Origin of the sequence: Methylovulum psychrotolerans (assembly GCF_002923755.1) — a bacterium.
Classification (GTDB): Bacteria; Pseudomonadota; Gammaproteobacteria; order Methylococcales; family Methylomonadaceae; genus Methylovulum; species Methylovulum psychrotolerans.
Genome location: NZ_PGFZ01000003.1, coordinates 113893 through 169725 on the forward strand (window position 1 = coordinate 113893; position 55833 = coordinate 169725).

At 53.5% G+C, this 55833-nt stretch carries 52 protein-coding genes and 5 pseudogenes (2 of these 57 cut by a window edge); 25 read left to right on the forward strand and 32 right to left on the reverse strand.

All coding sequences use genetic code 11. The features are described 5' to 3' along the window. The 3 genes in view from AADEFJLK_RS08535 to AADEFJLK_RS08545 are tightly spaced (at most 4 nt apart) and all read left to right on the forward strand, a layout consistent with a single transcriptional unit that may run on beyond the window. Nucleotides 1-432, forward strand: the 3' portion of a protein-coding gene (locus tag AADEFJLK_RS08535) for a hydrolase 2, exosortase A system-associated (RefSeq protein WP_088618244.1). 411 nt of this gene lie to the left of the window's left edge; the window shows 432 of its 843 coding nt (coding positions 412-843); the start codon falls outside the window, past its left edge; the stop codon is at nt 430-432. Then, nucleotides 429-1301, forward strand: coding sequence for a hydrolase 1, exosortase A system-associated (locus AADEFJLK_RS08540; RefSeq protein WP_088618245.1), 873 nt, complete (start codon nt 429-431; stop codon nt 1299-1301). Before AADEFJLK_RS08535 ends, AADEFJLK_RS08540 begins: the two co-directional genes overlap by 4 nt. A 4-nt stretch (nt 1302-1305) precedes the next feature. Further along, nucleotides 1306-2283 carry a glycosyltransferase family 2 protein gene (locus AADEFJLK_RS08545; RefSeq protein WP_170065064.1) on the forward strand — a complete coding sequence of 326 codons (978 nt, stop codon included), beginning with the start codon at nt 1306-1308 and terminating at the stop codon, nt 2281-2283. Nucleotides 2284-2363: 80 nt separating this feature from the next. Here the strand turns inward: AADEFJLK_RS08545 and AADEFJLK_RS08550 are convergent, their stop codons facing one another. Beyond that, nucleotides 2364-2861, reverse strand: a complete 498-nt coding sequence (locus AADEFJLK_RS08550) for a GNAT family N-acetyltransferase (RefSeq protein WP_103973962.1) — start codon at nt 2859-2861, stop codon at nt 2364-2366. 152 nt (nt 2862-3013) lie between these two features. Between AADEFJLK_RS08550 and AADEFJLK_RS08555 the strand changes: the two genes are divergently transcribed. The 5 genes from AADEFJLK_RS08555 (at nt 3014) to asd (ending at nt 6582) form a co-directional block, all read left to right on the forward strand. After that, a complete protein-coding gene (locus AADEFJLK_RS08555; protein ID WP_103973963.1) occupies nt 3014-3520 on the forward strand; it encodes a TIGR00645 family protein in 507 nt (168 codons plus the stop codon). Next, the gene (locus AADEFJLK_RS08560; RefSeq protein ID WP_103973964.1) at nt 3520-3759 is read left to right on the forward strand and encodes a glutaredoxin family protein; all 240 of its coding nucleotides are present in this window, start codon (nt 3520-3522) and stop codon (nt 3757-3759) included. Before AADEFJLK_RS08555 ends, AADEFJLK_RS08560 begins: the two co-directional genes overlap by 1 nt. Next, entirely contained in the window at nt 3756-5138 is a 1383-nt protein-coding gene (locus AADEFJLK_RS08565; RefSeq protein ID WP_103973965.1) for a class II fumarate hydratase, read from the forward strand. The genes AADEFJLK_RS08560 and AADEFJLK_RS08565 overlap by 4 nt, the downstream gene beginning before the upstream one ends. 189 nt (nt 5139-5327) lie before the next feature. Then, nucleotides 5328-5717, forward strand: a complete 390-nt coding sequence (gene queF, locus AADEFJLK_RS08570; protein WP_103974162.1) for a preQ(1) synthase — start codon at nt 5328-5330, stop codon at nt 5715-5717. A gap of 7 nt (nt 5718-5724) precedes the next feature. Next, nucleotides 5725-6582 (forward strand): archaetidylserine decarboxylase, encoded by an 858-nt coding sequence (gene asd, locus AADEFJLK_RS08575; RefSeq protein ID WP_103973966.1) that lies wholly within the window; start codon nt 5725-5727, stop codon nt 6580-6582. Nucleotides 6583-6975: 393 nt separating this feature from the next. On the opposite strand, the pseudogene AADEFJLK_RS26055 reads toward asd, so the two are convergent. From AADEFJLK_RS26055 to AADEFJLK_RS26060, 3 pseudogenes are all read right to left on the reverse strand, one after another. Next, nucleotides 6976-7163 (reverse strand): annotated as a pseudogene (locus tag AADEFJLK_RS26055) (IS3 family transposase); the annotation flags it as partial. Between the two features lie 3 nt (nt 7164-7166). Next, nucleotides 7167-7969 (reverse strand): annotated as a pseudogene (locus AADEFJLK_RS08590) (IS1595 family transposase). Nucleotides 7970-8048: 79 nt separating this feature from the next. Next, nucleotides 8049-8326 (reverse strand): annotated as a pseudogene (locus AADEFJLK_RS26060) (IS3 family transposase); the annotation flags it as partial. Between the two features lie 124 nt (nt 8327-8450). Here AADEFJLK_RS26060 and AADEFJLK_RS08595 point away from each other — a divergent pair. Then, nucleotides 8451-9513: pseudogene (locus AADEFJLK_RS08595) on the forward strand (IS701 family transposase). Nucleotides 9514-9519: 6 nt separating this feature from the next. Here the strand turns inward: AADEFJLK_RS08595 and AADEFJLK_RS08600 are convergent. Together AADEFJLK_RS08600 and AADEFJLK_RS08605 are read right to left on the reverse strand one after the other, a co-directional pair. After that, a pseudogene (locus AADEFJLK_RS08600) lies at nt 9520-9717 on the reverse strand (transposase); the annotation flags it as partial. A 156-nt stretch (nt 9718-9873) separates the two neighbouring features. Beyond that, entirely contained in the window at nt 9874-11103 is a 1230-nt protein-coding gene (locus AADEFJLK_RS08605) for an IS1096 element passenger TnpR family protein (RefSeq protein ID WP_103973969.1), read from the reverse strand. Between the two features lie 124 nt (nt 11104-11227). On the opposite strand from AADEFJLK_RS08605, the gene AADEFJLK_RS23905 reads away from it, so the two are divergent. Further along, complete coding sequence (locus AADEFJLK_RS23905; protein WP_146054543.1) at nt 11228-11428, forward strand: hypothetical protein; 201 nt, start codon at nt 11228-11230, stop codon at nt 11426-11428. Between the two features lie 625 nt (nt 11429-12053). On the opposite strand, the gene AADEFJLK_RS08615 is transcribed toward AADEFJLK_RS23905, so the two are convergent. The 3 genes from AADEFJLK_RS08615 to AADEFJLK_RS08625 form a co-directional block, all read right to left on the reverse strand. Then, nucleotides 12054-13249 (reverse strand): IS3 family transposase gene (locus AADEFJLK_RS08615; protein ID WP_428839025.1). Its coding sequence is split into 2 segments (ribosomal slippage): nt 12054-12973 and nt 12973-13249, totalling 1197 coding nucleotides; the frame shifts between segments, so codons are not numbered across the junction. A 157-nt stretch (nt 13250-13406) separates the two neighbouring features. Continuing rightward, complete coding sequence (locus AADEFJLK_RS08620; RefSeq protein WP_103973971.1) at nt 13407-14879, reverse strand: sensor domain-containing diguanylate cyclase; 1473 nt, start codon at nt 14877-14879, stop codon at nt 13407-13409. Between the two features lie 273 nt (nt 14880-15152). Continuing rightward, nucleotides 15153-17909 (reverse strand): Hsp70 family protein, encoded by a 2757-nt coding sequence (locus AADEFJLK_RS08625; RefSeq protein WP_103973972.1) that lies wholly within the window; start codon nt 17907-17909, stop codon nt 15153-15155. A 216-nt stretch (nt 17910-18125) separates the two neighbouring features. On the opposite strand from AADEFJLK_RS08625, the gene AADEFJLK_RS08630 reads away from it, so the two are divergent. Beyond that, nucleotides 18126-19427, forward strand: a complete 1302-nt coding sequence (locus AADEFJLK_RS08630; RefSeq protein ID WP_249028009.1) for a dicarboxylate/amino acid:cation symporter — start codon at nt 18126-18128, stop codon at nt 19425-19427. On the opposite strand, the gene AADEFJLK_RS08635 is transcribed toward AADEFJLK_RS08630, so the two are convergent. Together AADEFJLK_RS08635 and AADEFJLK_RS08640 are read right to left on the reverse strand one after the other, a co-directional pair. Next, entirely contained in the window at nt 19424-19834 is a 411-nt protein-coding gene (locus tag AADEFJLK_RS08635) for a putative toxin-antitoxin system toxin component, PIN family (protein WP_088619605.1), read from the reverse strand. The genes AADEFJLK_RS08630 and AADEFJLK_RS08635 overlap by 4 nt on opposite strands. Continuing rightward, a complete protein-coding gene (locus AADEFJLK_RS08640) occupies nt 19835-20083 on the reverse strand; it encodes a ribbon-helix-helix domain-containing protein (RefSeq protein ID WP_088619604.1) in 249 nt (82 codons plus the stop codon). A 333-nt stretch (nt 20084-20416) separates the two neighbouring features. On the opposite strand from AADEFJLK_RS08640, the gene rodA reads away from it, so the two are divergent. From rodA to AADEFJLK_RS08670, 6 genes are all read left to right on the forward strand, one after another. After that, nucleotides 20417-21547, forward strand: coding sequence for a rod shape-determining protein RodA (gene rodA / locus AADEFJLK_RS08645; protein ID WP_088619603.1), 1131 nt, complete (start codon nt 20417-20419; stop codon nt 21545-21547). After that, nucleotides 21547-22593, forward strand: a complete 1047-nt coding sequence (mltB, locus tag AADEFJLK_RS08650; protein ID WP_249028010.1) for a lytic murein transglycosylase B — start codon at nt 21547-21549, stop codon at nt 22591-22593. The genes rodA and mltB overlap by 1 nt, the downstream gene beginning before the upstream one ends. Continuing rightward, nucleotides 22541-22999, forward strand: a complete 459-nt coding sequence (locus AADEFJLK_RS08655; RefSeq protein ID WP_103973974.1) for a septal ring lytic transglycosylase RlpA family protein — start codon at nt 22541-22543, stop codon at nt 22997-22999. Before mltB ends, AADEFJLK_RS08655 begins: the two co-directional genes overlap by 53 nt. Before the next feature lie 184 nt (nt 23000-23183). Next, the gene (locus AADEFJLK_RS08660) at nt 23184-24356 is read left to right on the forward strand and encodes a D-alanyl-D-alanine carboxypeptidase family protein (RefSeq protein ID WP_088619601.1); all 1173 of its coding nucleotides are present in this window, start codon (nt 23184-23186) and stop codon (nt 24354-24356) included. After that, complete coding sequence (locus tag AADEFJLK_RS08665; RefSeq protein ID WP_088619600.1) at nt 24346-25188, forward strand: D-amino acid aminotransferase; 843 nt, start codon at nt 24346-24348, stop codon at nt 25186-25188. Before AADEFJLK_RS08660 ends, AADEFJLK_RS08665 begins: the two co-directional genes overlap by 11 nt. Next, complete coding sequence (locus AADEFJLK_RS08670) at nt 25185-25448, forward strand: YbeD family protein (RefSeq protein ID WP_088619599.1); 264 nt, start codon at nt 25185-25187, stop codon at nt 25446-25448. Before AADEFJLK_RS08665 ends, AADEFJLK_RS08670 begins: the two co-directional genes overlap by 4 nt. 81 nt (nt 25449-25529) lie before the next feature. Here AADEFJLK_RS08670 and AADEFJLK_RS08675 read toward each other — a convergent pair whose 3' ends face one another. The 3 genes from AADEFJLK_RS08675 to AADEFJLK_RS08685 are packed head-to-tail and all read right to left on the reverse strand — an operon-like array spanning nt 25530 to nt 28654. Further along, the gene (locus AADEFJLK_RS08675) at nt 25530-26423 is read right to left on the reverse strand and encodes a phosphoribosylaminoimidazolesuccinocarboxamide synthase (RefSeq protein WP_088619598.1); all 894 of its coding nucleotides are present in this window, start codon (nt 26421-26423) and stop codon (nt 25530-25532) included. Nucleotides 26424-26469: 46 nt separating this feature from the next. Next, nucleotides 26470-27606, reverse strand: coding sequence for a PilT/PilU family type 4a pilus ATPase (locus tag AADEFJLK_RS08680; protein ID WP_103973975.1), 1137 nt, complete (start codon nt 27604-27606; stop codon nt 26470-26472). A gap of 10 nt (nt 27607-27616) precedes the next feature. Then, nucleotides 27617-28654 carry a type IV pilus twitching motility protein PilT gene (locus tag AADEFJLK_RS08685; protein WP_088619596.1) on the reverse strand — a complete coding sequence of 346 codons (1038 nt, stop codon included), beginning with the start codon at nt 28652-28654 and terminating at the stop codon, nt 27617-27619. A 211-nt stretch (nt 28655-28865) separates the two neighbouring features. On the opposite strand from AADEFJLK_RS08685, the gene AADEFJLK_RS08690 reads away from it, so the two are divergent. Further along, entirely contained in the window at nt 28866-29543 is a 678-nt protein-coding gene (locus tag AADEFJLK_RS08690; RefSeq protein WP_103973976.1) for a YggS family pyridoxal phosphate-dependent enzyme, read from the forward strand. Nucleotides 29544-29628: 85 nt separating this feature from the next. On the opposite strand, the gene AADEFJLK_RS08695 is transcribed toward AADEFJLK_RS08690, so the two are convergent. Both AADEFJLK_RS08695 and AADEFJLK_RS08700 read right to left on the reverse strand, forming a co-directional pair. After that, nucleotides 29629-30594, reverse strand: coding sequence for a DUF4351 domain-containing protein (locus AADEFJLK_RS08695; protein ID WP_103973977.1), 966 nt, complete (start codon nt 30592-30594; stop codon nt 29629-29631). 109 nt (nt 30595-30703) lie between these two features. Beyond that, nucleotides 30704-32929 (reverse strand): fused MFS/spermidine synthase, encoded by a 2226-nt coding sequence (locus AADEFJLK_RS08700; protein ID WP_103973978.1) that lies wholly within the window; start codon nt 32927-32929, stop codon nt 30704-30706. A gap of 413 nt (nt 32930-33342) precedes the next feature. Between AADEFJLK_RS08700 and AADEFJLK_RS08705 the strand changes: the two genes are divergently transcribed. Then, on the forward strand, nt 33343-34851 hold the full coding sequence (locus AADEFJLK_RS08705; protein WP_103973979.1) for a proton-conducting transporter transmembrane domain-containing protein: 1509 nt from the start codon (nt 33343-33345) through the stop codon (nt 34849-34851). Nucleotides 34852-35099: 248 nt separating this feature from the next. Then, entirely contained in the window at nt 35100-35534 is a 435-nt protein-coding gene (locus tag AADEFJLK_RS08710; protein WP_103973980.1) for a DUF4351 domain-containing protein, read from the forward strand. 50 nt (nt 35535-35584) lie between these two features. Here the strand turns inward: AADEFJLK_RS08710 and AADEFJLK_RS08715 are convergent, their stop codons facing one another. From AADEFJLK_RS08715 to AADEFJLK_RS08745, 7 genes are all read right to left on the reverse strand, one after another. Then, the gene (locus AADEFJLK_RS08715) at nt 35585-35884 is read right to left on the reverse strand and encodes a VF530 family protein (protein WP_088619590.1); all 300 of its coding nucleotides are present in this window, start codon (nt 35882-35884) and stop codon (nt 35585-35587) included. 130 nt (nt 35885-36014) lie between these two features. Beyond that, nucleotides 36015-37298 (reverse strand): trypsin-like peptidase domain-containing protein, encoded by a 1284-nt coding sequence (locus AADEFJLK_RS08720; RefSeq protein WP_103973981.1) that lies wholly within the window; start codon nt 37296-37298, stop codon nt 36015-36017. A 155-nt stretch (nt 37299-37453) separates the two neighbouring features. Continuing rightward, nucleotides 37454-38185 carry a PP2C family protein-serine/threonine phosphatase gene (locus AADEFJLK_RS08725; protein ID WP_088619588.1) on the reverse strand — a complete coding sequence of 244 codons (732 nt, stop codon included), beginning with the start codon at nt 38183-38185 and terminating at the stop codon, nt 37454-37456. 94 nt (nt 38186-38279) lie between these two features. Then, the gene (locus AADEFJLK_RS08730) at nt 38280-39734 is read right to left on the reverse strand and encodes a PP2C family protein-serine/threonine phosphatase (protein WP_103973982.1); all 1455 of its coding nucleotides are present in this window, start codon (nt 39732-39734) and stop codon (nt 38280-38282) included. After that, complete coding sequence (locus AADEFJLK_RS08735) at nt 39734-41338, reverse strand: FHA domain-containing protein (RefSeq protein WP_211299179.1); 1605 nt, start codon at nt 41336-41338, stop codon at nt 39734-39736. Before AADEFJLK_RS08735 ends, AADEFJLK_RS08730 begins: the two co-directional genes overlap by 1 nt. Nucleotides 41339-41344: 6 nt before the next feature. Beyond that, entirely contained in the window at nt 41345-43600 is a 2256-nt protein-coding gene (locus AADEFJLK_RS08740; protein ID WP_103973984.1) for a serine/threonine-protein kinase, read from the reverse strand. 129 nt (nt 43601-43729) lie between these two features. After that, complete coding sequence (locus tag AADEFJLK_RS08745; RefSeq protein ID WP_103972962.1) at nt 43730-44938, reverse strand: transposase; 1209 nt, start codon at nt 44936-44938, stop codon at nt 43730-43732. 162 nt (nt 44939-45100) lie between these two features. Between AADEFJLK_RS08745 and AADEFJLK_RS08750 the strand changes: the two genes are divergently transcribed. Further along, nucleotides 45101-46333 (forward strand): radical SAM/SPASM domain-containing protein, encoded by a 1233-nt coding sequence (locus AADEFJLK_RS08750; protein WP_146054469.1) that lies wholly within the window; start codon nt 45101-45103, stop codon nt 46331-46333. Between the two features lie 717 nt (nt 46334-47050). Here the strand turns inward: AADEFJLK_RS08750 and AADEFJLK_RS08755 are convergent. The 8 genes from AADEFJLK_RS08755 to AADEFJLK_RS08785 form a co-directional block, all read right to left on the reverse strand. Next, on the reverse strand, nt 47051-47410 hold the full coding sequence (locus tag AADEFJLK_RS08755) for an antA/AntB antirepressor family protein (RefSeq protein WP_103972891.1): 360 nt from the start codon (nt 47408-47410) through the stop codon (nt 47051-47053). Further along, a complete protein-coding gene (locus AADEFJLK_RS24440) occupies nt 47343-47546 on the reverse strand; it encodes a hypothetical protein (RefSeq protein ID WP_146054468.1) in 204 nt (67 codons plus the stop codon). Before AADEFJLK_RS24440 ends, AADEFJLK_RS08755 begins: the two co-directional genes overlap by 68 nt. Before the next feature lie 95 nt (nt 47547-47641). After that, entirely contained in the window at nt 47642-48031 is a 390-nt protein-coding gene (locus AADEFJLK_RS08760; RefSeq protein WP_103973576.1) for an antA/AntB antirepressor family protein, read from the reverse strand. Nucleotides 48032-48139: 108 nt separating this feature from the next. Further along, nucleotides 48140-51118, reverse strand: a complete 2979-nt coding sequence (locus AADEFJLK_RS08765) for a Tn3 family transposase (protein ID WP_103972890.1) — start codon at nt 51116-51118, stop codon at nt 48140-48142. An 18-nt stretch (nt 51119-51136) separates the two neighbouring features. Next, nucleotides 51137-51745, reverse strand: coding sequence for a recombinase family protein (locus AADEFJLK_RS08770; protein ID WP_103972889.1), 609 nt, complete (start codon nt 51743-51745; stop codon nt 51137-51139). Between the two features lie 197 nt (nt 51746-51942). Further along, on the reverse strand, nt 51943-52317 hold the full coding sequence (cas6e, locus tag AADEFJLK_RS08775; protein ID WP_103972888.1) for a type I-E CRISPR-associated protein Cas6/Cse3/CasE: 375 nt from the start codon (nt 52315-52317) through the stop codon (nt 51943-51945). Continuing rightward, entirely contained in the window at nt 52317-53093 is a 777-nt protein-coding gene (cas5e, locus tag AADEFJLK_RS08780) for a type I-E CRISPR-associated protein Cas5/CasD (protein ID WP_103972887.1), read from the reverse strand. Before cas5e ends, cas6e begins: the two co-directional genes overlap by 1 nt. 11 nt (nt 53094-53104) lie before the next feature. Further along, complete coding sequence (locus AADEFJLK_RS08785; RefSeq protein ID WP_249027943.1) at nt 53105-53497, reverse strand: type I-E CRISPR-associated protein Cas7/Cse4/CasC; 393 nt, start codon at nt 53495-53497, stop codon at nt 53105-53107. 25 nt (nt 53498-53522) lie between these two features. Between AADEFJLK_RS08785 and casA the strand changes: the two genes are divergently transcribed. From casA to AADEFJLK_RS08800, 3 genes are read left to right on the forward strand one after another with little or no spacing between them, the layout of a single operon-like run. Further along, a complete protein-coding gene (gene casA, locus AADEFJLK_RS08790) occupies nt 53523-54245 on the forward strand; it encodes a type I-E CRISPR-associated protein Cse1/CasA (protein WP_249027942.1) in 723 nt (240 codons plus the stop codon). Then, nucleotides 54245-54832: a type I-E CRISPR-associated protein Cse2/CasB gene (casB, locus tag AADEFJLK_RS08795; protein ID WP_103972886.1), complete on the forward strand. Its 588-nt coding sequence runs from the start codon at nt 54245-54247 to the stop codon at nt 54830-54832. Before casA ends, casB begins: the two co-directional genes overlap by 1 nt. 9 nt (nt 54833-54841) lie before the next feature. Then, nucleotides 54842-55081 carry a type I-E CRISPR-associated protein Cas7/Cse4/CasC gene (locus tag AADEFJLK_RS08800; RefSeq protein ID WP_211299114.1) on the forward strand — a complete coding sequence of 80 codons (240 nt, stop codon included), beginning with the start codon at nt 54842-54844 and terminating at the stop codon, nt 55079-55081. Here AADEFJLK_RS08800 and AADEFJLK_RS08805 read toward each other — a convergent pair. Continuing rightward, a complete protein-coding gene (locus AADEFJLK_RS08805) occupies nt 54971-55348 on the reverse strand; it encodes an HD domain-containing protein (protein ID WP_346222657.1) in 378 nt (125 codons plus the stop codon). The genes AADEFJLK_RS08800 and AADEFJLK_RS08805 overlap by 111 nt on opposite strands. A gap of 282 nt (nt 55349-55630) precedes the next feature. Here AADEFJLK_RS08805 and AADEFJLK_RS08810 point away from each other — a divergent pair, with 282 nt between their 5' ends. Next, on the forward strand, nt 55631-55833 hold the beginning of the coding sequence (locus tag AADEFJLK_RS08810; RefSeq protein ID WP_103972885.1) for a recombinase family protein. It continues 352 nt past the right edge of the window; only the first 203 of its 555 coding nucleotides appear in the window; the start codon lies at nt 55631-55633; its stop codon lies off the right edge, out of view.

Consider the following 55833-nt stretch of genomic DNA (forward strand, 5'->3'; position numbering starts at 1 on the left):
CTTTGGCAACCCGTATTGGAAGGCAAAGTGCTGTTTACGCAATTTTTACGCATACGCCTGGCAATGCTGATGGACAGGGGCGAGCCGAAAGAAACCACCCAGCAAATGCGTGAACGGTTACAGGCGGGTAAGCCGCTAGAAGTGGCGGGTTATGAAATCAGCCCGGTGTTGGCGGCGGCGCTTGACAGCAAGGCCTTAGTGGCTATCCGGTTACCCGCTGGCCTTCAGGTCAACTGGTTTGAGCTGACGCTGGCAGATCAGGCCGAGCTGAGTATCGCCAGCCAAAAAGTGGTCGCTGCTTGGCAAAGCCAAAACGTGGTAGTGGTTACGCAGTTTTTTTCAGGCCCTGCCTTCTGGCAATTGCATGAGCGCGAACTGACCCCCGACTTATTGGCAAAAACCACCGGCATTTTCTTAGGTGAGCGGACATGACGATAAAAACACAAGAAATCCCTTTGCTGATTGACTGTGAAGGTGTGGCACAAATCGGCATTTTTCATCGTCCCGAACAGGCGCGAAACATCGGCATTGTCGTCGTGGTGGCTGGGGGGCCGCAATATCGGGTCGGCTGCGCCCGCCAAATCATTTTGTGGAGCCGCCGTCTGGCAAGTGACGGCTATCCGGTGTTGCGTTTTGATTATCGCGGCTTTGGCGACAGTGCCGGCGAGTTTGTCGGCTTTGAAGGAGTGAACGCCGACATTGCCAGTGCCGTCGATAAGCTGATGGCACTGATGCCGGATTTGACCAGCGTTGTGCTTTGGGGCGAATGCAATGCCGCTTCGGCAATGATGATGTACGCTTGGCGGGATAAGCGGGTCAGCGGGCTGGTCATGCAAAACCCTTGGGTACGCAATGAAGCGACTCAAGCGCGGATGTATATCAAACATTATTATTTGATGCGCATTATGCAAAAAAGCTTTTGGCTGAAATTGCTGAACTTGCAGTTTAACCCCTTGGTGTCCATGACTTCGCTGGTAGATCTCTGGCGTAATGCCAAGCTGTTTGAGGCCGTCCAAGAGTCGCGGGTACGCCAAGAGTTCGAAAGCCTGCCAAGTTACCAGGAAAAAATGTGCGAAGGCTTGGCAAAATTTCCAGGCCCCGTGCTGTTACTGATGAGCGGCTATAGCCTAATCGGTAAAGAATTTGATGAACTGGTGTCGTTATCGGCGCGTTGGCGGGCGGTTTTAGCCGCCAAAGCCTTGACGCGTATCGATATGCCGGATGCCGACCATACCTTTTCGCGTTCACAAGACCGGGAAAAACTTGTCAACCATGCCCTCACTTGGCTTAACCAACGTTGATTTTATGAATGCACAGCCGTTAATCAGTATTATTATCCCGACCCGCAACCGTGGTGAATTGTTACAAGTTTGCTTGAATGCCATCCGAGCCCAGACGTATCCGCATTATGAAGTGCTGGTCATTGATGATGGTTCCAGCTTGGCTAACCGCGAAATTTGCCGGGGGTTGCTGCAACAGTATGACTCCCGTGTCCAATGGCACGAAGTTCACGCACCTGACACCCAAGGCTGCGGGCCTTCGGTCATTAGAAATAAAGGTATTGCCTTAGCCCAAGGCAAATATGTGACGTTTTGTGATGATGATGATTTTTGGACGTGCACTGAGCATTTGGCCACAGCGGTCACTTGTATGGAGCGGCAAGCGGCGCAAGTGTATTTTGGCGGCATTCAAGTGCAAGACCCTAGCGGCAATGTCATTATTGAAAAAATGATGCCAAAAGTCGAGCATTCCTTAAAACCGGCACAAAAACTGGCGGATTATGATGTCTACGCGGTCTCGCGCCAACAAATCCTGTCTTATCCCGATTATGCACACCTTAACATCACTATCACGACTAAGGCCTTGTTAGACAAAATAGGCGGTTTTTGGGAACAGATTAATTATTGCGAGGACATTAACCTGTTTATCCGTGTTTGTGATGCGGCCGAGATTATTTTATTCCGCCCCAGCATTTGCGCAGTACATAATGCGCCCGCCAAACGCTTGGATATGTCGGTGTCGAACAGCCTGAGCCTGCAAAATAAACGCTTGCTGGAAGTCAACGCTTACCAGCATTTGCTGATGGCGTGCGACAGCCCATGCGCCTTGTATTACACCCGCATCAGCCTGTCTTATTTGTATAAGGTCATTAGTGAAGAATTGGCACGGGGCGGTAAAAAAATGGCCGCCCTGCAATATGCCCAATGTGCCTTGGCGATGTACCCTACACTCAAATGGTCGGTTTATCTGGTTTGGCTACATCTGAGTTTTGCGTTTAGATAAGGTTGTACGTGTAGGAAAAGCAAACGGTGTTTGCCTGCCCTGTACGCCCTGATACTGATCTGTTGAACGGCAGCGGCTATTTAACCCCAGCTTTTCCGCAGTAGCACTTCATCATGCCCAGGCAAGACCAAATCTGGCAACAGGCCGACTGGCCCGAAACCGTGGTGCTGGTAAAACGCCAAGGCCTTCTGATTAAACGCCGAAGCGACCACCCAGAGGTTTTGGCATTCCAAGCGGGCTTGGCTTTCCGCCCAAGCTAACAGTTCACCACCGATACCTAGCCCCCTAAAATCCGCCGCCAAGCCCAACAGTTCAATATAAGGCCCGCGCAGCCACGGATAGCGCAGGCAGATAACCCCCACCAGAACCCCTTGTACTTCCACCGCATAACGTTTTAAAGCCGGATCGGTGCGCAACAGGTACTTAGCTAAGGCTGCTGCCGAAATATTTAAGGTTAACCAGGGTTCGCTGGCCGCCAATAGCTCTGCCAGCACCGTCGCTTGGGCGGGGCTAAGAGTTTGGGTTAAACGGCAATGCTTAAGGGTTTCTTCTGTTTGGCTAAAGGCGGTAGGGTTCATAAGTCCTTAGAGTAAGAGAGGGTTGAGGTGTGGCTATAGGCTAAAGTCTTGGTACGGCGGTTAACGTTTTAAACCGACTTTTCCCATCATTTTACCCGCCTGCGCCGACATAATTGCTATAATATCGGCAAAAATTGCCTGCTTGCCGAACTATGCCTTTTGCCAAACACTTAGAACATGCCATTGAACGCCTCATGTATGCCAGCCGTTGGTTACTGGCGCCCATTTATGCCGGCCTAAGCCTAGTGCTGCTCGGTCTGTTCATCAAGTTTTTTCAAGAGCTGTACCATTTTCTGCCGCATATTTTTGCCATTGGCGAGACCGATTTTATCCTCAGTTTGCTGACCTTTATCGACCTGACCCTGGTCGGTAGCCTGATTGTGCTGATTATGTTCAGCGGCTATGAAAACTTTGTCTCCCGTCTGGATATTGATGCCGACACCGAAAAGCTGGAGTGGCTGGGTACGCATGATTATGGCTCGATGAAAATGAAAGTGGCGACTTCAATTGTCGCCATTTCCTCCATCCATTTGCTAAAAGTGTTCATGGATATTAATGCCACCGCCAATGACAAACTGCTCTGGTATGTGGTCATCCATTTGACCTTAGTCATTTCGGCCCTGCTGATGGGCTATTTGGACAAACTGACGAAACATTGATGATACGTTTATTGTTGCTAGGCACGGCGGGTTGCCATTTATGCGAACAGGCCGAGGAATTGCTCGCGGCCTTGCCGCCCGCGCAAGTAGCGGTCGAGCAGGTCGACATTGCCGAAGCCGAACAGTGGCAAGCCCGTTATGCCATCCGTATTCCTGTTTTATATCACCCTGAAACCACTTCCGAGTTGTGCTGGCCGTTTGACCAGACCGACCTTCGCCATTTTATTGAGGCATTATGACTGAATTCCGATTAGAAAAAGACAGCATGGGCGAGTTGCAAGTCCCTGCCCACGCCCTGTACGCGGCGCAAACCCAACGTGCGGTGGAAAACTTTCCGGTCAGCGGCTTGGCGATGCCGCCCGAGTTTATCAAAACCGTCGCCTTGATTAAAAAAACCGCCGCCATCGTCAATGCCGAGTTGGGCGAGTTGGATGCGGAACTGGCGCAGGCCATCATCGCCGCCGCCGAGCAAGTCATCAGCGGCCAACACCGCGACCAATTTCCGGTCGATGTGTTCCAAACTGGCTCCGGCACCAGCACCAATATGAACGTCAACGAAGTGTTGGCGCAGTTGGCCAGCGGCTTGGCGGGCAAAGCGGTCAGCGCGAATGACCACGTCAATATGGGGCAAAGCAGTAATGATGTTATCCCCACCGCCATCCATGTCAGCGCCGCGCTGGAATGCCAGCAGGCACTATTGCCCAGTTTGGCGCATTTGGCCGCGACCATCAGTGCCAAAGCCGCATCTTTAGACCATGTCACCAAAACTGGGCGCACCCATTTGATGGATGCCATGCCTGTGCGCATGAGCCAAGAATTGGGCGGTTGGGCATTGCAGATCCGTAATGCCAGCGACCGTTTGCAAGCGACCTTGCCGCGCGTTTATAAGCTGGCCCAAGGCGGCACGGCAGTCGGCACCGGCATTAACGCCGACCCCCGTTTTGCGGGCCAGTTCGCCGCCGTGTTAAGCGCCGCCACGGGCTTGCCGTTTACGCCGAACGAGTCGCTGTTTGAGAGCTTAAGCTGCCAAGATGCCATCGTCGAGTTATCGGGGCAGTTGAAAGTCATCGCGGTCAGCCTGATGAAAATCGCCAATGACCTGCGCTGGATGAACAGCGGCCCCTTGGCGGGCTTGGGCGAAATCGAATTGCCTGCCTTACAGCCGGGCAGCAGTATCATGCCCGGCAAAGTCAATCCGGTTATCCCCGAAGCCACGGCCATGGTGGCGGCGCAAGTCATCGGCAACGATGCCACCATCACCATTGCCGGCCAATCCGGCAGTTTCCAGCTTAACGTCATGTTGCCTGTGATTGCCTATAATATCCTGCAAAGCATTGAGCTGTTAAGCAACGTCAGCCGTTTGTTGGCAGACAAGGCCATCGCCGGGTTTACGGTGCGGCAAGATAACCTGCAACAAGCCTTGGCGCGGAACCCGATTTTAGTCACCGCCTTAAACCCCATCATCGGCTACGCCAAAGCTGCCGAAGTCGCCAAAGCGGCTTATAAACAAGGCCGCCCGATTATCGAAGTCGCCGCCGAAATGACCGAGTTGAGTGTGGAGGAATTGGCGAAGCTGTTGGAGCCTGCGGGTTTGACTGAGGGGGGGATTGGGGGATAGCCTGCTAACGCCGCCGTCAACAAAAGCCTATAGGCCGGCACGCTAATCCTGTTCTGCCGTTAACGAACGGCCTGTCAGGATAAGCTTGCTTTCTATTATAATGATGGTTTATTGGCTAGTAACCAAGTCATCATCCCTTTTATGGCAGGGAAAACTGTTCTGCCATCTTCACCCCAACCTAAGAAACTCATGACCACCCAACCCAGTAAAGATTTAGAAACCTTCGATAACCCACAGCCTGGCCGTGATTACACGATCCGCATCGACATCCCCGAATTCACTTGCCTCTGCCCAAAAACTGGCCAGCCGGATTTTGCCACGCTGCAAATCGAATATGTGCCTGCCGCCCTGTGCGTCGAACTGAAAGCACTCAAGCTGTATATGTGGACGTTCCGTGAGCGCGGCGCGTTCCATGAGGCGGTCACTAACGAAATCCTTAATGATATTGTCGCCGTGACCCAACCCAACTTTATGCGTATCCGTGCCGAGTTTAATGTGCGCGGCGGCATTTACACTACAGTCGTCGTCGAGCACCGCAACCCCGCGTGGCAAGCGCCCGAATTGGTCAATTTGCCGTAGGATCATCATGACAGTAAAAGAAGCCTTGTGCGTATTGCCGCAATATATTTTGCCGCAACACAGCCTCTCGGTATTGCTGAGCAAGCTCACCCATAGCGAAAACCCCACCGTTAAAAAACTGTTCATCGAGCAGATTATCAAACATTACGGTGTGGATATGAGTGAAGCTTTGCAGCAAGACCTTAGCCAATTTACCAGTTTTAACGACTTTTTTACCCGTGAGCTCAAGCCGGGCGCACGCCGTTGGCCGGACGCGCTAGGGGCGGTGGCTTGCCCCGCCGACGGGGCGGTCAGCCAAGCCGGGGCGATTACCGACGGTACGATTTTTCAGGCCAAAGGCAAAAGCTTCACCGCTACAGCCTTGTTGGGCGGCTGTAGCGAACGTGCCGCACCGTTCCAAAACGGCCAGTTTACGACCATCTACTTGGCCCCCAAGGATTACCACCGTCTGCACATGCCGATAACCGGCACGCTGAAAGAAATGGTGCATGTGCCGGGGCGATTGTTCAGCGTCAATACCGTTACCACTGCAAATGTGCCCGGGCTGTTCGCCAGAAACGAGCGCGTCTGTTGCCTGTTCGACACTGCCGTAGGCCCTATGGCTTTGGTGTTGGTCGGGGCGATTTTTGTCTCCAGCATCGAAACCGTCTGGCATGGCGTAGTTACGCCGCCGACCATCCGCAGCGTCCGCCAATGGTCTTACGGCAGCGATGCCCCGACTTTTAGCATTGGTGCGGAAATGGGGCGCTTTAATATGGGCTCGACCATTATCGTGCTGTTCGGTAAAGATGCCATGCAATGGCAGGATGGCTTTAGTGCCGGGAAGACGGTACGGCTGGGCGAGCAGATCGGGCGGTTGTTGTAACCCGATGTTAGGTAAACCGTCGCTGCGAGACAGGAGTCGAGTAGTCCCCAGAAGCGATAGTGCCTGAGTTTTCACGAAGCGAAGCGGAAGTGAAAATGCAGGCTATACGAAATCGCGTCGAGTCATTGGAGAGCATGTGAGCCACCCCTTGTTGGGTGGCGAGCGAGTGACCAGGACGGCTGGGGCAGCCGAAGGCATAAGCGGTCGCGTGATTTTTGCTGATTGACCGGCAAGGATGCCGAAGCAATCTTTCGCAAAAATAGCGACTCCCCTTTCGCTTCAACCGCAGGTTCCAGCTCGATAGGCTTCCCATGCGCCTGCTTGTTGCCGCCATCGCCGTTGGGCCTCGCCCAGAGGTTTGGATCCCCTCGGCTGAAGCATCTTGCTAATCAGGAGAAGATTTGGCGAAATGGGCTTATCATGCTGGGAGTCCGTGGTCGCCTTAAACTTGCGCTTGGTTTTACATGCCTTGTGGCCTTATCCATCAACCGGCTGATTCGGCGGCGGCTGACGCTGCGCTGTTGGTCGGACAACGCCTTCCTGATGCGCCGGGTGCCGTAAGTTGCCCGGCTCCTCTTAAAAGGCTATGTTACCGTTAATTGTTGAAAATTCCCCAAGGCGGCATTGAGCAACCATTGAGGGGATGGTTTGGGGTGCTGTTCAAAGACCCGCCTGATGCCTTCCGTCCGGCAGAACGCTCTGTAGGAGGGGTTGCCGTCGCTGACCAGCACAGGCTTGAGGGCTTCCGTCAGGCTTGCCTTGGTCAGCGGGCCGTTGCCCGTCACGAAATCGGGCGTGTGGCCGGAGCGGTCACGCGCCACCAAGATACAAGTTTGCTGGTTGGAGATGCCGGGCAGGGTGGCGAACCCCCCCGCGTTTCCTTGGGCGGCGGCTTAGGTTGCGCTTGCCCTTATCCGATTCCAGGAGATAGGTTTCATCGGCCTCGGTGATGCCTTCGAGCGTGGCGAGACGGTCAAGGCTGATGCCGGACAGGAACCGGTGCCGCCACCGGAAGCTGGTGTTGCGGTGCACACCCGCATCGGTGGCGGACTTGCGCACCGTCTTTGATTCTGCCAGAGCCGCCAAAGTAGCCCAGTCATTTGGGCTTGTGGCGTAGCCGCGCCAAGGGCGTCCCCGTCAGGGCGTTGAAGGTTTTCCGGCAGCTTTTGCAGCTATAGCGTTGCAGGCCGCTGGCGGAGCCGTAACGTGACAGCCGGATGCCCGCACAGTGGGGGCAAGCGGGGTTTAATTCGAAACGGGCCTCGATTACCCCAAGGGTTTCGGGCAGGTCGGTTTGCGGGTTAAGGGTGGCTTTGGCCAAGTTACGCTGATGATGGCCAAGCCCCCGGAGGCTCGACAGCAATTCTTTAAACTCTTCGGCAATCATGGGCTTATCCAGGTCGGATGGTGATTTGCTAATTGGACGGGATTTTAGCGGTATGATTCCATAATTAACGGTAACATAGCCTCTTAAAAAGGCTATGGATAATTGCCGTCAGTTCGATATCCTCCTTTTCTTTCATTGCTTGGGATCGATGCAGCCAAGCGTAATAAGCACTACGCGAAACCAGCACTTGTGCCCCAGAGGGTATAAACCGACACATTGAATCGACAGGAAATTCCGTGGCATGTTGCTTGATCCAGGCGTACTTTACCGTTGATCCTTGGCAAAGTACGCCGCCGCCTTTTTTAATAAATCATGCTCCTCTATCAATCGGGCGTTTTCTTTCTTCAGACGCTTAAGTTATTCATATATATATATATCAGGTGCTTAAGTTCTTCGTATATAGAAGTTACGCATTGACGGCCAGGTTACAATATGCCTTTTAAAAAGTCACATACAATTGCCAGCAGAAGAGCAGACCATGATAAGGACAATCACCCATCCCACCTCAGCCCGTTGCACCCTGCCGATGTACATCGGATTTTTGTTGGGCGAACCCAAATACGGCAGTTGCTGCCGTCTGGCGGAAGTTATGGACATTTCGCACGATAACGCGACCCGCTTCCTGCAACGGGAACGCTACGAAGGCAAGGATTTGTACAACGAATCCGCGCCCTTGCTGAACCTGAAAGGCGGCACATTGAGCGTTGACGACAGCGTGCTGGACAAACCTTACAGCCAATATTTGGCGTTTGTCGGCCATTTCTGGTCGGGTAAGCACCACCGTTCGGTGAAGGGCATCAGCCTCATCACGCTCTACTATTCGGACACCGACGGCCAGCACCTGCCCGTCAACTTCCGCGTCTACGACAAATCGGAAGGAAAAACCAATACCCACAAGGGGCACTAGGAACGACTATTTCCGTGAGATGCTGGAGGATGTCCTGGCTTGGGGTCTGGAACCGGCCTTTGTGACCGGGGACAGTTGGTACAGCGGCGTTGACAACCTGAAGCGGGTAAAAAACCACCGGCTGGGTTGGCTGTTCGCCGTGGAAAGCAACCGCACCGTCTCCGTGGACAAAGGCCGCTGGGTGCAGGTGCAAAAGCTGGACATCCCCGATGACGGGCTGGCCGTTTGGCTCAAGGACTTCGGTAACGTGAAGCTGTTCAGGACATGGCTGAAAGACCAGCCGCGCCACTACGCCGTTTACTTGGCGGATGATGAACAGCTTGCGTCCTTTGGCCGGAAAGCGTTCCTTGAGCAGCATGACAGGCATTGGCATATTGAACAGTACCACCGCGCCATCAAGCAGGTCTGCAATATCGAGCGTTTCCAGGTGCGCACCAAAACCGCCGTCAAAAACCACCTGTTCGCCGCCCTTTGTGGTTACGTCCAACTCCAAAAGCTCAGTGCCATGTCATTGATAGACAACTGCTATAGCGTTCAACGCAACCTGTTCAATGAAGTCGTTGCGGGCTTCATCGGCACGTTGATGCCGACCATAGTACATCTCAACTCAGAATTTCAGTCTGTCGTCAATGCGTAACTTCTAGTATAAATGATCGTCCGTCCGCACCGTTTTGTCCTGCGCCATTGGCCGACTATATTTGTTGATCCAGGTATGCAGGGTGTTTTCATTAACACCTAACTCTCTGGCGGTTTGGGCAATGGGTTTGTCGCTTTCATTGGCCAGCTTGACGGCAGACTCTCTAAATTCGGCGGTATAGGTTTTGACTTTTTCTTGGCTCATATTAGGATCACACTCTTTTTAGGATATTTTAAAGTGTGTGTCCGATTTAGTGTAGCCACATCAAACGGTTACGGTGTTTTTGTACAAGAAGGCTTTGGCCGGATAACGTAAAGCGGGCAAAATTGGCAAACGCTTCCCGACCCATGGGATGCCGCTTCATTCATCATCCCAATCACGGTATTGCTTAGGTGGTATGCCGTGCTGTTCAAGTATACTGATCTGTGGATAACGGCCATCATTGGCGGCGAAGGTTTCAACCACTAACTTGAACCACCAATCATCACCAAAATCAAAATGGAAGGCCAGTTCCATGCCTTTATAAAGCGGGAGTTCACCCACTGTGACATCTTCGGTGCAGGGATCTGAATTGTCATAGGGGTGGTTAACCTGTTCTTCTAAGCCATAGCGGTTTGTATAAATAAACTCATACAAATGGTCGTTATCAAAAGCAAAGGCACTTAAAATGTTGGCGGCCAAGTCATCCAGCGTGGCGGAGGTGGGGGCGGCCAGTTTGCAATAGGCTTTGCCTAGGCTGACTTTAAACACACAAAAGCCGTTTTCCAGTGCCAGAATTTCCGGTTCGCGCAATTCCCTTTGCCAACTGGGAATATGGGGTTTTATGGCAAAATGCCAGGGGTTGCCTTGAGCATCTTCCGGGAGGGTGTTGAATAGTCCGCCAGTCAACATCATGCCTTCCGGGAGGCAACTTAAGAATGTCCGCCCCCAATCGCTGGGTTCAATACCAATAATAGGCCAAGTCTCGCCTGTTGAATGGGTAGCCAATTTGATCCGAACAAAGCCGAACAATTCCATCAGCGCCAGATTCAGCAAGCCGGGGGTATAGCGCAGATACTCAACGTCAATATTCGGCACTTTACTCCCCAGTGGCTTGCCTAATACGTCCTTAAAAAGCATCAAGATACGGTAAGGATTTTGGCTTCCGTTAATACTGTCGAGCATTTTGCCGTTACCGCGCAACCACCAGGCCTGAAATAAGGCAAAATAACGCTCGGTTGGGTTGAGTGTCTGCCAGTCCGCCAAAACGTCAGTATCTAGCCGGAGTGTTGCAACTTTTTTGTCAACGAGGATGTAGCTTAACCCTGATGCTCTGAGCAAAAGAAACAGGCCGTTAATATGAGGGAAGGATTTTTGCACGGGGCGCTTCAGCTTTACGTCTAACGGCTTGGACATCAGTTGGTTGAGGTGCGGCAACGCTTTGATCGGCAATAAATGCTGTTGACCGGATACGGGGATGCCTTTAGGGCCGATAAAATCGAGTAGGGTGGCGAAGTCCTTGAGTAGGGTGCCTGGGGCATGGTCACTAAAAAGCTGATTATTTAGGCTAAGGATTTGCTCAGGGGTGGGGTTTTCGGTTAATTTCGTCATAATTTTTATTTTTGTCCTTAACGGCTTTAGAGTAACTTTCGATATTCGTTTTAAACCCCGCCGAGTTTGTCATAAGTTACCCCATACGGAGAGGGCGTAATAGACTTTTTCAACCGCTGGATTTGTGTCTATTAAGGTCATTTCTATTTTAGACCGCAAAACCAACAGCTTGCCGGATTATGGCTATGAGTGCCACTTCGGCGGGGTGTGTTATTTGTTGGTGCGTGGAATGCAGCCGGAGCAGCCGATGAGTGGGGTATATCGGGATAGGCCGGATACGGGGAGGGCGGAGGACTTGGCGCGGTTGTTTGCTGGGAGTGGCTAATCAGGGGGTATGGCAGGTGCTGCCTGCTTAGATGACTTTAGCGAAGCATCTCCACCAGTGAAAATTAAAAACTTTACTAGCCGGAACGGCGGGCAGTCCCTTGGGTTGGCTTGTTGGGCATGAATTAAGCGCATTTCGCCCGGCAACGGAATGGGTGTCGGCTTAAGTTGGATTGCCAACCGACTTAAGCCAGTGCTTGATGGCTCTCTTTACTTGCTCTTCGGGAATTATCACGAGTGCCGACAGGCTCCACTCCAAAAAAGAGCAAACTGCTAACCGTTGTAATTCAGTGCACAAAAATTTGAAATTCAAGTGCGCTGATTCTTCCGACTTAGCCCGGCCATATTCAGCCAAAGTATTTAATGTCCAATCGGTAACCAATTGGCCGTAGTTATCCCTATTCAGAACGGCCCATTGCATATAAGCGGGTATTAGGGACAAAAGGTCGGGGCTCCTTGGCAGTTCCATAGGATTCTGGTTTGCTTGGATTTCCGCATCTAAGCCAATTGCTAAATGACTTGACCCTGGAAATGCACTCTCGATGACTTGGGATATATTAAGTGGACCCCATTGTCCAGACAATATTTAGCCTAGTTTAAGATAGTGTCATTGCCATTGCAGCGGATTAGCGCTGCCCCGTTTCTCCGTTTGAAGCATTTCGTTTATCGCTAAAATGATCTGCTATTTTTGCCCCGCCGCCGACCGCCGTCCGATAGACTTCATCGGGCGTTTTATAGCCCAGTGATTGATGGTAACGTCCGCTGTTGTAAAAAACAAAATAGTCGGCCAGCCCTGATAGCAATTCCGGCAAATGGGCGTAACCTTTCAGATAAACATCCTCATGCTTGACGCTCCGCCACAGCCGTTCGACAAAAATATTGTCCAATGCCCTGCCGCGTCCGTCCATGCTGATTGTGATGCCGTTGTCCTTGAGTACGGCTATCCATTTGTCGCTGGTGAACTGCGCCCCTTGGTCGGTGTTGAAGATTTCGGGTATCCCGTAGAGCCTGAGCGCAGTTGCCAAGCAATCCACGCAAAAGCCGACATCCATCGTGTTCGACACTTCCCAAGCCAAAACCTTACGGCTGTACCAGTCGATGACCGCCACCAGGTAGACAAAACCGTGCGCCAGCCGGATATAGGTTATGTCCGTACTCCAAACGTGGTTAGGGCGGACAATGCCCAAGCCCCTGAGCAAATACGGGTAAACCGCGTGCGCCGGGTGGCTTTTGCTGGTGTTGGGGCCGGGTGCCATCCCTGCCAAGCCCAGGATGTGCATCAGGCGCTGCACGCGCTTGCGGTTGACGCAATGGCCTTCGGCGCGTAGCCAAGCCACCATTTTCCGGCTGCCGTAAAAGGGGCGGCGGGTGTATTCCTCGTCCAACAAGCGCAGCAACATCAGTTCGAACCCGTCCACCCTTTCCGCTTTACCCGCATACACGGTCGACCGGGCGATGCCCGCCAAACGGCATTGGGCTGTTACTGGCAACTGCCCGTCATTGGGGGCAACCCACGCTTGCCGCAGGCTTAAGGGTTGATCCCGGACTTTTTTTTCAGCCAGTCCAACTCCATGTTGAGCTGTCCTATCTTGGCGTACAGGCGTTCGGGGTCGCTTTGCGGGTCAACCGCCTTCGGGCCGCGCTTCGTCTCAAACAGTTGCCCGGCATTCTCCAGCAAGGCTTTTTTCCAGAGGCCGACTTGCGTCGGATGGACACCGTGTTCTTGGGCTATCTCATTGGCCGTCTTTGTACCTTTGACCGCCTCCAACGCCACCTTCGCCTTTTGTGCGCCGGTCATCAATTTACGCTTTTTCTCACTCATTTTCGTCCACCTGTTTTATGATGGACACCATCTTAAATTATTGTCTGTTTTTATGGGTCCACTATAATATTCATTAGATTACGCGGCGATTGCGGCGGTATTGGACGGCGCGGAGCCAGCAGGTCGCCTGATAGGCAACTCCCATTCGTCCTGCTGTTTAGCTTTGGCTAAGCACCACCTTATTACGCCCCGTGTCTTTAGCCTGATACAGGGCGACATCGGCGGCTTTTAACAGTGCGTGGCTGCTATGGCCATCCTCAGGACAGGCCGCGACCCCAAACGACGCGGTGACTTTCGCCAAGGCTTTGCCCTTGTAAGTAAACTCGTGTTTTTCTATCGCCGAGCGGACGCTTTCGGCGCGGATGGCGGCGGTTTCTTTGTTCGCACCGAGCAAAATCATCACCAACTCTTCGCCGCCGTAGCGGCAGGCGATGTCGTGTTCCCTGAGTTTGGAACGCATAATTTCGGCGATTTCGGTCAGGACAAAATCCCCCGCATCATGCCCGTAGGTGTCATTGTAGGTTTTAAAATGGTCGATATCGATCATAATCAAGCCTAAAGCCATTGTGTTACGTTGGCAATTGGCCAGTTCGTGGGCCAAGGTTTCATCCAGATAACGGCGGTTAAACAATTGCGTCATTGGGTCGTGCAATGAGCGGTTGCGTAAGGCTTCGCGCAATTTAAGGCTGACCAACGCCATTGCCAAGTTGTCGGCGGCCAGGGAAATCAAACGGGTGCGTGATTCCACCGATGTCCATGCCCCGCGCTTATCGTCGTGCTTATCGCCCAAGGTTACGCACAAAAAGCCGATCATTTCGCCTTGTGCGATGGCGGGGGAGCAGACATAGCCTTGGTTGATGTTGGGCAGGACATGGTGGCACAGGATGGCGTTGTCGGGATCTTCGACAATATGCAGCCGCCCTTGGCGCAGCGCCCAGCAGTCATCGGAGGCAATCGCCAGCGAGGAGAAAAACTGCGCCTCGCCCCAAGTGGCCACCGCCTCCACCAGGCTGTGGTCGTCATTGAACAGGTACAGTGCCCCTGACTGGTCGGTAAAAATCCGCTTGGCATAATAATGGACAATGGCATGGGTTTCTTTTAAGGAACGGCATACCTGCAAATACGAATTCAATTCGTTAATCAGCGCCATTTCGCGGTTATGCTGGGTCAGCTCCAGTTGCGAAAGGTGCAGGCGGTTTTCGTAGTTTTTGCGGTCGGTGATGTCGGTGGACGAGCCGATGAAACCGGAGAATTTGCCTTCCTTGTTAATATAAGGCTCGCCGGTATCGAGGATATAACGGTATTGGCTGTCAAACCGCCGCAAGCGGTATTCCATTTCGAAAGGCTGGTGGGACTGGAACGCATCCCGAAAAACATGCAGGCAGTCGTCACGGTCGTCAGAATGTAATGCGTTTAGCCACGTTTCGCCGCTTAATTGCCCTTCCGTTGTCGCTCCGACAAATTTTTTCCATTTGGAATTGGTAAAGACGACCTTGCCTTCAGAATTGGTCAGCCAAAGCATGACCGGGGCATCTTCGGCAACTATTTTGAAATCCGTGTCTTCTTCAAAAAAAGGCTTATCCGCAATGGTGGGGAGGGCTTCGGTAACAATTTCTTTAGTCTTAGCCATTTTAGGAACCTATCGGGTGGGCAGCGGCTTAATAGAGTGCGGTTAGCATACTACCGTTAGCCGATAATTCAACTGCCATTTATAAATTCTGTAACATATTGGCAAATAAGAAGTGTTTATACGCTTTTATGCCTATCCGCTTGTGGGAATAAGGTGGGGGTGGGGTTAAAAAAAGTTGGCACTGGGTTGTCTGTATAGATGGTTTTTATTTAGGAACGCGGGCATCTTGTCCATACCTGCGGGCAAGATGCCCACGCTCCTAAGTATCCGTCTTCAAGCGTTAATCAATTTCAGACCCGGCGGTAAGGCTTCGCCAAAAATTTGTTTCTCGTCTTTTTCATCCAGCTCTTTGACTTGCTCGACCAGTTCCACCCAAGAGGCCGGGGCTTTGCTGAATTTTAGTTTATCGCTGATCTGTACGCGCAGGCTGTCGTCGATGTCGCGGCTACGGTCGCCGCTCATGCGGGCGATCAAGGTGGCGGCAAAGCCGATATGCGGGGATTTTTTCCAATCTTGGCCGAGCATCTGTTGCAGCCAGGCCGCTACTACTTCGGCGGGGATGACGTTATGGCTGCTGCCGTGGAACGGGACGCGTGCGCCGATACGCCCGACCGCCCACCAGGTTTGGTCGGGTTCGCCGGATTTTTGCAGACGTTGCAGCAACCAGTCGCCCAATTGGCTTTTTTGCGCGGCGGGTAAGCGTTCCAGCACCGCTGCCAAGCGGACGATTTCGTCGTAGCTGCGGGTTTTAAGTTGTTTGGCGATGCCCGGTTGCCGTGCCGAAGCCGGGTTGATGTATTTGCTGATGTCGTTGAACAATTGCTCTTGGGCGGCGGCGTTCAGGCCTCCGGCAATGCGCCGCCACAGCGTCCACCATTCTGTCCAATTTTGGATCTCGTTGACGAATTGGATGCCGTGCGGGTAATGTTTCCATAATTGCTCAACCCGCCAATCGTCTAAGGGATAACCAAAGCCGGGGCGCAGGCAAAAACCTATCAGGCTTAGCCAGATGCGCTCATGGTTATCGGAGCGGCGGTGGTATTTGCTGCCGTCCAATAATTGCCCGAACAGCGTCCGTAACAGCGGGGTTTCCCAGTCTTGGCGCGGGGTGCCGACAATTTTTTCTAAGTCGGCGCGGAGGCTTTTCACCGCTTTAGGGTCGACTTGTTTGGATTTTGCGCCGTAGATGGTTTGGATTTTTTCTTCCAAGCGCAACAGCTTGTCGGCGGGCAAAGCCACATCGGCGTTGCCGACGGTACGGTTTTTCTTGCGGATCTGAAATTCCACATCCCAGCGTTGTTTAGGGTCGGCGACCGCGACGCATTGGATTTTTAAGGTCCCCACTTCGGTTTGGGTCACCGCTAATTGCACCACCACTTCGCTGGCGACTTCGCCGCCGTCGCTGTGCAAGGCAACCGCTAAAGGCGGCAGGGAATGGAAATCATCGGTAATCGCCGCGACATCGCCGGGCTTCACGTCATTGTCGCCCGTAGTTGATGCTAAGTGGAAACGCACCGGAACTCCCAGACGCAAGGCGAATTGGCGACCAGTCAACAGCACTTCGTCGCCTTCTTCACTGCCTTTGGGCAGGATGCACACACCTTGCTGGTGGTCGGTGCTATCGGTATCGACTAAGAGGAAATAACTACGCGCCGCGCCGCCGCCGATTTTCAGCTTTTTGTCGCGGCGGGCGACGGCGTAGCTGACCGCGCCAAAGGCTACGGCCAGTTCGGGATGCAGGTTTTCCAAGAGCAGCGGCGGTTGCTCCCGCCAAGCTGCCATTAAGGCCAACAGGCGTTGGGTAATCGGTTGGCTACGGAACACCCCGCCATTCAGCAATAGCGCGTCCGGTACGCCCACGCCGCCGCCCAAGGCTTCTTGTGCCGCCAAGGTATGTTGCTTTAAAAAGGCCGCGATGTGTTTGCTGACTGCCGGTTCGGCGGCGTAAGGCAGGCCAAACTCGACCACGCCGCTGCGCTTGCGCTCTGGCAGTTCGTGTAAGCCGGATAAGGGGAAGAAGCCGTCTAAGGCGATATGCCGGACTTCTTCGCGGCTTAACACTGCCGAGCGCGAACTGCCGATCAGTTTCGAGCCGCCACCTAATAAGGTGACATTGACCTGTTCGGGCGCGTCTTCGGCCAGCAGGCGTTCTTTGGCAATCCGGCATTGCTCGATCAATTGCGAAAAATCCGCCGCCGACAGGCGTTTGTCCGCCGCGCCCAAACGGCTTTCCGCCAAATGCGCCAAGGCTAAGTCGATATTATCGCCGCCCAGCATTAGATGGTCGCCGACCCCGATGCGGGTCAGTTTCGGCTCGTGCAGGCCTTGCTCGACCTTAATCAGCGTCAAGTCGGTGGTGCCGCCGCCGACATCGCAAATCAGTAATAGATGCACTTGGGCTAAGGCTTGCTGGAGATTACCCGCATTGCGGCGCAGCCAGTCGTAACAAACGGCTTGCGGCTCTTCCAGCAGGCGCACTTGGCTAAGTCCGGCCTGTTTGGCCGCCTCCAGGGTCAAAGACCGCGCCGCCTCGTCAAAGGACGCGGGAACGGTAATGACAATGTCTTGCTGCTCTAAGGGCGCGTCGGGGAATTTATGTCGCCAGACCGTGCGGATATGCTGCAAATAACTGGCGCTGGCATCAATCGGCGAGACTTTGGCAATGTCTTCACTGCTGCCCCAGGGCAAAATCTCCGCACTATGGTCTACAGACGGGTGCGACAGCCAACTTTTGGCACTGGTGACAAAGCGGCCTTTGGTTTTCGCGCCCAAAACCCGCGCCGCCTCGCCGATGACTGCCGTGGCCCCGGCAGGGGAGAAGCTTACATCCGCCGCCGACAATTCGCCTTCCGCCGGATGGTAGCGCACCGAAGGCAATAAGGGCCGCGCCGCCACTTGACCGGGGGCGACCAGTTGCTCGACAGAAAAAATGTGAATGTCGGCGGATTTGTCGATAGGGGCATAAGCGACCACAGTGTGGGTCGTCCCTAAGTCGATGCCGACCAGATAACGGGGGGCTGGAGTTTGCACGATAATTTGTTTTTTTATAGTTCTTTTGGAAAATCAGGGATGCTGGCAGGGTTATCACACAGCTACCAATATATTGCAAGTGAGTATTATAGCAAACCTGCGGCGGGGTGTAGGTGGGGATGGCTCTAAGCGCCACGCGGAATTTTTTCCTGCCGGAACTGGGCAATCGGTTAAAATCGTGTTAAAGGTTTTGCCGTATAGAGGTAAGCCAGCAAAATGCCCCCCGTCAGCCAACTTAGAGAGCAAATAGCCATGCGCCTGTCCTTAAATACGCAAATTTTTCTGGGGGTGCTGCTCGGCGTGCTGCTGGGCTTGCTGTTTGCCCAACTCGGCACAGAAGCCACCTTAAGCCGCCACGGCCTGTATGTGGGTGGGCTGGTCAGTACCGTGTTTATTGATTTGCTAAAAATGGTTTTAGTACCGCTGGTGTTTACCTCGATTGCTGTCGGGGTCGCCAATTTGCGTTTGCACCAGCAAATGCACCGTGTCTGGGTTGCTACCTTGGGCTTTTTCGTGGTGTCGATGGCGGCGGCGATGGTGCTGGGCTTGACCGCCTGTAACCTGTTTGAGCCGGGTAAAGGCTTAAATCTGGCGATGTTCCAGACTGCCATGCACGGCTTTGATGCCAAGCAAATGACTTTGGCGGACTTTTTCAGCAAGTTTTTGCATGGTTTGTTCGTCAATCCCTTTGCCGCATTGGCGCAAGGCAATGTGTTGGCCATTGTCATGTTCGCGCTGTTTTTGGGGGTCGCCCTGGTGCTGGGCGGCGAGCGTTACCGCACGGTTTTGGCCTTGTTGCAAGAGGGTCTGGAAATTACCCTACGGATGGTCGGTTGGATTATGCACTTGGCCCCGTTCGGCATCATGGCTTTATTGGCGCAACTGGTCGCCAGCCAAAACACGGCGTTATTAGCCAGTCTGGCGAAATTTGTCGCCGTAATTGTGGGTACTACCCTCTTACATTCGGTGCTGGTTTTGCCGCTGATGCTGTACGCAGTGACCCGCATCAAGCCGCTGGCATTCTTTCGCGGGGCGCGTGAGGCCTTGATTACCGCCTTCGCCACCAGCTCCAGCTCCGCCACCCTGCCTGTCACCTTACGCTGTGCCGAACAGCATTTGCACGTCAAGCCGGACATTGCAGGCTTTGTCATCCCGCTAGGCGCCACCATTAATATGGACGGCACCGCGCTCTACGAAGCCGCCGCCGCGCTGTTCATCGCCAATCTGGCCGGGGTAGAGCTGAATGCCGTCCAACAACTGATTGTTTTTTGCACCGCCATGATTGCTGCCATCGGTGCGCCCGGCATCCCCAGCGCGGGCATGGTGACAATGGTCATGGTGCTGCAATCGGTCGGTCTCCCCGCCGAAGCCATCGCCATTTTGTTGCCCATAGACCGTATATTGGACACCGTGCGGACGATGGTCAATGTGCAGGGGGATATGATCGGCAGTTTGATTGTGCAGAAATTGGTTGCGGGTGACGCTGCTCGCGGCACAAGAAGCCGTACGGCGAATTAAAGCACTTTATCGCAAAATACCGAGGCAGTAACAATCTGAGCTTGGCCGATAGCCAGCAGAGATAAGATGCCCGCCCGCTTGTCACCCGTGACCAAATAATGGGCTTGTGATTTGTCTGCCAATGCCAAAAGAAATGCGTCGTTAGGGTCGGCGGCTTCATATCCTGACGGCAAGCGGTCAATGACGGTTGCACTCTGCATATTGTTGAGCATTAGCCCGACACGGTGCGGTTGCAGTATGGTTTTGAATTTTGGGTAACGGCTGGCTCGACGGATTTCCTCTAATTGCTCATTACAGGTAACTAATTCAAAAACGCCTTGCCGCCACGCCTGATAAATACGGTGCGGGGGCGTATTAGGGGAGATCAGCGCACTAAACAGGATATTACTGTCCAAAATGACCCGCATTTATTGCTTTGCCCATGCCAACGCTTCATCAATGGCGTTATCAATCTCGGCTTGGGAATAGGTGGCGTTGTCTGCCTTTGCTGCCGTAGCCGCTAAATCCAAGATACGGCTGCGTACCGCTTCTTCAACGAAACGCGATAAGTCGCCCTTATGCCCACCGCCTTGGCTGGCAAGAAATTGCCGGAGTGCCTGATCGGTATCACGCGAAACCACAAGGCTCCAACGGGCATTTGTTTCTGGATTGGCCATAAAAATAACTCGCACGAATAAATTGTCTGTCTATATGTTTATGTGTTTATATAGCAAATGTCAAGTAAAGCCTTAAGCCCTTTATTTTCAATAAACGCCGCCTACCAACTCGCCAAGCAAACATCTACACCAAGGCGCGAAAATACAAGACAAGCTATCCTGTCGTTTTTCTTGGGGCGGGGAAGTTAACAAGGGTTCGCCCACAACGGTAGTGGCAACCCGTATAGGGAGGCGCGGTAGCAAGACAGGTGTTTTGCCCCACAGCAACCGACATCGCCATTAAATTAAGGAACCGTATTTTATAATCATTTATGTTATGACTGCCTCCAAGCCATGAAAACCGAAACCCGTTCCGAACATTTTGAACCGCCTTCCATCCTCGGCACGATACTGCGGCGGCTGCATATTGACATCCCTTTATTTCTCGGCCTAATCCTCGCGGCCTCGCTTAGCTTTATCATTTTGTACAGTGCAGGCGGGCAGGATATGGGGGTGCTGTATCGGCAAGCGGCGCGGATGGGGTTGGCGTTTGTGCTGATGACGGCGCTGGCGCATGTTAACCCCTACCAGTTCAAACGCTATTCGGCTCTATTATTCGGTATGGGCGTGTTTTTGCTGATAGCCGTGCTTATCATGGGGCAAATCGGTAAAGGGGCGCAGCGCTGGTTGGATTTGGGTTTTTTCCGCTTTCAGCCTTCGGAGATGATTAAGCTGACCACGCCGATGATGGTGGCCTGGTATTTGTCCGAACACGCTTTGCCGCCGAAAATCAAGCAACTGGCAATTGCTACGGGGCTGATTTTATTGCCGACCTTGCTGATCGCTAAGCAACCGGATTTGGGTACGGCGTTGCTGGTCGCCAGTTCGGGGGCAGGGGTATTGTTTTTTGCCGGGCTATCGTGGCGGTTTATTATCGGCATTGCCGCTATTGTCGGTGCCTTGCTGCCGATTATTTGGCATTTTATGCACGGCTACCAGCGCGATAGGGTGCTGACGTTCTTAAACCCGGAAGCCGACCCGTTGGGGCGCGGCTATCATATTATCCAATCTAAAATCGCCATTGGTTCGGGCGGTATTTACGGCAAGGGCTGGTTGGGCAGTACCCAATCGGAGTTGGATTTTTTGCCGGAAAGCTCCACTGATTTTATTTTTGCCGTTTTCGCCGAGGAGTTTGGCCTGTTCGGCTGCGTCAGCCTGTTGGTACTGTATGTGCTGATTATTGCGCGTTGCCTGTATATCGCCTCGCAAGCCCATGACACTTACTGCCGTTTATTGGCCAGCAGTCTGGCGTTCACGTTTTTTGTCTATGTTTTTGTCAATATCGGCATGGTCATCGGCATTTTGCCGGTGGTCGGCGTGCCGTTGCCGCTGATCAGTTATGGCGGCACGTCGATAGTCACCTTATTGGCCGGTTTCGGTATCTTAATGTCCATCCACACCCACAAAAAACGCCTATCACGCTGATGACTACTTATTTTTCCGTATTGCGCCGCAGTCTTCTACTGGTGTCGGCCACCGCTTGGCTGAGCGCCTGCACCCATACCACCAGACCTACAGTGCCGATGGCGGCTTTTGTCGATAATATGGTCGCCGTCCACCATTTTGATGCCGTTGAACTGAAGGCCTTAATGGCTTCGGCGGTGATTAATGACGATATTCTGGCAAAAATCGCCAAACCTGCCGAAGCCAAGCCGTGGTATCAGTACCGGAAGTTGTTCCTGACCGATAAGCGTGTTGCCGGGGGGGTAAAGTTTTGGGCTGACAACGCCGAAGCCCTCGCGGAAGCCGAACGCCGCTATGGCGTACCGGCACAGATTATCGTCGCCATTATCGGTGTGGAGACCAGTTATGGGCAAAATACCGGCCATTATCGGGTGCTGGATGCCTTGGCAACCTTGGGCTTTGCTTACCCCCGCCGGAGCAATTTTTTCTTAGGCGAGTTGGAGCAGTTTTTATTGCTGTGCCGCGAGGAACATATTGACCCCCGCCAACCGTTAGGCTCGTATGCTGGGGCGATGGGTATGCCGCAGTTTATGCCCAGCAGTTTTCGCCGCTATGCCGCTGATTTTAATAACAATGGTCGCCGCGACATTTGGCATGACCCCGCCGATGTGATTGCCAGTGTCGGGACTTATTTTAGCCGCTTCCACTGGCGTAGCGGACAGCCTATCGCCAGCCCTGTGCAGGCGGTCGGCGAGCAATATAAATCGATTCTTAATGATAACCTTAAGCCGGATTTAAGACTCGCTGGGTTAGAATCACTCAACTTGAAAATATCGCAGCCTTTGGTTTTGACCGAAAAAGTCAAAATTCTTGAACTAAATCAAGAGCAAGGTGTGGAATTATGGGCGGTTACCGACAATTTTTATTGTCTGACCCGTTATAACCATAGCGCCTTATATGCCATGGCTGTGTATCAACTCAGTGAATTTATCTTAAATCAAAGGGGACAGACCCATGAACAAACTCATAACAGCAATGCTCTATCTGGTGGTATGCAGTTTTTTTAGCAATCCGATTTCAACAGCGGCGGCGGCCAAGCACAGCGGTAGGCATCATCAGCACCACACCGCCAGACACCATCACCACTACCGTCACCATCATTCAGGCTCGCGTAACGGTGGCAATGAAGGCATCGCCTCTTGGTACGGCAACCAATTCCAAGGCCACGTTACCGCCAGTGGCGAACGCTACGACATGAACGAGCTGACCGCCGCCCATAATTCGCTACCGCTGTCCTCTTATGTCCAAGTCACCAATATGCACAATCAACGGACAGTCGTGGTACGCATTAATGACCGTGGCCCGTACACCGGCAACCGCGTGATGGATTTGTCTTATGCTGCCGCCAAAGAATTAGGCATCCATAAGTCAGGTACTGCGGCGATCAAAATCACGCCCTTAGCGATGAATTAAGCTTTTTTAAGTCTGCCTCCCCCCGTTACCGCCCCTGTTGTCCTTGCCGTACAGCAAGGCGCGTAACTTTGCTGCGTTTTAACCCGCCGTCATCCGCCAAAATTGCTACTGAAACCCAACAAATAGGCTGCGCCATGATACAATAAGGGCTGTTTTATTCCGTCCTATCCCCCGCAGAGCAGCAATGATGCCATTCAAAAAATTTACTTTGTTCTTATTTCTGGGTTTCCAATTCTCGCTCTTGCCCGCTAATGCCGCCGAGCCTGATATGGCTATCCCGCCGCCACCGACAATCGCCGCAACCGCCTATATTTTAAAGGATGCTAATACGGGTAAGATTTTGGCGGAAAACAATGCCGACGCAAAGCTCGCACCCGCCAGCTTGACTAAAATTATGACCGTGTATGTGGTCTTTAACGAAATCAAAAAAGGCACCTTACACCTTGACGATCTGGTCACGGTCAGCGCCAAAGCGCGGGCGGCTTCCGGTTCGCGGATGTTTATCGAGGTGAATGAGCGGGTTAAAATCGAAGACTTGCTCAAAGGGGTGATTATCCAATCGGGTAACGATGCCAGTGTCGCCTTGGCCGAGCATGTTGCAGGCAGTGAAGAGACCTTTGCGGAAATGATGAACCAACAGGCAGCACGCTTGGGCATGAACAATAGCCACTTTAAAAACAGTGACGGCTTGCCGATTGCCGACCATTACACTTCCGCCCGTGATTTAGCGATCCTGACTTCGGCGCTCATTAAAGAGTTTCCTGAATACTATCCGTGGTTTTCGCAAAAAGAATTCACTTACAACAATATTACCCAGCATAACCGCAACCAATTATTGTCGCGTGACGAATCGGTGGACGGTGTTAAAACTGGCTTCACCGACGAGGCAGGTTACTGTTTGGTCGCTTCCGCCCTGCGGGAGAATATGCGCCTGATCTCCATTGTGATGGGGACGAAAAGCAGTAAGGCCCGCGCCAATGAAAACCAAAGCCTGCTCAATTACGGTTTCCGCTTCTACGAATCGCACCGCCTCTATCAGGGCAAAACATCTTTAAGCGAAGCGCGGCTGTGGAAAGGTGCGGAGCAAACACTGCCCTTAGGCTTGCCGGAAGATTTGTACGTTACGATCCCGCGCCGCCATTACAACGATTTGAAAGCGGTCGTTACCGTCGATAAAAAGATCACCGCGCCGGTTACCGAGGGCGAAAAACACGGTACGGTCAATGTCACCTTAAAAGGCGAACCGCTCATCAGCAAAGACTTGGTGGCGTTAAAAACCATCGATTCCGGCAATATTTTTCGCCGTCTTTACGATGGGGCGCTGATGTCCTTCGAGAAATCTGACGATGGCAAGTAAGGCCGTCTATTTAAACGGTAGCTACCTGCCTTTACAGGAAGCCAAAGTCTCGGTATTAGACCGGGGTTTTCTGTTTGGCGATGGCGTGTATGAAGTGATCCCGGTGTATTATGGCAAGCCGTTCCGTCTTGACAGCCATTTGCAGCGCTTGGATAACAGCCTCGCGGCTATACGCCTGCCAAATCCGCACAGCCGCAGCGAATGGCGGGACATTTTCGCACCGCTGGTGGCGGCGGATAAAAACCAATACCTGTATCTGCAAATCACCCGTGGGGCAGCCGAGAAACGCGACCATGCTTTTCCTGAAAATACTGCGCCCACCGTCTTTGCGATGTGTGCCGACATTGTGCCGTTTGCGGGTACGCAGGACGGCATCGCCGCCGTCACTATGGACGACAGCCGTTGGCGGCTGTGCCATGCCAAGACCATCACCTTATTGGCCAATATATTGCACCGCCAAGCGGCGGTAGACCAGGGCGGCGGCGAAGCCATCCTGATTAAGGACGGAAACGTCACCGAAGGGGCCGCCAGTAATGTCTTTGCCGTACTTGACGGTGTGCTGGTCACCCCTGGGCCAAGCCCTGCGCTATTGTCCGGCATTACGCGTGAGGTGATTTTGGAGTTGGCCCAGAAAAATGCTATCCCTTGCCGTGAAAGCGCGATCAGTGCCGCAGAATTGAACTCTGCCAGCGAGATTTGGGTCACTAGCTCAATCCGTGAGCTTATTGCGGTGGTCGAATTAGACGGTGCGGTGGTGGGCGACGGAAAACCGGGGCCACTCTGGCAAACGCTAAATAGCCTTTTTCAAGCTTATAAACAATCCCTATCATGAGTGAAGACACCTTATTTGAATTTCCCTGCGCGTTCCCTATCAAGGCAATGGGCAAAAACGATGTGGAACTGGATGTGCTGATTATTGAAATCATCAGCCGCCACGCCCCCGACATCAGTCCCGCCGACCTGAAAGCACGGCCCAGTAAAGACGGCAATTTTTTGGCCATCACCGCCACCATCCAAGCCCACAGCAAACAGCAACTGGATGCCATTTACCAGGATCTGACTGACCATCCGCTGATTTTATTTGCTTTGTAGCCGATTAGCGCTAGCCTAAACCGCCCGTGGTGCACGGGCGGGATTTATGCTTTTGTCATTTGCGTACAACGGACTCTGGCCTTAAGCCTCGGTCAGTCTGCTTGCCGCCTCACGGTATTTCGCCGCGCAAAATTCCGCGACATCGGCGGGCAGGGCGGGGGCCGGGTAGGTTTTATCCCAATCTAAAGTTTCCAGATAATCGCGGACATATTGCTTGTCGAAACTGGGCGGGCTAATGCCGACCTGATACTGATCTGCTGGCCAAAACCGTGATGAATCGGGGGTCAGGGCTTCGTCGATCCAATACAATGTCCCTTGTTCATCGACACCAAATTCAAACTTCGTATCGGCAATGATTATGCCCCGTTCTTGGGCATAAGCGGCGGCAGTTTTATAGAGTTGCAAGCTGGCGGCGCGTACTTGCTCGGCCAAGTCTTCGCCGATGAGGGCGACGGTCGCGGCAAAATCGACATTTTCATCATGTTGGTCGACACCCGCTTTGGTTGACGGCGTGTAAATCGGCTCCGGCAGGATTTGCGCCTGTTGCAGGCCAGCGGGCAAGGTAATGCCGCATACGGCTCCGGTTTTTTGGTAATCTTTCCAGCCGGAACCGATCAGGTAGCCGCGCACAATCGCTTCTACGGGCAAAGGGCGCAGTTTTTTCACGACAATGGCGCGGCCTTCAATCTGTGCCCGTTCTTCTGCATCCGAAACCACTTGCGCTAAGGGAATGTCGGTCAGATGGTTAGGGATAATGTCGCGCATTTTGTTAAACCAAAAGTTCGACACCTGCGTTAAAACCCGGCCTTTACCAGGAATAGGGTCTGGCAAAATGACATCAAACGCCGACAGGCGGTCAGTGGTGACGATCAGCAAGGTATGCGCGTCAATATCGTACATATCCCGCACTTTGCCGCGGGCAAGCAGCGGCAAGGAAGTCAGGGCGGATTGGTGCAGGGCGTGTGGTGCGGTCATAAAGTCTCTTATCGTGTACAAAGGGTAGTTTAAAAGGGCAATAACATCAGAACGTCTTAAAGACACCGCTATCGTCGTCGGTATCCGACAACGCCATCCCGGCATTAAACGCCCCGTTCGTTTCCGCGCCCAGCTTAATCATCAGGCGGACTTCGTTTCTGGAATCGGCCGAATTCAAGGCATCTTCATAACTGATTTTGCCGTCGGCATATAAGTCATACAAGGCTTGGTCAAAGGTTTGCATTCCTTGCTCGCGTGAGTCTTTCATCAGCTCCTTCAGCTTATGGATTTCGCCCTTACGGATATAATCTTTCGCCAGTGGCGTGTTAATCAGCACTTCCACGGCGGGATAACGGCCTTTACCGTCAGAACGCTTAATCAACTGTTGCGCCACCACACCGCGCAAGTTCATCGACAAGTCCATCAGCACCTGGCCGTGCATTTCTTCGGGGAAAAAATGCAGGATACGGTCTAAAGCTTGGTTAGCATTGTTGGCGTGTAAGGTCGTCAAGCATAAATGGCCAGTTTCGGCAAAGGTGAGGGCATTCTGCATGGTTTCGCGCGTCCGCACCTCACCGATCAGAATCACATCCGGGGCTTGCCGTAGGGTATTTTTTAGCGCCACTTCATAAGATTCGGTATCGATGCCGATTTCCCGTTGGGTGACGATACAGCCTAAGTGCTGGTGCTGGAACTCTATCGGGTCTTCAATGGTGATGATATGGCCGCTGCTGTTTTGGTTGCGGTGTTTGATCAGTGCCGCTAAAGAGGTTGACTTACCTGTGCCGGTCGCACCGACAAACACCAGTAAGCCGCGCTTTTCCATAATCAGGTCTTTTAGGATAGGCGGCAAATACAGGCTGTCGGCATCGGGAATATCGTGCTCGATGCGCCGCAACACCATGCCCGCCGAAGTCCGCTGGGTAAAGGCACTGACCCGAAACCGTCCTAAGCCGGGCACACCGATGGCAAACTGGCACTCTAAGGTCTGCAAAAACTCATCTTTATGGCGTTGGTCCATAATGCTCAGGACAATAGCCATTGACTGTTCAGAGGTCAGCGTAGTTTTCGACACCTCAACTAATTTGCCGTCAATTTTCATGCTCGGCGCCCGCCCGGCGGTGATAAACAAATCCGAGGCTTTCTTTTGCACCATCAACGCCAGCAACGCGTTAAAATCCATAACTACAACCTCACAAGAACATGTCTTTATTAACCGCTTTGACCATCGCCGTCTTCGCCGCAACTTGCCCTTTGTCGACCAGTTCGCGTAAATTTTGGTCTAGCGTCTGCATACCGTCTTTGCGCCCGGTTTGAATCGCCGAATACATTTGGGCAACTTTCGCTTCGCGGATCAAGTTTCTGATGGCTGGCGTACCGACCATGATTTCGTGCGCCGCGATCCGCCCGCCGCCATTTTTCTTCATTAAAGTCTGGGAAATGACCGCTTGCAACGATTCCGACAACATGGCGCGGATCATATCTTTTTCAGCCGCCGGAAACACGTCGATAATCCGGTCGATGGTCTTTGCCGCCGAGGTGGTGTGCAGGGTACCGAACACTAAGTGGCCCGTTTCGGCGGCGGTCAACGCCAACCGGATGGTTTCCAAGTCGCGCATTTCACCGACCAGGATAATGTCGGGGTCTTCGCGTAAGGCTGAGCGTAAGGCCTCGTTAAAGCCATGCGTGTCGCGGTGGACTTCGCGTTGGTTAATCAGGCATTTTTGGCTTTCGTGGACAAACTCGATAGGGTCTTCAACGGTCAGGATATGTGCGTAATCATTGTTATTGATGTGGTTAATCATCGCCGCCAGTGTGGTCGATTTGCCCGAACCTGTAGGCCCTGTCACCAGAATGAGGCCGCGCGGGCGTTTACATAATTCCTCAAAAAACTTCGGTGCGTTTAAATCTTCAAGGCTCAAAACTTTGGAGGGAATGGTTCGGAACACCCCACCCGCCCCACGGTTTTGGTTGAAGGCGTTAACCCGGAACCGCGCAATGCCCGGCAACTCAAACGAAAAGTCGGTTTCTAAAAATTCTTCGTAATCGCGCCGCTGCTTGTCGTTCATGATGTCATAAATCAACGCATGGACTTCTTTATGGTCTAAAGCCGGAATATTGATGCGGCGAATATCGCCATCCACCCGAATCATCGGTGGCAAGCCCGCCGACAAATGTAAGTCCGATGCCTTGTTTTTAACCGAGAACGCCAATAATTCGCTAATATCCATAAGTTCCTCTTGCCAAGTGAAGTAAAAATAGTGTTACTTTATACCATATATAACTTGTATAGGAATGGGCGCACCATAATTTTGCCAAAGCCGCCCAGACCGTACGGTTTTCTTGTCCGGCAACCGACAGGAAAATGGACAAGCCCTTAAACCCCGGAGCCGTTTCCCGCCTAGCGGATAAGGCTACCTCAACCTCTATGATTCAGCAACCATGATAGCTCAGCACTTAGCAAACCTACACCGCCAAATCCGCCTAGCGGAAGACGCTTATGGCCGCCGCTCGAACACCGTGGCCTTATTGGCGGTCAGCAAAACCCAACCCGCCGCCGCTCTTGCCGCCGCTTATCAGGCCGGACAACGGCATTTTGGCGAAAATTATGTCCAAGAAGCCTTGGCTAAGCAACAGCAGTTAGGGGCTTTTGACATGACTTGGCATTTCATCGGCCCCATCCAAACCAATAAAACTAAATTGATTGCCCGCCACTTTGCTTGGGTACATAGCGTCGACAGCCTAAAAATCGCCCGGCGGCTCAGTGAGCAACGCCCAGCCACCCTGCCGCCGTTGAATATTTGCTTGCAAGTGAATATCAGCACCGAAGACAGCAAATCGGGCTTAAGCTTATCTGAACTCTCTGACGTATATCAGCAAATTGCCCAATTGCCTAATCTAAAGGTACGCGGGGTTATGGCCATCCCTGCGCCGGAAACGGATTTTGCCAAACAACGCTTGCCTTACCACACCTTAATGCAGGCGGTTATGGCGCTTAAGGCAGCGGATTTTGATACGTTTTCGTTTGGCATGAGCGGCGATGTAGAGGCGGCGATTGCCGAAGGGGCGACGGTGGTAAGGATAGGGACGGCATTATTTGGGGCTAGGGCTTATCCGTAGGGATATTGGCTAAAAGCCAGCCCTTTTATGGCAAGCGTGCGCCAAAGTCGGCTGGCTTTTGTGGGTTTTGCCGTGTAGCTGGGGCTTAATGGCTTTTAAACACGTCATCCAACGTGGTGGCCTCTAGGATATTGTCCGCCCATTGCCCCAGTTGCTCCGGTGAAGCCGTCTCAATACGGGCTTGCAGCTCATCCGGCAGCGTCCGAAAACGCCGGAGCAACTGCCTTTTGAGCAAACGGCTTTCGCCTTGTTGGATGCCTTGCTCGATGCCTTGCTCGATACCTTTCTCAATGCCTTGCTTGAGGCCTTGTTGGATACCGAGTTGAATGCCTTCTTCTTTCCAGCTGGTCGTCAGTTCCATCGCTTGCTCCTGTTCGGTAGGTAAAAATTCAGTATGGATTAAGTGATCAAAAATTTGCAGCTCTTCCTGTTGCAAGCGCAAATAAGTGTCGATAAAGCCCGAAATAAAGCGGCTGCGGGCGGGGTCGAGCTTGAGCGTGACCAGCAGCCGCAAACATTCGGCCTTAACGCGCGGCCTATCTTTGGATTCTATCGCCATTTTTGCCATCAGGGCACTGGCGACCGGGTTATGGCTACCCAGATAATCCCGCCAGTTCAAACGGTTCAGTTGTACCGTACTGAAACGGAACGCCAAGACCTCCTTATCAGGGAAACTGACCGTGTAACTGTCCGGTTCCGGTGTGTTCGGCGTGTCGTAGGATAACACGGCGATGGGATACACCGGCAAGCCGTGCTTTTCGTGCAGGCGGGCGAAGTATTTGAACATGCGCCGCGCAAACGCGGGCCGACGTTTCGCCTGAGCCTCAATATGCACCAAAAAACACGCGGGTTCGCCCTTAAAGCGCACGGTCGCCACCAAGTCCGCCTCATGGCGCTCGCCGCCCTGGATGTCGGTGAATATTTCCTTGTCCAAAAACGCCACACTGTCCGGTTCCAGCCAGCCGTGCAACTCCGGTTGGAACAGGGCGATAAAATCCGTAAAGAATATCGTCAGCAGTTCTTTAAACAGGCGGTCGTGGTCTATGGGCATGGGCGGCCAAGGTGGCTTAGAATGATAGGGTTATTATCTGCGCAATGGCGGCTAAAGTAAAACGCTGACACAGTTGCGCCAGACACTTAAAGAAGCCGCCTATTAGCCCCTATTTCCAAATCCCGACAATATTGGTAAAGTCATCCGTCCAAGGCCGCATATCAAAATACAGCGGCATTTTTTGCCAGCCGCCCAGACCCGTTTGTAACGGCTCTAAGGTTTGCGCTTGCTTGGCCATCGCCACCCAATCGGTCGCCACCACCAGCGGCATATTATCGGGGGCGGTAAATTCTTCCAGCAATGCGGCAAGGTGTAAGTGTTCGGCCTGGATGGACAGGACTTTTTTCAGCGCCAAATGGCGGTTGGTGATATGGAAGGCCAGAATGCCGTTGGGTTTGAGCTTTTGGAAATACAGCTTGATAGCTTCTTCGGTGAGCAAATGGGTTGGCACAGCATCGGAACTGAACGCATCCATAACCAGCAAATCAAAGCTATGGTCGGGTTCTTGCACCAACGATAACCGGGCATCGCCGATACGCATTTGCGCCGTCTTATTGCATTGGCTCAGATAAGTGAAATACAGCGGATTACTGGCGATCTCCACCACCAGCGGGTCGATTTCATACAACGTCCAACTTTGTTGCGGTTTGGCATAACAGGCCAGCGCGCCCGCGCCTAAGCCGACAATACCGATATGCCAGTTTTGGTCAACCGCATCATAAGCCTTAAACAATTGCCCCATGGGGCCAGGGCGGCTGTAATAGGTCAATGGGATGGTGCTGAGCGCGGCGGGCAGGCGTTGCGCCCCGTGCTTGGTCGTGCCATGGAACAGTTCGTGGTAGGTTTCCGCTTGGCCTTGCTCATCGGTGAGGGTGCTTTCGCGTACCGCCAGAACGCCGAAGAACGTCCGCTCTTGGTATAAGGTATGCGAGGACAGGCTATGCACCCCTAGGGAAAGGAAGATAATCACCCCCGCCGATAAGGCAAAACCTAGCGGTTGTTTGCGCAGGAAAAACACCGCACAGGTCAGCAGCATCAGGCTGATGGCGATGGCATCAAAATAATCCAGCAAATTGCCGACCCCCGCGTACAGCCCCAAGCCAACGCTCAACAGCAAGATGGGCGGGAGCAGTTGCCAGAGCAGGCGGCGGTTTAATGCTAAGGGCAGGCCTGGGCGTAACAGCAGGGCGGCGACGATCATAATGGGGTATTCGTAAATACCGTTAAAAATAAACGGCGCGACAAAGGTGTTGAACATACCGCCTAACATGCCCGCAAACGACATGATCAGATAGAAGCGGGTCAGATATTGGGTCGGTGGGCGGCGTTTTGCCAATTCGCCATGACAAACCATAATCGCCAAGAAAAAGGCGATGACATGGAGGATTAAATACGCCCAATACGGCAAATCCGCCGGATTAATAAAGGCGTAGGCGATAAAGGGGATTAAAAAAATCGGCTGGATGCGCACCATCCATGGATGGATAGCATCATTCCATTTCGAGAACACAATAATAAAGGATAACAAATACACGGTCAGCGGGATAATCCACAACAGCGGTACCGAGGCAATGTCGGTGCTGATGAAGTTGGTCAGTCCCAGTAACAAGCTGGATGGCACTAAGGCCAAAGCCAGCCAATGCAGTTGCGTCAGCCAAGGCAGGGTATCGGCACTTGCTGCTGTTACGGTGGCGGCGGCTTGGCGGTTGCGCCACAGCATCGCGGCACAGGCGGCGATCAGCACCCCTAACAGCGCGTAGCCCATGCTCCAGTCGGTTTGTTGGGCGGCCAGGCCGATATTCGGCTCCAACAGGAACGGATAACTTAGTAACGCCAGCAAACTGCCGGTGTTACTGGCGGCGTATAAAAAATACGGGTCATGACTGCTGTGATGGCCGATTTGGGCAAACCATTTTTGGATCAGCGGCGCGGTGGTGGAGAGGACAAAAAACGGCAGGCCGATGGCCAAGCCTAAGGTCGACAGCAGCCACCAGGTGGGGTTACCTTCTGTCGGTGGCGTAACCTGTTCGGGTAAACCGACCGGCAAGGCCAATACGCTCAATAAAATGATGCTGGCATGGACAAGGATTTGCTGGCTGGCGCTTAAACGGGTCGATAGTGTATGGGCGTACAGATACCCCAAAAATAAGATGCTTTGGTAGAACACCATGCAAGTGTTCCAGACCGCCGGAGAGCCGCCCAACAAAGGCAATAAAATTTTGCCGAATAAGGGTTGTAAGACAAACATCAGCGACGCGCTGGTGAATAAGGTCGTGGCAAACAACAAAATAAGGGACAAACGGCGGTCGGTAGGTAGCTCTGGCACAGAATTCATGGACGTTAACTCGCAATAGGAATACGTCAATGATAAAGCATTGTGCTTGGTAAAGTAACTGATGTTACATGGTCATTTTTGCGATATTGAAAAATCTAGCAATGAACCGCTATCACGAGCTTTTTTTTAAACCACAGAATGTGCCTGCGTAACATCAGCAGATAAGATAGGGGACAAACATTGTCAATGCTCCTTATTTATCGTGCTATCTGATTATGGAAGAAACCATAAAATACTGGGTGTATTACGTCCAACCTTAACGTGCAGCCATTGCCGCCAAATTTTTTACGTTGTGTGAGCTTAGCCCGCCGATAGGTACACAGCTTGCATTGTCCGCATGAACTGGCCGCCCATTTGCTACAATAACCGCCAGTTTCCTCTTTGCTTGAAGACAATCCTTAAGACAATCATATATGGATGCGCTGGTCATTTTAATTCCTTTATTGCCCTTGCTGGCGGCGGTTATTATCGGTGTCGGGCTGTTGTTCGGCGGCTTCCGCCGCCCCAGCCAAACCTTCAGCACCGAACTGGCGTTGTGGGCACTGGCTTTGGCTTGCCTGATGGCGATGGCCTTAGCCACGGCGGACTTACTGGGCAAGAACCACGGCTATTTCAGCATGGGCGCTTGGTTAAGCAGTGATACCCTAACGGTGCGGGTTAACTTTACCAGCCATGGCCTGAACGTGTGGCTGGCGGTGGTGTTCGCCTTATTATTGGCGGCGGGCAGCCGTTTTGCCGCCACCAACCTGCCAATCGGTCGCCCCCGGTTTTTTGCCTTGTTCAGCCTGTTCGCCGCCGCCGTGTTATTCGTGTTACTGTCCGCCAATCTGGTCGGTAGCTTAGCTGGCTGGATACTGGCAGAACTGTGCGGTGCAGGGCTGATCGCGCACGGTTACCAACAGCCACGCGCAGGCACTAACGCGCTCCGGGCTTTACTTAGCCAACGCTTGGGCGATGTCGGTTTTATGCTAGGCATTAGCCTGTGTTATGCGTGGACGGATAGCGTCAACTGGGCGCAGTTGCAAGTGTCGGCCACAGAATTGTCGATTGCCCAGGCAACCGGGGTTAGTTTGTGTTTCGCGCTGGCGGCTTTCGCCAAAGCCGCATTGGTACCTTTTTCGCCGTGGCTGGTCAGAACCTTGGATGAACCTGTTCCGGTCAGTCTGATCCTCGTCCACTTGGGCGTGTTTATGGTGATCGTGTTAGAGGTGCTGTTTATGCAGTCGCCATTTGCGCGTGCCGTTTTGGGGCTGATGGGGCTGGTCACGGTAGGTTATGCGGTTATCGTAGGCAAAACCCAAACCACCTTGCACAGTGCCTTGTTGTTTCGCTGTCTGGCACAAGTCGGACTGATGTTTATCGAATGCGGCTTGGGGTTATGGACGCTGGCAAGCTGGCATCTGGCCGCTAACCTGACGCTAAGTTGTGTGCAGCGGCTGGTATTGGCGGACGCGCCGCTCACTGCTGCGCATCCGCCGCGTTTGGTGCCGGCTAGATTGTATTTATTGTCGTTGCAGCAATTTTGGCTGGAGCCGATTGCCGATTGGGCCTTGGTCAAGCCCGTGTGTGGGCTGGCACAGGATTTAAGTTATGTCGATGACCGCATCATCGACCGCGTAGTGGGTTTACCCTCGGCGGGGGCATTGCCGCTGTTGGCGCATTATGAAGATTGGGAAGCCGGCATCGCCCCACCCGCCGCCATCCCGTTCACCAATAGCAGCGGCGTGGCGGGTAAGCTGACCGAATGGCTGTCGGCCTTGCTGCATTGGTTTGAAAGCCGCTTAGTGCAACGCAGTAGCCATCCGCACAGTAACCGCACTGCCCGGCAATTTGGCCATGCGGTCAACCAGTTTGAGCGGCTGATCTTACGGCCCAGATACTTGGTGCTGTTTGTGTGTATTACTTTTTTGGTGGCGTTTTAGACGTTTTCACACAGGGTGCTTATCCTTATCGGTCAGGCCTTTGCAGATGCCGTCGGGACCGTGCCCAAGCCATTTGCCATTCCCCGCCATTGCGCAGATAATAACTGATGTTACGCAGTCACTTTTTCGATATTGAAAAACGTAGTGATGAGTCGCTGTCGCGACGGCTTTTTTAATCGGGACTGTGCAGTTGAACCGCCAACTGGCGCGATTATCTGGGCAACCACAACCCAGTTGCCAGCGCTTTGATGGCGAAAATGGCGATAGACCCGAAAGACCGGCCACGGGTAAAGGCAGAATGTCTGCGTCTGCTAGTGACGCTCAAACTTGACCCGGCACGCCGTCGCTTTATATCGGGCTTTATTGACACTTATTTGCGTTTGCGGCAGGAAGAGCTGCAAGTTTTTGACCATTTGATCACCACCGAATTTTTACCCACCGAACAGGAGCAAGCGATGGAACTGACGACCAGATGGAAAGAAGAAGGTATCCAACAAGGCCTCAAACAAGGCTTTCATCAGGGCGAATACCACGCGCTCAAACGCCTGTTGACCCGCCGCTTCCAAACCCTACCCGCCGATGTGCTGGCCCGCATCGAAACCGCCCCCGTAGAACAACTGGAGCAATGGCTGGACAACACCTTGGATGCCGTCACCTTAGAAGACGTGTTCCGCTCCCACTGAGCCGCGCCGCCTAGATAGCACGGCATTCACCCGCGCCGCCGACCCATTTGTCAGGTGGCTGAGCGGCGCTGTTCGCGCTGCATAAAACCATACAAGCCCTCCACTTTGTCCCGCGCCCAGGGCGTTTTCCGCAAAAACTTGAGGCTGGAGGCGATGCTGGGGTCTTTGCTGAAACAGTGTAACGGTATCTGTTCAGCCAAGCCAGCCCAGCCGTAATGCGCCACCAGTTCTGTGACTATAGTCTCTAAGGTAATCCCATGTAAGGGGTTATGGCGTTGCTTAAGCGGCGCAGCGGGGGCTGGTTCGGCTGGGACGGCAGACGGGTCGGTTTGATCGGTGCTGTGTTTCATCGGTTTTTTTTAATAGGGTGACGGAAGTTAAAGGCGGCTTTGCCTTGGGGGCATGGCCAGCTTGACCGCAAGGGCGGGCAGGCTGCCCGCGCCCCTAAGAGGCTGTTGGCCATTGTAGCCCATTTTGCCTTTAAGAGGGGTCGGTAAAGCCGACTTCAAACATTTCCCCGGATTGTCCCAAATAAAAGCGTTCTCCGGCTTGCAGCGGCAGGGCTTGCCTTGGGGTAAGGCGTTCGCCGTTGGCTGTGAACGTGCCGTTGGTGGAGCCGTAATCCTCTAAGAGAAAGCACTTGCGCTGATAGTCGTAACGGATGCTGCAATGGCGTTTGCTGGTTTGTGATTTATCTCTGGGGATAACTAATTGACAGCTTTGCGGGTCGCGTCCTATCAGGATGGTTTCCCGCTGTAATTCTAACACCGCACCCGCATAATGGCCGCTTATACCGCGTAAAATGGGGCGCGGCGCAGTAAGAGGATAAGTGATGGTTTTGCGCGGCGGCTTGGCCGGGCGGCGCGAATACAGCACCAGACCTACCGCCAATAAGCTTAAGCTTAAGGTGCCGGCAACGGCACTGAGCAGCCACGGTTCCCGTTGCCATTCCTGTTGCAGGTGGCTAGGCCGGACACTGGATTTGCTATAGGGGATATGCAGCTTGTCCAGGGCGGGAAACAGTTCGTCCGCCTGTATGGCCCAGCCGATGCCTTCGCCTATCGGCACCCGGTCAACGCCATAAGTTGGGCCGTCGCTGCCTTCGCTGACGGTCGCCACCAGAGCCAAAGCTTTCATGGCATTGACCCCGATGACTTGGCCGTATTCATTGAATAGCGGGCCGCCGGAATTGCCGGGGTTGATGGAGGCATCGACTTGGTAGAGGGCAACCCCTTCTTTGGCGACAATGCGGCTGACGATACCTGTCGTTAAGGTGACGGAGGCGGCTTCTTCGCGGTCAACATCATCGGCCGCCCCAGGAAAACCCGATGCGGTCACGGCATCACGCATTTCCACGGTCTCATGGGTGGCAAATTCCACCGCCGGGCGGTTGGTGCTTTTCTCCAGCCGTAATACCGCCAGATCCCGCTTGTCCGAATGCCAAATCACCTCGGCTTTGACGGCATTGCCTATGGCCAGGAAGATCCAAGCCTGACCGCCATCCTCGATACATTTTGTGACATGCCAGTTGGTGACGACATAGCTGCCGTCACCGACCACAAAACCGGAACCGGAATTTTTTTTCTCGCCGTTGATACAGAGCGGGCGGACGGTGCTTTGGAGCATTTTGTCTTCCAAGACTCCTGCTGAGGCTTGATAAGCGGTGGCGTACAGCGCCAAGCCTAGCGCGTAGGTGCCGATGCGGGGCGGCAGGACTTTTAGTAGGTTGGCCATTCGGGCGTATAGTTGGTTAGGTATCATCATTGTTAATCCAAGCTAAGTAGGCGTTCATCTATTTTTTAACATTTGTGAATTTAATCCCAGCCCAGCCCGCGTTCCCTGAGCGAAGTCGAAGGGAACGCGGGCTGCGCTTAAGGAACGGCAGGGATAAAAAGGTTAAAAGATCTATGCACACCTGCTTAATCCACAAAAACGGCAATAGCCGTGTAGTTGTCATGGCCTTGTAGGCCGAGGTGCTGGAGCCGCCAGGCCATATTGTCCAGCCATTGTTGGGGGGTGGCGGATTTTGCCAGTTCTATTGCCATCGCAGTTTCGGTGACGTGTTCCCAGAACCCATCCGTACACAATAAAAACCCGTCGCCGGATTGCAGCACCCACGGCGTGGCTTTGATGGTCGGCCTAATGCCTTTAGTGCCGCCGACATCGCGTAATAGGCGGTTGCGGTCTTCATGGTGGCGGATGGCCGTTGGGGGAATTTCTCCGGCATTCGCCATGGCTTGGGGGACGCTATGGTCTTGGGTCGCCTCCGCCAGTTTGCCGTGGCGGAAACCGTATAAGCGGCTATCGCCGATATGCGCCCACAGTGCCGCCGTGCCGTCGCTGAGCAAAGCCACGAGAGTGGTGCGCATGTTCGCCAAGTCCGGGTGGTCGCGTTGTCCGGCTAAAACGCCCGCGTGGGCGGCTTGTAAATGCCGTTCTAAAGACTCGGCGCTTAGCGGCCTGGGTTGTTGGGCAAAACTATACAGAAAGCCTTCGACGGCAGCTTGTGAGGCCACCTCGCCGCCGACATGGCCGCCTAAGCCATCGGCGACCAGCCAGCATTGTGCACCGCCAAGGGTGCGGTGGCCGAAACAGTCTTCATTGTAGGGGCGGCCTCCTGCGCTGGTGAGCGTCGCGGTGCTTAATCGCATGGCAGGACTCCCGCCGTGCCCGCCCTAGGCAAATAGCGGTTTGCCGCCTCGCCATGCCAATAAGGGCGGGGTGTGATGTTAAAATAGAACGCCATTATTTAGGGGCCACTTGGCTTTTGTTAGGTTTTGGTGGGGTTTTTTTACCCGCTTTAGGCGGGGTTGGTGAGGGCGGCTTGGATTTAGGCTTAGGCGGCGGTGCAGGTTTGGCGGCGGGAGCGGGGTTTTTCCGCGTTGGGGAGGCCGCACCGCGTAGGGCGGCTAAGCGCCGTTGCGCCTCATTGGCTTTATTGTTGGGATCTAAAGTCAGTTGCACTTGCCCGGCTTCCTCTAGCCGTTTTTGCGCTTGCGTCACGTCGCCCGCCTGTTTGGCTTGCTCGGCCCGCGCCAGCAATTGCTCGGCCATTTGGCTTAACGCGGTTTTCGCGGGTTCATACTGGGGGCGGAGCGCCAAAATTTGCCGGTATTTTTCCAAGGCGTTGCCGTTTTGTCCCGTCGTCAAACGGTCGGCTTGGCTGTCCGCTGCCGCTTGCGCCATCAGTTCCGCGATACGCGCATCCTCGTTAGTGGGGCTAGGCGTATCGGCGGCTGGGGCTGGCGGTTCGGGCACTTGTGCCAGTGCGGCAGGTGCGGGGGTAATGAGGGCGGGCGGGGTGGCGGGGGTGGCGGGCAGTAAAAACGGCTTGGCGATCCAGCCTGCCGCGACGATGGCACTACCCAGTAAAGGCAGTAGCCACCCGGCACGCGCAGGCCGTTTAGCGTGCTTTTTTGCTGGGGGCGGTGGTGGCGTAGCGGCTGGGCAACCCATAATCACGACGGTGACATTGTCTTGTTGGGGATGGTTTTGCTCTAAAAGTCGCTGGATTAGCGAGTCGGCGGCTTCCTGTGGCGAGCCGAACAGCTCATCGGTTATTTCTTGGTGGCTGAGGTAGCCATAGAGGCCGTCGCTACAGAGCAGTAACCAATCGTCCGCTTCTAAGGGAAAAGCCCGGATATTACGGTCAATCAGGACAATGTCCGGCAAGCCGACATAGCTGGTCAAGGCGTTGCGCTCAGGGTCATTAGCCGCCGAGGCGGGCGACAAGCGGCCTTCGGCCACTTGCTCCTGTAACAGCTCACCATAATTGTGGTCATGGGTCAGTTGGGTCAATTCACCCTGACGGTATAAATATAAACGGCTGTCGCCTACCGATAGCCAAAATAAAGATTGTCCGGCGATGACCGCCGCCGTTAAGGTCGTGCCGACATTGCTAAACGCGTCAACACTGAGCGACAGTTCGCACACGGCGGTATTCGCCTGCTGTAAGGCGTAGAGCAACGCATCGGGGATGTTTTGTTTCGGGCGTTTGCCAAGATAGGCGGTGCCGAAAGTTCTGGCCGCCAAGCGGCTGGCTTCGTCGCCTTTTTCCAGGCCGCCCATGCCGTCAGCGACTAAGGCTAACACGCCGCCATGGGCAATAAACGCGTGGTCGTGAATGTCGGAAAACCAAAATTCATCTTGTTGGCTGTGCCGTTGCCCTATCGCTTGGGCATTGCCGGGCAGTATGTGCATTATGCTTCCCCTAAAAGTAACACCCGCAACTGTGTGCGGCCTATTCCGATGATGTCGCCTTCTTGCAGGCGATAAGCCGCGCTAATGGGTACACCATTGACGTAAGTGCCGTTGGTCGAGCCTAGGTCATGGAGCATAACCGCCTTCGCGTGGTAAACCAAGGCGCAGTGGTGGCCGGAAACTTCGGCATCACCAGTAAGAGTGACCGCACAGTCTGCACCGCGCCCGATAACGGCCTCACCCGATAAATGCAGCGGATAGGTCTTGCCGTGCCCGCCCGCATTCAGTTCGGCCAACTCGATAGCGTAACCCGGCCCTATCGCTGGGGCTGCCGTGTCGGGCAAGGCAACTGCGTCCCAAGAAGCGTCGTCCGGCCAAAAGTCTTCGCTAACCGGGGGTGGGCTGATGGCTTGGGGTAGTCGCCGCCGCATTACCAGTATCACACCTGTTACCAGCAAGAGTAGCACCCCGGCTATGCTGCCATACAGCCAAACTGGCCAGCCGTTCGCGGTCGGTGGTGCGGGTTCTGAGGGAGCAATCGGCGGTGTAGGTGTCGGCAAGGCGGGTAACAGCCGTATATCCATGCCGTCATTTAACACCAGGCCGTCTTCGGCGCGTAAAGTGATTTGTAGGCGTTGGACGCGCCCGTCGGTGCGGCAAGCCCGGCAATCCAGCGTTGCTACGGCCACGGCCTTAATCTGGTCGCGCAACTCGCTATAGGCTTGGCTTAGGTGGCGGCTACCGACCCCGACATACGCACCGCCGGAACGGCGGGCGAATAGCCCTAAGGCCTTAATGCCTTCGGCTTGCCGGGCAGCGGCGTTGGGCGTATCCCAGCCCAAGGCGTAAATCGGTATCCGGTCGGTATCCAGCCGATTAAGGACTTCTTCACGGGTCGCCCCGCCGGATAAATCGTCCAAACCGTCGGACAGCACCACAAGCACCCGCCGCCCCGGCAGGTCGGCATCACCGCGCCGCGCCAATTGCAGGGCTTGGATCAGGCCTTGATGCAGGGCGGTGTGTTGGTCGGTGGGTTTTAAGGCGGCAATGGCGGTTTTGAGGGCGGCGGGGTCGCCGCTAAAGTCCGCCACGGGTTTGACGCTATCGCCAAAACTCAATATTGCCATCCGGTCAGCGGTTGCGAGCGTGTCCGCCCAAGCCGCTAAGGCGGTACGGATGTGGGCGAATTGCTTGGCTGGCAGCGATAATGAGACATCGACTAAGAAAATATACGCCACGCCTTCTTGGCTGTCGGCAAAAGTTTGGACATGGGTGACGGGTACGGTAGTGTCCGCCAAGCTGGCGGTCAGTTGCGCGGCGTTTAAAGCGTCCGCCGCTTTGCCGTCGGCATCGCGCACGTCCAGATAGGCGATCAGCTTAGGGTTGGCCTGCCGCGCTTGGCTGAGCTGTAGGGTGGCGGGCGGCGGGTTTGCTAAGGCGGTGGTGGCCAGTCCTAGATAAATGGCGGATAAGACGAGTTGGCTCACGCGCTTTATGGGTGGCGGATGCAAGCCATTGGTTTGTATCTGGCGCAATGTCATCCGCCATAGCACGGTTTCGGCGCGGAGTTTAAGGGGGGCTAAATAGACGGCGCGATTTTTCATGGTCATTTAACGCTTCAGCTTTTTTACGGTTTTGATAGCGCGGGCGTAACCTTGTTGCGCCGATTTCTGATACCAGTATTTGGCTTCCGTCAGGTTCTTATGAGTGCCTTGACCGAAATAATACATAATGCCAAGATTGTATTGGGCAATCATTCCGCCTTGTTCGGCGGCTTTTTTGAACCACTTTATGGCTTCTGGATAATCATGGGCATCGGAATAGATGTTGCCAAGATTATTTTGGGCATCAACATGACCTTGTTCCGCCGCTAACCGATACCAGTGTGCCGCTTCAGTGTCGCTTTGGTTAATGCCAGTACCCGCTTTATACATTACCCCAAGCGCATATTGACCATGCGCATAGCCTTGTTGCGCCGCTTGCCGATACCAGTACACCGCTTCGGTAATGCTTTTATCAACACCTTTACCGTTTTGATACATCCAGCCTAGATTGAATTGGGCAACGGCATGTCCTTGTTCCGCCGCCCGGCGATGCCATCGTGCGGCTTCGGTAAAGTTTTGTTTTACCCCCGCTCCCTGAGCATAGATTTCTCCTAGGCAGTTTTGCGCTAGTGTTAGCCCTTGTTCCGCCGAAGCCGTACACCACTTTAGCGCTTCGGCTTCGTTTTTCACTACGCTTTGACCCTGCTTGTACATCATGGCAAGATTAAATTGTGCGATGGCATAGCCTTGCTCTGCGGCCGACTGATACCACGCCAAAGCTTGGGAATAACGCTTTTCATTGCCGGCAATCCGTGCCGCAATAAATGACATAATCGGGTCATCCGCTTTGGCAAGCGGTTCGGCAGCGGCTTTTAGGCCATTAGCCATGGCTTTGTCGAACCAGTGCTGGGCTTGGTTTTCGTCTATCGGTTTATCCCAGCCATTATGGTACAGCCTGCCGACACTGTATTGGCCAAATGGATTACCTGCATTGGCCGAACGCTCATACCAAACAGCGGCTTGATGCGTGTCCATAGCGACCCCGCCGAAGCCGTTTTCATACAGGCTACCTAAGCGAAATTGCGCCAAGCCATTATTTTTTTCCGCCAAACGCTGGTAGATAGGCAATGCTTCGTTGTATTGATGGGCGAAGAATTTTCGGTCGGCCATCTCAATAGAATCGGCAACAGGCAGAGAGACCAAGGGCTTGGCAGCAGGCAGTAAGTAAACAAAGCCAATACCGATCAAGGCCAGTAAGGCGATGCCTAGCAACGGTTTTTTGGCCAAGGCCTTGTTATGGCCCGCATTAGCTAATGGGATGCGGCTGGTTTGGGTTTTAGGGTTTGCCTCGGTATCCGCCGCGTGCAGTAACGCCTCTTGAAATGCCCGGATAGTTTGATAGCGTTGTTTGGCCTCTGTTGCCAAGCCTTGCACGACGACCTTGGCTAGGCGTTCGGACAAATCGGGTGTTAAGCGTTGCGGCATTATTAAGGTGTCGTCTTCGACCCTGTCCATCGCTTCCGCCGGGGTTTGTCCGGTGAGCATAAAATACAAGACTGCCGCACAGGCATAAACATCTGTCCACGGCCCTTGCCCGCCGCGTCGGCTGTATTGCTCGAACGGGGCGTAACCCGCGCTTAACACTACCGACATGCTCCGGCTGCGTTCTGCCATGGCAAGCCGTGCCGTACCAAAATCAAGCAGGATAGGGCGGCCTTGGCGGGTGAGGTAAATGTTTTGCGGTTTGATGTCGCGGTGGATAAAGCCTTTCTCATGCACTTCGCGCAAGCCGTCGAGGATGGGGTTTAAAATCGCCAAGGCGGTTGCGGCGGGTAAGCGGTTTTTTTGTTGTAAGTATTCGGCCAGCGTCATGCCTTCGTAGTAGTCCATGACCAAGTAGGCGGTGGCATTTTCTGCAAAAACGTGGCGTACTTTCACCAGATGGGCATGGTCAAATTTTGCCAAAGTGCGGGCTTCGATGATAAATTGCTCTAAACCGAAACGGAACAGCCCGCCTTCTTCCGGCGAATGGGCGCTGACTGTCGTCCGCCCCGCTTCACGCCCGACCAGATCGCGCGGTAAATATTCCTTAATGGCGACCAAGGTTTCCAATCCAGTATCAAAGGCTAAGTAGGTCACGCCAAACCCGCCCGGTTTGCCCAAGACCCGCCCGACCAGATATTGCTTATGCAGTCGGGTGCGGTGCGGTAACAATAACGGCCCGCGTGGGGCGGTTTCGTCATAGCCGCAATGCTGACAAACGGCTTGCGGGCCTTTCTGCCGGAAACAGCCCATGCAGAGCATTTGCCAATCCACACTCATTATTTACCTGCCTATTAGTTGTTTAGGTTATTGTTAATGGTTGAACATCACGTTTTAAGTAGGAGTGCATATATCTTTTAACATTCGTGAATTAAACCCCACCCCAGCCCCTTACAAGTGTAGGTTTTCTTACCCTCCACCCCCTTCTGCGTAAATAGCCAAAGTCACGCCGTTGATTTCCGTCAAACCGGGCCATGCCTCAGGCCGCCCCGGTTTGACGGGCAGGAGTTGGTGGTTCAGCAAGGCGGCGACAATCAAAGACCAGCCGTGTTGGAAAATGCCGACCATCCGCCAGCGCTTCCCTTGTCGCCGTGCCGCACCCGGCACTGATGGTTCCTTGATGTCCAACGGCGTGTCGGCTCCGGCCTCGGCTTCGCCACCGACGGAAAGCAGCCACCAGGTGGCGATGGCAATGGCCATCCACAGCCGCTCCGCCCGCGCCGGATCATCCATGCGCGTATGTTGCCATTGCCAACCGCCCCGCTTGCTGTGCTTGAAGCCCTGTTCTATCCATGCCCTCAAACCGTACCAGCAGGCGTCGGCGCATTCGGGCGCCAGATCGGTCAGCACCAGCCACGGGCCGTTGTGCCCTTCGCCCCAACAGCCCAACAACGTGCAGGGCAACTGTGTCTTTTTGCCGCTGAACGCGGTGCCGCGCCCCTGCCAACGGCGGCCTTCCGCAGGCACCAAACTGCAAAAGGGATGCCAGCGGCACCAGCCTTCGGGACGGAACGAACCTTGGACATTGACGCGCAGGAACGGATGCCATTTCAGTTCCACGATGGCCCCGAACAGCCATTTCGCGTATAAGCCCCGGTCGGCCAGCACGATGACCGTCCAGCCCTCCGGCAACAGTCCCCGGAAACGCCCCAACAACGCCAGCCATTCCGGTTTCCAGGCGTGTTTCTCCGTGGCTTTCAGCACCTTCCAGGCGATCGGCACGGCACAGCCACGGTACACGACACTGATGGCCAGCACGGTGAACCGATCCCCCAGGCTCGTCGCATCCATGGCGATGGCGAGCTGGCGGCCTGCCCAGCCGTCCAATACCCAGGCCAGCCACGGCGCCCAACACTCGGTGACGCAAAGGTCGGCACGCCGCCGCCCCGATTTCGCGCCCGCTTCCCGATAGGTGTCACGCAACCTTTCACGCAGCGTGTTGTACTTTTGCCCCAGCAGCGGCGACAACACGTCGGCCACGGCGGTCAGGCTGCATGAACGCGCGACGACCATGCCAAAACTCCACAACGCCAAGCCCAATGCCTGTGGCTTGCTGAGGGACGGAAAATGCATGGCAATCGTGTCGATCCATTGGTATAGTTCTGGATGGCGGGGCATGGCGGCACCTTCGGTAAACGGATGTTGATGACACTCATCAATTTACTCTCAACGCTTTGCCCCGTCACTTTTTAAAAACCTACACTTGTAAGGGGTGCCCCCACCCCGCTCTTTTATGCCGAGGTGGCGGCGGCAGGGATTTCCGATGCCGGTTACTTCCATATGTATTTCCCGACCCTGGCGCGGAGCAAAGGGCGGCTGTTGGCACTCACCATTGCCTCGCCCGATGCCAACCCCGGCGATGCCGTGACCGCTTGGCTGGTGCGCACCGCCCAGCGGATTCCCGGCCATGTCCGCTGCCACGCGTCCGCGCCCATTGAAGAGGGTTTTGGCTTGCAGGCCAACCTCATCACCAGCAACCCCGAAGCCGACATCACCTATCCAAAGGGGCTGCTCTACAGCCCGCTGTCGTCCTGCAACATGAACTGCATCCATTGCATTTCCCGCGCGACCCGCCCCCGCGCCATCCGCCTGTCCGAGCGTATCCGCCAGGACATCAAAGCCCATGCTCAAGAACAACAGCTCAACTGGATGTTCACCGACTACAGCGGTGACATCTTCTTTGCCGAACACAAGCAACCGGGGGAGCTGGATTTTATTTTCAGCTTAGGGATAGCCATCCACATCGACACCAACGCCGCCTATCTGGATGCCGCCATGATCGAAAAAGTCATGGCCTCCCCGGTCGATGCCCTGAGCATCTCCATTGATGCCGCCCAAGATGACACCTATCGGCGCATCCGGGTCGGCTCGCCGCCTATCGGCCAAGTGTTCGACACCGCCAAGGCCGTTGTGGCGGAGCGGGCCCGGCAGGGCCGCCAAAGCAACTTTAGGGTTTATTTGGGCTTCACCATGATGCGCTCTAACCTCCATGAGCTGCCCCTGTTCATCCAAAAGGCCGCCGATGCCGGGGTCGATGCGGTAGGGTGCCGACATTTGGAACTGTACCATGCCGACATGGAAGACGAGTCGCTGTTCCACCATAAGGCCTATTTCAATTCCATGCGTGCCGCCTGCCTGGCGCTGGCAAAAAGCCTCAACATCAACCTGAACATAGGCGAGGAGTTGTGGGAACACCCCGCCTCCGGCGGCAGGGCGCCGTGCCCGACCCCGTGGAGTTCGGCGGTGCTGCTTGCAAACGGCGACCTGATGGCCTGTTGCGTGCCCGGTTCCAAAATGGGCAACGTCAACGACCAGCCTATTGAGGCTCTCTGGCAGGGCGAAGCCTACCGGCGGCTACGGGCGCGGGTCAACTCGCAAGATCCGCCCAGCTTGTGCAAGTCCTGCCCATTCCGCAATTCGCTGAACGACTATGCCAACCCGCAGGCCTTACGGGCGGGCCTGTCGGCGGTGCCGTTGCTTGAGGAACTAATGGCGGACACGGGACGGGGCTAAGAGGGGTACAGCCGACATACGTGTAAAAATAGGGTGCTAAAGTTTCACGTGATTTAAACAGTCTATTGAGTACCAAGAATTTTAGCAGTGTCTTATTTTAAGTTTCATAAACGAACATTTCTGTAACTCTTACTTTAATGGGGTTAAAGGGGGCTAAATAGGTAACATAGCAAGTAAATGGTACAAAGTTTCATAAACCTGACAAATAATAGATGAAACTTTGTAAACGTAGAGTATGCAATACCCGCATTTTACGTTCTCAAAAGGCACGTCTGAAATAAGCTAAAATTTGAGAGATCGAAAATCGCCTTTAGGGCTTTATGGACAATAGGTTAGCCAAAACCCCGTGGAACTTTAGAGCCTTTTGTTGATTAGCACCCTACACCCACACCAGAATTCGCATTGCCCACACCATCTGCATAAGATTTCGTCATACTATTCCAAACTTTTAACCTATTTTTCCTTTCATCCATCGTCAATTTTGGCGATGGATGAAAAGCGTTTTTTCGGCTAACCCAAACCATTAAAAAGCATCCCAAATCCCAGAATTCCAAACCCAAAATCCTCCCCGTCTAGTCAGGCAAATATCCCCCAGCCACGCAAAGCGGGAACAATAATGCAACCCTCACGGAAAAAAGGACGGCCAATCTCGGCCACCCTTGCCTCTGCTCCGTTTGTCCTGCTCCGGCCGCGGTACACAAAGGCAATAATGCTTTTTTACGGCCCATGACAGGAAAAGCAAAGCCCCCCAAAAAAACCAAGTGCAACCAGAACCGCCAGCAAAACCGGCACCCTGTCGGCGGGCAACGGAAGTGCCGTCCCCGCATCCGGCGGCGGCACTTCCGGCCGCGTTTGGTCGGTTCGAGCCAACAATGCCGCACGGCCTTGGTCGCTCTTCTCCACCATCGCCAATACGTTGGCAATATCCAGCGACAGGCTATAATCGATTTTCGTCTGGAGGCCAGCATTTTCAAGCTCCCCCATTTGGGGGAGCTTGAAATCCAACCCCTCAACAAACCCGTATTCGACCATCCTGTTTTTGACCCACGCCCAAAAACCGGTGCAACGCCCGCGCATCCACCACAGGGCGCAACGTCCCGCCAATCTCCGCCATAAACAACACCGGAACCAAACCGTCCGCCCCGGACGGCATTAACGTTGGCGCATCCCCACCAACACCAACTCCCACAGCATCCGAATCAGTTTTCGTCATATCTTTCCCTTTATTCCAAACCATTAACCCCTTTATCCATCACCAAAATTGGGGATGGATGCAAAGCATTTTTCGGTTAACCAAAGCATTAAAGATCATCCAAAATCCCAGAACCCCAAAACATCAAAACCCAAAATCCTCCCCGTCTGGTCGGAGAAACAGACACCGCCGCGCAAAGCGGGAACAATACACAACGGCAACCCTGCCTTTTTTACGGCCCATGACAGGAAAAGGAAAGCCCCCCAAAAAAAACCAAGCGCCGGCAAAACAGGCGCCCTGCCGGCGGGCAACGGAACAGCCTCCCCCATTTTGGGGAGCAGAAAATCCAGCCCTTCAATAAACCCGTACTGCCTGAACCGACGTTTGACCCAGCTCGAAAAGTCTTGTTTCACGCCCAAAAACCGGTGCAACGCCCGCGCATCAACGGCCGGTTGCAACGTACCGCCAATGTCCTGAGCGAACACGGAAATCAGGCCGTCCGCCACGGACGGCGTTAACGTTGCCGCCCCGACACCCACACTGGCTAGGCGTAAGGATTCGTACGTAAATGGATAGTAGAGCCCTGTAACCCTTATCGTACCTACATTCTTCTTTCAAAACATGATTCCATAGTCAACTGGTAATGGGTGGCGCTCCTTCAGCTCGAACAGTCCGAAGCGATTGAGATGGGATGTCCGGTACGGGCTGAAGCCGGCAATTAGTTCCGGTGTAAGCTTCATCCCTTCCGCCTCCAATTCCTTTAACGCCTGCGTGATGGTATGGCAGTTATGGAATATCACAAGATTGGCGATCAGGTGGTTGTATTTTATGATTTTCAGTTGATCGTCACGAACATTTTCGGCAATGGTATCGGCACCGAAATAAACCCATTGGGCGAACTGGTTAAAACCTTCACATTTATTTTGTGCTGCCTGAATGATGCGGCGCAACTCTTCATCACCAATATATTCCAACAAGAATGTAGTACGAACCACCCGCCCAAGTTCCCGAAACGCAAAGTAAAGCTTGTTCTTCCGGCTGGCTGTGCCCAGTTTGCGTAGTATGGCCGAAGGTGAGATTCGGCCTGCCCGAATGGATTGGGCGACTTGCAGCATGTCCGGCAGATGACAAGCGATCAAATCCCAGTCAACGGCTTCCTTGCTGAACAGCCCGTCAATGTTTTTGTATGTTTCCTGAGGTGCCGGACGAAACCACTTCAAGTCTTTCCAATTCCGTATTCGCGGCATCAGCTTAATGCCCAGCAAAAAGGCCAATCCATAGACCGGAGCGCTCTGCGCCTGTGTGTCGCCATGCAAAATGTCGGGCTGTATGTCCGATTTGTTTTTGGTCAGGCCGTCGAGAATGTAGATCGCCTCCCAAGCGCCACACGGGATGAAATGCGAGAACAACGCGATGTAGTTATCGCTGACGTGATAGTAGGCGACACCGCCATAGCCACCGTAGCGGATGTGGCGCTCCGACAGCAGGTTGTTTTCGTACAAATTCCACTGGGTGCCATCGGCGGCCGCCCGCTTGGTATCGCCCCAATAGCGCGGTAACTGGAACTGGTTGTAGGCATTGATGGTGCCGCAGATCGCCGCCTCCAATTTTTCGGTGGAAGCTTGACGTTGATCGACGAAGGTTATTTGCCGGGCACTAATGTCCGCAATATTGCGGGCTGTTTGGGTCGCCCCCAAACCGGTTCCATAGGCGAAGGTGGTCAAAATTTTACGTCGCGCATCTTCCTTAAGCTTGCCTTGATGCCCACTGAGCGGACTGAAATGTTTGTCCCAACCGATCCACTGTGAAGTATCGGCGAGCACATCCAACAATGAAAGTTCTTTACTATCAAGCTTCTTGGTCAACGCCGCATCGAGCGCCTGGAACCCTTCCGGGATGGGCTTTTTCTTTAGCCGCCCTAATTTCGGACGACCGTCAATGATCTGGAAAAATGGATTATCGGGATACGTGTCATCCGCTTTTTTAGCCGCCGCCGTTAAGAGGCCGCGGACATGCTGGACGAATGGGTCCGCCTCAACGGGCAGGCCGACTTCTTGGCCGTACGCCTCGCGGGTTTTTGCACACTCCGCCAACGGCACCAGTTCATCGCGGGTGTCGGAATAATGGTTGGCCCCGATCACGCAAAGGTCGGCAGATTTCAGTTCCCGTACCATTTGCATGCAGACACATACCTCAAACTGGCGTCGGTGGAGCCTTGTTGGTGCCTCGCGCTGCTGCTCACCCGTGATCAGTTTCCACCACTTTTCCGGCACCCAAGCCAGGTCTGCCAAGCTCAAATAAGCTGAGGTGCCGCTTTTCAGGGTTATCCATTCACTGTGGCGACCACGCTCAGCAAGCATCAAGGCCAATGCACGTTCAAAGCTTAAGTCCTGACTGGTCGAAACGAAGCGCAGCTTGGACAGGATGCGCAATAGCTCCGCCCGTCGGTTGGCAAAGATCGGTTTCATAAAACGGCATTCATTCTTGCCACCGTATTCAGCGTGCAACCGTGAGAATTCGCATAAATCCGGCCTGGCAGAAACGGTTTTACGGACTGTCTGCAACTGGATTTCATCTGATTCGGCCGAACTCAGCACGGTGTCGAGCAATGCGTAGCGCCGCAGAATCTCGTCCGTCTTGCCTTGGTTATCCAGCAAATATTTCTGCAATTTCTCCCCGGCAATACGTGACACCCGGCCCATTTGTTTGCAGAAGATTTCGCAAAGGTCATCGGTCACAATGGCAAGCCGTTGACGAATCACAGCCAAGGTTACCGCATACCGTTTCGATGGCGTCAGATCAGCCATGCTGGCCGCATCAAGCGCGTTACCCTCCAAGGCCCATTGGCTGACTTTCACAACCGGGATCGTTTTCAGAAATGTATTGTAGCCAGAAAGCGCGGTCAATTGGTCGAAGCGTGCCAACAGATCCCGCATGCCATGAACAGTGGGTTTAGCGGGATCCTGTTTGAGGTCGTGCCAAGGGCTGACCCGACGGGGATCATCGCCGACGACGAACAGTGCGTCGAGAAAATCCGCACCCGTTTTGCCCAGAGCATTTTGCACTTGCTCGTATAGCACTTGGTTGGTGGCAGCGCGGCCGGCACGTGCCTCACGCACCAAGGTGTCAAACGCCGGTAACTCATATCGGTGACGAACCAGGATTTCTATCCCGACATTGACGATGTCCGCCACGTCTTCCTTGGTTAATGCTGCTTCGCCGAGCGTGGTACGGAGCAAGGCCTTGCCCTGGGTGTCGAAAGGTTTTACGTCCAGGAATTGCCGCACTGCCGCCAAATGGTTGTCGCGCACTTTTGATTGGTCGTAGTTGTGCAATACTTCCCGATCAACCCGGCGATTGATCACCGTTGCGATATGTTTGATGATCCCTTCAGGCACTTCGTTAGATGCTACAAAATAGCCCAGTCGTTGGAATGTCTTCAATAAAACAACAAAACCGAGCAGCGTCGTCGGCAAGCGCGTGACGTTGGCACAAAACACCAGCTCTTCATCAGTTGGTGTATAGAACTGTTCCAACTCCGCCTGCGTCATGCGAGTCTTGAAGCGTGGATAGGCGGTATCGCTAGGTTGCAAGTCGTAGCACCTGACTGTTTACGTTCTAGGGTCTAGCATTGTGTGTGATGCCAAAGCGGCGTCCCTTATTCGCATAATAGTTTGTCGCGTTGTCTTGAATTCACGGGCTAACTTAGCAACATTAATCCCTACAGACAGTTTTTCAATAACTGCTGCACGTTCCGCCATGTTTAGCGCTGGCGGCCTGCCAAATTGTTTACCGGCAGCTTTGGCCCGATCAATTCCTGACTGTGTCCGTTCAATCAGCAGGTCTCGCTCGAATTCAGCCATAGCGGCGATCACTTGCATGGTCATCTTCCCCGCTGAACTGGTCAGATCAACGCCTCCCAGAGCAAGGCAATGTAGGCGAATACCCATACTAGAAAGTTGCTCTACGGTTGACCGTACATCCATAGCATTACGCCCAAGCCGGTCAAGTTTTGTCACAACCAAAATATCGCCGGATTCCATCCTGTCAATCAACTTGGTAAAACCTGGACGCTCCTTTGCTGTCACAGATCCGCTGATACACTCCTCAATAAGCCGCTGGGTTTCGATAGAAAACCCTGCGGCTTTGATTTCTATAATTTGATTCTGGGAAGTTTGGTCTGTAGTCGAAACTCGACAGTAAGCGAAAACTCGTGACATGGGCCAATTCCGTCCGAAAGGGATGTACGAATTATAGCGCGTGTACGAAATACATTTTACCTATTTTCGTACACCCAGTAGAGGACATGTCCGAAATCGGTCGGTTTCGGACTAAATAATGTGGTAAAAACGGCGTGATTGTAGGCGGGATGCGTGTTGCAGGCCGCTACTATCCATTTACGTACGAATCCTTACGCCTAGCCATCCATCACCACATCATGCTTTTTGCCTTGCCGAGTAACAACCGGATTGACCCGGCACCCGAATCCCAGACGTTGACCTTTTTCCAGTTGCGGGCGGTAATGTTTCGATTCAACCGTAAACAGCGAATTTTCGGCTGAAATCGGTTGGGTTTGCGAAATGACGTAATAGATGGGTTCGCCGCGTACAGTGGGTAACGCACCCAATTGTTCACGGGCAATTTCTTCACGGTATAAAAACGTGCGTTGCTCCTGTCCGGGAAACAACCGCCACAGCAAACTGTGCACCCCGTGGCTATCGCTTTGGAATATTCTCGCCAGTTCCGGCAATTCTTTAATATTGGAACGTATTTTGATCCGAGAAAAATACATCACTTACCTCCTTGATATAGATAATGTTCCTGACGCGGCATAAATTGCCAACGTTTGCGGGATAAAGGTTGGTCGTGACGGATGCGGGTTTGGCGACAGTTTAAATCGGACGCGTCGGAAAAATCTTCTTGTGTACCTTCCCAGTAATAATGCCGCTCACCAGAAATAGCCAACCAATAACTGTCGCGCTCGCTTAGCCGGCCATCATTGTCTTTATGCGTTGGTAACAGCGGGCAATGCCGATAGGCTTTAAACGCCGCCAAGAAATTGGGTTGATCGGCCAATAATTGCGGATTGAGGGGTGCCGACAAGGGACAGGATTTACGACCCAAATACAGATGGAACATAGGCTTTAACAATTTTTCCTGAATCTCGGCCAAACTAAACGGTGCATCAGCCAAGGCTCGGACGGCAACAACCGCCAAGGCATCGGTGCGGTATTCGCGGCTAGACAAGATGGTGCCTAAGCGTTCCTTACCCAAGATTATTTCATCGCGACGGGTGCGGTAAATAAACTTGCCGACGGCATCCGGCACTTGCGCGGTGTGGTAATCGCGCAGCAAGTGTCCGGCGGTGAACGATTCCACCGCCATGGCATAGCCTTCTTGCAATTGGCGTTGTTGTTCCTCATCTTGCCTTTCTAAGCCTAAGGCCGCACCTAACAAACCGAGCAAGGCCGATTTGCTGGGATAGTGCGCGGTGTGGCGGTTTTCACCCACGGCAATCTCGCCCCAGCTTGCCATCGCGCCGTATAAACGGAAGAGCAATAAATCCATGATCTGCTCCGTTATTGACCGACGAAATCGAGCAATCCAGCTAACGTGCCTTGTTTCTCCGGCACGTTCAATTCGTAACGGTTGTCCGCACAGGTGCCATACACTTGATCGAAACTGTCTTTTTGTTCGGTGATGAGCTTGATGGCATCGGCTAGGAAATCTTCATTATCGCGGCTGAGGGGTTTCAGGTAAGCCACCGACAAGGAGCGCGGTTGTTGGTCCCCTTGTTCCGCCAACACATACGAGGCATAAGCGCGGGACGCAAAGCTGTTTTGCTTGCCTTCCGGCGCGACTTTTACTGCCGCTTCCGTGATGGAGCGGATGGCTTGGTTTGCCAGCGCTGCGTTGCCATCCAAATTTTTAACCAACAAGTCGCGGTTGATGCAGATGTAGGCGTAGAACAAGCCGGCGGCGAAACGGGTTTCGCCAATGTGCGCCGCGCCCCTAACGCCTTACCGCTTTGATCCGAAGAAAGTCAATTTACCCTTGTCACTTAAAGGCCAGCAAGGCGGTTTGGGGTATCGGCATTGGCTGGGGCTGTCGCTACAAGATGCCGAGAACGGCGATGAAGCCGCCAAAATCGTGCAGTTTTACAACACCGAACGGGGGCGGGCATTTCGTGATCACGGCTCCGCCTCGCTTTGGTGTTTTGGCTACGACATGGACAACATGAAAGCCCGATGTTGGTACGAGTCGCGCTTTCCGGTTTATTACCTCAACGAAATGCAACGCAACAATCTGACGGCTTGGGCGGGTGAATTGGTCGGTGCAGCTAAAGAAGTAGTAAAAATGCTGCGCGGACAAGTGAAAGCCGCCTGGTTTCGCCGCCCCGAAGATGTCAAAGGCGACATGAGCCAAATCGACGCGCAATTTTGGCAAGCGACCGAACCTGAGTTCTACCGACTGCTGGAACAACTGGCAACCCTGCCCGCCGATACCCGCAAGGCACCGACAGAAATTTACGCAAGCTGGTACAAAACCCTTGAGCGGCAGATGTTGCGGATTTTTGAAACTGCCACGCTAGCGGCAACACCGGAAGATTTGGATTTAAAACGGGTTGTGAATGCCCAAAAGAACTTGCGCGGCAAGTTTTACGGGAGCAAAACCATGAAAGAACTGAAAGCAAAAGGCATAACCCAAGAGGCGACATAATGGATAAATTAACATATGAAGAAAGTAAAGCGTTAAAAAATTGGCACACTTGGCTAGATGACAATCGTGGCGACCGCGCCCGTCTGCGTCGTGCGGATAGTCCAGAAGACATTTTGCTGACCGACGCCTTTTTCCACTTTTTACAGCGTATGGATCAAGCCGCGCCGAATTGGTCGCAAAACACACCGATACTGACCAGTGCGTGTCTGGCTGGGGCGTTGTCGCATGTAAAAACTGACAAACTAACGTCCAGCAAGCTTTACAACAATAAAGAGACGGATGCACCCAAGAAAATGGCGGGCTTTGCCGAACAATTGGCGACCCCACCAGAAGGCAAAGGCAAAGCCCCTATGAGCGAATTGCGTTTCCAGCAATTACAAAAAAGCCCGACGGTTGATGATTTTTACCGCCGGATTATCCGGGCGATCCGCTTGCTGGATGGCAACGTCAACCTCGTTTCATTAGCCAACGACATCATCCAATGGCATCAGGAATTCGACAAACCCATCGGACGGGAACCCGCCAAACGCCTCGCCGTGCGCTGGGCAACCGATTATTTCACCGCTTTACCTAAAAATTCTGATTAAGGAGACCTTATGAGCCGTTTTATCCAATTGCACCTATTGACCGCCTACCCACCCGCCAACTTAAACCGCGACGACCAAGGTAGCCCTAAAACCGCGAAAATGGGCGGTTATGACCGTTTGCGGGTGTCTTCGCAATGCTTAAAAAGGACGTGGCGGACTTCCGACTTGTTTCAAGCGGCAACCTTGAAAGGCACGGGAAAACTTGCCCAAGTCATGCAAAACCAAACAGAAGGTGAAAAATGTCCTTAACCACTCTGGAGTTACTTGTAGTTGCATTGCCAGTTGCTTGCAAGTCGGTTTATCGGGAGCCAGCAAATGCCAGCCCACAGCAGCCACATCCAAACAATGGTAAGGCAACAAGTGATATTTTGGAGTGTCGTCGTTTTCCTGGCTGTCTTTCTGGGCTTTGCCCCAATAACGATAATAGGGGGCTTGTATACCATTAATCATAATAATAATTACTCCGCCAAAAGAAAGTATCCAAAGAAAAGGCAGCCAGATTACCGCTTGATCCATACGATGCTCGGCAAACAGGGGGAGCACGTTACTTCGTAACGTCAGCAGCTAAGTTATTAATATTATCACATGACACCAGTAAACCATTGGTAAAAACAGCTAAGTGATTACATCTTGATAATAGGACAGGGGATTGGCTTGTATCATAAGGTGCAGTTTCCTTTACACATCCCAAGCCACCCGCAAACCCGCATCCCACCGTGTAAACAATATCCTGTTATCAGTTTATTTTACATGTGTTATGATAACCCTTAAAACTTAATTTACAATCAGGGGGCTACCATGACAGGCCAACAGGTGGGCTATATCCGCGTCTCATCCGCACAACAAAATACGGACAGGCAATTGGCTGACGTCAAACTGGACAAGATTTTTGAAGACAAGGTGTCGGCAAAAGACACCAGCCGCCCGCAACTACAGGCCTGCCTCAACCACCTCCGCGAAGGCGACACCTTGCATGTCCATAGCATTGACAGGTTGGCGAG

What these genes read in the sequence shown, in the direction of transcription:
- AADEFJLK_RS08540 (WP_088618245.1), top strand. Translation starts at nt 429, where the DNA reads ATGACGATAAAAACACAAGAAATCCCTTTGCTGATTGACTGTGAAGGT.
- AADEFJLK_RS08545 (WP_170065064.1), top strand. Translation starts at nt 1,306, where the DNA reads ATGAATGCACAGCCGTTAATCAGTATTATTATCCCGACCCGCAACCGT.
- AADEFJLK_RS08550 (WP_103973962.1), bottom strand. Translation starts at nt 2,861, where the DNA reads ATGAACCCTACCGCCTTTAGCCAAACAGAAGAAACCCTTAAGCATTGC.
- AADEFJLK_RS08555 (WP_103973963.1), top strand. Translation starts at nt 3,014, where the DNA reads ATGCCTTTTGCCAAACACTTAGAACATGCCATTGAACGCCTCATGTAT.
- AADEFJLK_RS08560 (WP_103973964.1), top strand. Translation starts at nt 3,520, where the DNA reads ATGATACGTTTATTGTTGCTAGGCACGGCGGGTTGCCATTTATGCGAA.
- AADEFJLK_RS08565 (WP_103973965.1), top strand. Translation starts at nt 3,756, where the DNA reads ATGACTGAATTCCGATTAGAAAAAGACAGCATGGGCGAGTTGCAAGTC.
- queF (WP_103974162.1), top strand. Translation starts at nt 5,328, where the DNA reads ATGACCACCCAACCCAGTAAAGATTTAGAAACCTTCGATAACCCACAG.
- asd (WP_103973966.1), top strand. Translation starts at nt 5,725, where the DNA reads ATGACAGTAAAAGAAGCCTTGTGCGTATTGCCGCAATATATTTTGCCG.
- AADEFJLK_RS08605 (WP_103973969.1), bottom strand. Translation starts at nt 11,103, where the DNA reads ATGACGAAATTAACCGAAAACCCCACCCCTGAGCAAATCCTTAGCCTA.
- AADEFJLK_RS08620 (WP_103973971.1), bottom strand. Translation starts at nt 14,879, where the DNA reads ATGGCTAAGACTAAAGAAATTGTTACCGAAGCCCTCCCCACCATTGCG.
- AADEFJLK_RS08630 (WP_249028009.1), top strand. Translation starts at nt 18,126, where the DNA reads ATGCCCCCCGTCAGCCAACTTAGAGAGCAAATAGCCATGCGCCTGTCC.
- AADEFJLK_RS08635 (WP_088619605.1), bottom strand. Translation starts at nt 19,834, where the DNA reads ATGCGGGTCATTTTGGACAGTAATATCCTGTTTAGTGCGCTGATCTCC.
- AADEFJLK_RS08640 (WP_088619604.1), bottom strand. Translation starts at nt 20,083, where the DNA reads ATGGCCAATCCAGAAACAAATGCCCGTTGGAGCCTTGTGGTTTCGCGT.
- rodA (WP_088619603.1), top strand. Translation starts at nt 20,417, where the DNA reads ATGAAAACCGAAACCCGTTCCGAACATTTTGAACCGCCTTCCATCCTC.
- mltB (WP_249028010.1), top strand. Translation starts at nt 21,547, where the DNA reads ATGACTACTTATTTTTCCGTATTGCGCCGCAGTCTTCTACTGGTGTCG.
- AADEFJLK_RS08655 (WP_103973974.1), top strand. Translation starts at nt 22,541, where the DNA reads ATGAACAAACTCATAACAGCAATGCTCTATCTGGTGGTATGCAGTTTT.
- AADEFJLK_RS08660 (WP_088619601.1), top strand. Translation starts at nt 23,184, where the DNA reads ATGATGCCATTCAAAAAATTTACTTTGTTCTTATTTCTGGGTTTCCAA.
- AADEFJLK_RS08665 (WP_088619600.1), top strand. Translation starts at nt 24,346, where the DNA reads ATGGCAAGTAAGGCCGTCTATTTAAACGGTAGCTACCTGCCTTTACAG.
- AADEFJLK_RS08670 (WP_088619599.1), top strand. Translation starts at nt 25,185, where the DNA reads ATGAGTGAAGACACCTTATTTGAATTTCCCTGCGCGTTCCCTATCAAG.
- AADEFJLK_RS08675 (WP_088619598.1), bottom strand. Translation starts at nt 26,423, where the DNA reads ATGACCGCACCACACGCCCTGCACCAATCCGCCCTGACTTCCTTGCCG.
- AADEFJLK_RS08680 (WP_103973975.1), bottom strand. Translation starts at nt 27,606, where the DNA reads ATGGATTTTAACGCGTTGCTGGCGTTGATGGTGCAAAAGAAAGCCTCG.
- AADEFJLK_RS08685 (WP_088619596.1), bottom strand. Translation starts at nt 28,654, where the DNA reads ATGGATATTAGCGAATTATTGGCGTTCTCGGTTAAAAACAAGGCATCG.
- AADEFJLK_RS08690 (WP_103973976.1), top strand. Translation starts at nt 28,866, where the DNA reads ATGATAGCTCAGCACTTAGCAAACCTACACCGCCAAATCCGCCTAGCG.
- AADEFJLK_RS08695 (WP_103973977.1), bottom strand. Translation starts at nt 30,594, where the DNA reads ATGCCCATAGACCACGACCGCCTGTTTAAAGAACTGCTGACGATATTC.
- AADEFJLK_RS08700 (WP_103973978.1), bottom strand. Translation starts at nt 32,929, where the DNA reads ATGAATTCTGTGCCAGAGCTACCTACCGACCGCCGTTTGTCCCTTATT.
- AADEFJLK_RS08705 (WP_103973979.1), top strand. Translation starts at nt 33,343, where the DNA reads ATGGATGCGCTGGTCATTTTAATTCCTTTATTGCCCTTGCTGGCGGCG.
- AADEFJLK_RS08710 (WP_103973980.1), top strand. Translation starts at nt 35,100, where the DNA reads ATGGCGAAAATGGCGATAGACCCGAAAGACCGGCCACGGGTAAAGGCA.
- AADEFJLK_RS08715 (WP_088619590.1), bottom strand. Translation starts at nt 35,884, where the DNA reads ATGAAACACAGCACCGATCAAACCGACCCGTCTGCCGTCCCAGCCGAA.
- AADEFJLK_RS08720 (WP_103973981.1), bottom strand. Translation starts at nt 37,298, where the DNA reads ATGATGATACCTAACCAACTATACGCCCGAATGGCCAACCTACTAAAA.
- AADEFJLK_RS08725 (WP_088619588.1), bottom strand. Translation starts at nt 38,185, where the DNA reads ATGCGATTAAGCACCGCGACGCTCACCAGCGCAGGAGGCCGCCCCTAC.
- AADEFJLK_RS08730 (WP_103973982.1), bottom strand. Translation starts at nt 39,734, where the DNA reads ATGCACATACTGCCCGGCAATGCCCAAGCGATAGGGCAACGGCACAGC.
- AADEFJLK_RS08735 (WP_211299179.1), bottom strand. Translation starts at nt 41,338, where the DNA reads ATGAAAAATCGCGCCGTCTATTTAGCCCCCCTTAAACTCCGCGCCGAA.
- AADEFJLK_RS08740 (WP_103973984.1), bottom strand. Translation starts at nt 43,600, where the DNA reads ATGAGTGTGGATTGGCAAATGCTCTGCATGGGCTGTTTCCGGCAGAAA.
- AADEFJLK_RS08745 (WP_103972962.1), bottom strand. Translation starts at nt 44,938, where the DNA reads ATGCCCCGCCATCCAGAACTATACCAATGGATCGACACGATTGCCATG.
- AADEFJLK_RS08750 (WP_146054469.1), top strand. Translation starts at nt 45,101, where the DNA reads ATGTATTTCCCGACCCTGGCGCGGAGCAAAGGGCGGCTGTTGGCACTC.
- AADEFJLK_RS08755 (WP_103972891.1), bottom strand. Translation starts at nt 47,410, where the DNA reads ATGCGCGGGCGTTGCACCGGTTTTTGGGCGTGGGTCAAAAACAGGATG.
- AADEFJLK_RS24440 (WP_146054468.1), bottom strand. Translation starts at nt 47,546, where the DNA reads ATGACGAAAACTGATTCGGATGCTGTGGGAGTTGGTGTTGGTGGGGAT.
- AADEFJLK_RS08770 (WP_103972889.1), bottom strand. Translation starts at nt 51,745, where the DNA reads ATGTCACGAGTTTTCGCTTACTGTCGAGTTTCGACTACAGACCAAACT.
- cas6e (WP_103972888.1), bottom strand. Translation starts at nt 52,317, where the DNA reads ATGTATTTTTCTCGGATCAAAATACGTTCCAATATTAAAGAATTGCCG.
- cas5e (WP_103972887.1), bottom strand. Translation starts at nt 53,093, where the DNA reads ATGGATTTATTGCTCTTCCGTTTATACGGCGCGATGGCAAGCTGGGGC.
- casA (WP_249027942.1), top strand. Translation starts at nt 53,523, where the DNA reads ATGTGCGCCGCGCCCCTAACGCCTTACCGCTTTGATCCGAAGAAAGTC.
- casB (WP_103972886.1), top strand. Translation starts at nt 54,245, where the DNA reads ATGGATAAATTAACATATGAAGAAAGTAAAGCGTTAAAAAATTGGCAC.
- AADEFJLK_RS08800 (WP_211299114.1), top strand. Translation starts at nt 54,842, where the DNA reads ATGAGCCGTTTTATCCAATTGCACCTATTGACCGCCTACCCACCCGCC.
- AADEFJLK_RS08805 (WP_346222657.1), bottom strand. Translation starts at nt 55,348, where the DNA reads ATGGATCAAGCGGTAATCTGGCTGCCTTTTCTTTGGATACTTTCTTTT.